Origin of the sequence: Halothiobacillus sp., assembly GCF_028710545.1 — a bacterium.
GTDB lineage: Bacteria > Pseudomonadota > Gammaproteobacteria > Halothiobacillales > Halothiobacillaceae > Halothiobacillus.
This window is the reverse complement of the sequence record NZ_JAQTTX010000004.1, coordinates 1-57671: the sequence shown is the minus strand read 5'-3', so window position 1 is coordinate 57671 and position 57671 is coordinate 1. Positions and strand designations below refer to the sequence as shown.

At 53.8% G+C, this 57671-nt stretch carries 51 protein-coding genes; 22 read left to right on the top strand and 29 right to left on the bottom strand.

Features of this window, described 5'->3' with window-relative positions:
* Positions 1-177: 177 nt before the first annotated feature.
* On the bottom strand, positions 178-588 hold the full coding sequence (locus PHD44_RS01365) for a DUF1249 domain-containing protein (protein ID WP_300187169.1): 411 nt from the start codon (positions 586-588) through the stop codon (positions 178-180).
* An 83-nt stretch (positions 589-671) separates the two neighbouring features.
* On the opposite strand from PHD44_RS01365, the gene PHD44_RS01360 reads away from it, so the two are divergent.
* Positions 672-1328, top strand: coding sequence for a lytic transglycosylase domain-containing protein (locus PHD44_RS01360; RefSeq protein ID WP_300187167.1), 657 nt, complete (start codon positions 672-674; stop codon positions 1326-1328).
* A 90-nt stretch (positions 1329-1418) separates the two neighbouring features.
* Here the strand turns inward: PHD44_RS01360 and PHD44_RS01355 are convergent, their stop codons facing one another.
* The gene (locus PHD44_RS01355; protein WP_300187165.1) at positions 1419-2633 is read right to left on the bottom strand and encodes a hypothetical protein; all 1215 of its coding nucleotides are present in this window, start codon (positions 2631-2633) and stop codon (positions 1419-1421) included.
* A 559-nt stretch (positions 2634-3192) separates the two neighbouring features.
* Here PHD44_RS01355 and pgm point away from each other — a divergent pair.
* Positions 3193-4833: a phosphoglucomutase (alpha-D-glucose-1,6-bisphosphate-dependent) gene (gene pgm, locus PHD44_RS01350; RefSeq protein WP_300187163.1), complete on the top strand. Its 1641-nt coding sequence runs from the start codon at positions 3193-3195 to the stop codon at positions 4831-4833.
* A gap of 63 nt (positions 4834-4896) precedes the next feature.
* On the opposite strand, the gene PHD44_RS01345 is transcribed toward pgm, so the two are convergent.
* The 11 genes from PHD44_RS01345 to PHD44_RS01295 form a co-directional block, all read right to left on the bottom strand.
* Positions 4897-5655, bottom strand: a complete 759-nt coding sequence (locus tag PHD44_RS01345) for a DUF1461 domain-containing protein (protein ID WP_300187161.1) — start codon at positions 5653-5655, stop codon at positions 4897-4899.
* A 553-nt stretch (positions 5656-6208) separates the two neighbouring features.
* Entirely contained in the window at positions 6209-6382 is a 174-nt protein-coding gene (locus PHD44_RS01340) for a hypothetical protein (protein ID WP_300187159.1), read from the bottom strand.
* A gap of 94 nt (positions 6383-6476) precedes the next feature.
* Entirely contained in the window at positions 6477-7523 is a 1047-nt protein-coding gene (gene cydB / locus PHD44_RS01335; protein WP_300187157.1) for a cytochrome d ubiquinol oxidase subunit II, read from the bottom strand.
* 21 nt (positions 7524-7544) lie between these two features.
* On the bottom strand, positions 7545-8996 hold the full coding sequence (locus PHD44_RS01330) for a cytochrome ubiquinol oxidase subunit I (protein WP_300187155.1): 1452 nt from the start codon (positions 8994-8996) through the stop codon (positions 7545-7547).
* 239 nt (positions 8997-9235) lie between these two features.
* A complete protein-coding gene (gene cydC, locus PHD44_RS01325) occupies positions 9236-10957 on the bottom strand; it encodes a thiol reductant ABC exporter subunit CydC (RefSeq protein ID WP_300187153.1) in 1722 nt (573 codons plus the stop codon).
* Positions 10954-12726: a thiol reductant ABC exporter subunit CydD gene (cydD, locus tag PHD44_RS01320; RefSeq protein ID WP_300187152.1), complete on the bottom strand. Its 1773-nt coding sequence runs from the start codon at positions 12724-12726 to the stop codon at positions 10954-10956. The genes cydC and cydD overlap by 4 nt, the downstream gene beginning before the upstream one ends.
* A 214-nt stretch (positions 12727-12940) precedes the next feature.
* On the bottom strand, positions 12941-13495 hold the full coding sequence (locus PHD44_RS01315) for a PAS domain-containing protein (RefSeq protein WP_300187150.1): 555 nt from the start codon (positions 13493-13495) through the stop codon (positions 12941-12943).
* A 156-nt stretch (positions 13496-13651) separates the two neighbouring features.
* Positions 13652-14713 carry a diguanylate cyclase gene (locus PHD44_RS01310; RefSeq protein ID WP_300187148.1) on the bottom strand — a complete coding sequence of 354 codons (1062 nt, stop codon included), beginning with the start codon at positions 14711-14713 and terminating at the stop codon, positions 13652-13654.
* A 56-nt stretch (positions 14714-14769) separates the two neighbouring features.
* Positions 14770-15177 (bottom strand): PilZ domain-containing protein, encoded by a 408-nt coding sequence (locus PHD44_RS01305; protein WP_300187146.1) that lies wholly within the window; start codon positions 15175-15177, stop codon positions 14770-14772.
* A 421-nt stretch (positions 15178-15598) separates the two neighbouring features.
* On the bottom strand, positions 15599-17221 hold the full coding sequence (locus tag PHD44_RS01300; RefSeq protein WP_300187144.1) for a bifunctional diguanylate cyclase/phosphodiesterase: 1623 nt from the start codon (positions 17219-17221) through the stop codon (positions 15599-15601).
* A gap of 103 nt (positions 17222-17324) precedes the next feature.
* The gene (locus PHD44_RS01295; RefSeq protein ID WP_300187142.1) at positions 17325-19496 is read right to left on the bottom strand and encodes a response regulator; all 2172 of its coding nucleotides are present in this window, start codon (positions 19494-19496) and stop codon (positions 17325-17327) included.
* Positions 19497-19589: 93 nt separating this feature from the next.
* Between PHD44_RS01295 and cysM the strand changes: the two genes are divergently transcribed.
* On the top strand, positions 19590-20492 hold the full coding sequence (gene cysM / locus PHD44_RS01290) for a cysteine synthase CysM (protein ID WP_300187140.1): 903 nt from the start codon (positions 19590-19592) through the stop codon (positions 20490-20492).
* Positions 20493-20507: 15 nt separating this feature from the next.
* Here cysM and purN read toward each other — a convergent pair whose 3' ends face one another.
* A complete protein-coding gene (purN, locus tag PHD44_RS01285; RefSeq protein WP_300187138.1) occupies positions 20508-21170 on the bottom strand; it encodes a phosphoribosylglycinamide formyltransferase in 663 nt (220 codons plus the stop codon).
* A gap of 11 nt (positions 21171-21181) precedes the next feature.
* The gene (purM, locus tag PHD44_RS01280; RefSeq protein ID WP_300187136.1) at positions 21182-22237 is read right to left on the bottom strand and encodes a phosphoribosylformylglycinamidine cyclo-ligase; all 1056 of its coding nucleotides are present in this window, start codon (positions 22235-22237) and stop codon (positions 21182-21184) included.
* 159 nt (positions 22238-22396) lie between these two features.
* Between purM and PHD44_RS01275 the strand changes: the two genes are divergently transcribed.
* On the top strand, positions 22397-23074 hold the full coding sequence (locus PHD44_RS01275) for a prostaglandin E synthase 2 (protein WP_300187134.1): 678 nt from the start codon (positions 22397-22399) through the stop codon (positions 23072-23074).
* On the opposite strand, the gene PHD44_RS01270 is transcribed toward PHD44_RS01275, so the two are convergent.
* From PHD44_RS01270 to PHD44_RS01230, 9 genes are all read right to left on the bottom strand, one after another.
* Positions 23043-23906 (bottom strand): symmetrical bis(5'-nucleosyl)-tetraphosphatase, encoded by an 864-nt coding sequence (locus tag PHD44_RS01270; protein ID WP_300187132.1) that lies wholly within the window; start codon positions 23904-23906, stop codon positions 23043-23045. The two genes, PHD44_RS01275 and PHD44_RS01270, sit on opposite strands and share 32 nt — an antisense overlap.
* A gap of 10 nt (positions 23907-23916) precedes the next feature.
* The gene (locus PHD44_RS01265) at positions 23917-24537 is read right to left on the bottom strand and encodes a class I SAM-dependent methyltransferase (RefSeq protein WP_300187130.1); all 621 of its coding nucleotides are present in this window, start codon (positions 24535-24537) and stop codon (positions 23917-23919) included.
* A 5-nt stretch (positions 24538-24542) separates the two neighbouring features.
* Complete coding sequence (apaG, locus tag PHD44_RS01260) at positions 24543-24971, bottom strand: Co2+/Mg2+ efflux protein ApaG (RefSeq protein ID WP_300187128.1); 429 nt, start codon at positions 24969-24971, stop codon at positions 24543-24545.
* On the bottom strand, positions 24972-25712 hold the full coding sequence (gene pgl / locus PHD44_RS01255; protein WP_300187126.1) for a 6-phosphogluconolactonase: 741 nt from the start codon (positions 25710-25712) through the stop codon (positions 24972-24974). It abuts the gene before it with no gap.
* A 40-nt stretch (positions 25713-25752) separates the two neighbouring features.
* The gene (gene rsmA / locus PHD44_RS01250; RefSeq protein ID WP_300187206.1) at positions 25753-26604 is read right to left on the bottom strand and encodes a 16S rRNA (adenine(1518)-N(6)/adenine(1519)-N(6))-dimethyltransferase RsmA; all 852 of its coding nucleotides are present in this window, start codon (positions 26602-26604) and stop codon (positions 25753-25755) included.
* A 20-nt stretch (positions 26605-26624) separates the two neighbouring features.
* Entirely contained in the window at positions 26625-27653 is a 1029-nt protein-coding gene (gene pdxA / locus PHD44_RS01245; RefSeq protein WP_300187124.1) for a 4-hydroxythreonine-4-phosphate dehydrogenase PdxA, read from the bottom strand.
* 11 nt (positions 27654-27664) lie between these two features.
* Complete coding sequence (locus PHD44_RS01240) at positions 27665-29062, bottom strand: peptidylprolyl isomerase (RefSeq protein WP_300187122.1); 1398 nt, start codon at positions 29060-29062, stop codon at positions 27665-27667.
* Positions 29063-29177: 115 nt separating this feature from the next.
* Entirely contained in the window at positions 29178-31502 is a 2325-nt protein-coding gene (locus PHD44_RS01235; protein ID WP_300187120.1) for an LPS-assembly protein LptD, read from the bottom strand.
* 17 nt (positions 31503-31519) lie between these two features.
* Positions 31520-32173 (bottom strand): adenylate kinase, encoded by a 654-nt coding sequence (locus tag PHD44_RS01230; RefSeq protein ID WP_300187118.1) that lies wholly within the window; start codon positions 32171-32173, stop codon positions 31520-31522.
* A gap of 177 nt (positions 32174-32350) precedes the next feature.
* Between PHD44_RS01230 and ppa the strand changes: the two genes are divergently transcribed.
* The 12 genes from ppa to PHD44_RS01170 all read left to right on the top strand — a co-directional run bounded on the left by ppa (position 32351) and on the right by PHD44_RS01170 (position 44332).
* Entirely contained in the window at positions 32351-32881 is a 531-nt protein-coding gene (gene ppa, locus PHD44_RS01225) for an inorganic diphosphatase (protein WP_300187117.1), read from the top strand.
* Between the two features lie 71 nt (positions 32882-32952).
* Positions 32953-34836 carry a penicillin-binding protein 2 gene (gene mrdA, locus PHD44_RS01220; RefSeq protein WP_300187115.1) on the top strand — a complete coding sequence of 628 codons (1884 nt, stop codon included), beginning with the start codon at positions 32953-32955 and terminating at the stop codon, positions 34834-34836.
* Positions 34826-36034, top strand: coding sequence for a rod shape-determining protein RodA (gene rodA / locus PHD44_RS01215; RefSeq protein ID WP_300187113.1), 1209 nt, complete (start codon positions 34826-34828; stop codon positions 36032-36034). The genes mrdA and rodA overlap by 11 nt, the downstream gene beginning before the upstream one ends.
* An 11-nt stretch (positions 36035-36045) precedes the next feature.
* Positions 36046-37173 carry a lytic murein transglycosylase B gene (gene mltB / locus PHD44_RS01210; RefSeq protein ID WP_300187111.1) on the top strand — a complete coding sequence of 376 codons (1128 nt, stop codon included), beginning with the start codon at positions 36046-36048 and terminating at the stop codon, positions 37171-37173.
* A complete protein-coding gene (locus tag PHD44_RS01205; protein WP_300187109.1) occupies positions 37170-38030 on the top strand; it encodes a septal ring lytic transglycosylase RlpA family protein in 861 nt (286 codons plus the stop codon). Before mltB ends, PHD44_RS01205 begins: the two co-directional genes overlap by 4 nt.
* 20 nt (positions 38031-38050) lie before the next feature.
* Entirely contained in the window at positions 38051-39304 is a 1254-nt protein-coding gene (locus PHD44_RS01200; RefSeq protein ID WP_300187107.1) for a D-alanyl-D-alanine carboxypeptidase family protein, read from the top strand.
* Positions 39304-40161 (top strand): aminotransferase class IV, encoded by an 858-nt coding sequence (locus PHD44_RS01195; RefSeq protein ID WP_300187105.1) that lies wholly within the window; start codon positions 39304-39306, stop codon positions 40159-40161. The genes PHD44_RS01200 and PHD44_RS01195 overlap by 1 nt, the downstream gene beginning before the upstream one ends.
* Entirely contained in the window at positions 40161-40499 is a 339-nt protein-coding gene (locus PHD44_RS01190; protein WP_300187103.1) for a DUF493 domain-containing protein, read from the top strand. The genes PHD44_RS01195 and PHD44_RS01190 overlap by 1 nt, the downstream gene beginning before the upstream one ends.
* A 47-nt stretch (positions 40500-40546) precedes the next feature.
* The gene (lipB, locus tag PHD44_RS01185; protein WP_300187101.1) at positions 40547-41182 is read left to right on the top strand and encodes a lipoyl(octanoyl) transferase LipB; all 636 of its coding nucleotides are present in this window, start codon (positions 40547-40549) and stop codon (positions 41180-41182) included.
* Between the two features lie 110 nt (positions 41183-41292).
* Positions 41293-42222 (top strand): lipoyl synthase, encoded by a 930-nt coding sequence (gene lipA, locus PHD44_RS01180; RefSeq protein ID WP_300187202.1) that lies wholly within the window; start codon positions 41293-41295, stop codon positions 42220-42222.
* On the top strand, positions 42219-42641 hold the full coding sequence (locus PHD44_RS01175) for a MazG nucleotide pyrophosphohydrolase domain-containing protein (protein ID WP_300187099.1): 423 nt from the start codon (positions 42219-42221) through the stop codon (positions 42639-42641). The genes lipA and PHD44_RS01175 overlap by 4 nt, the downstream gene beginning before the upstream one ends.
* A gap of 146 nt (positions 42642-42787) precedes the next feature.
* Positions 42788-44332 (top strand): SulP family inorganic anion transporter, encoded by a 1545-nt coding sequence (locus tag PHD44_RS01170; protein ID WP_300187098.1) that lies wholly within the window; start codon positions 42788-42790, stop codon positions 44330-44332.
* A 32-nt stretch (positions 44333-44364) separates the two neighbouring features.
* Here the strand turns inward: PHD44_RS01170 and PHD44_RS01165 are convergent, their stop codons facing one another.
* Positions 44365-45636 carry a GGDEF domain-containing protein gene (locus PHD44_RS01165; RefSeq protein WP_300187096.1) on the bottom strand — a complete coding sequence of 424 codons (1272 nt, stop codon included), beginning with the start codon at positions 45634-45636 and terminating at the stop codon, positions 44365-44367.
* A 174-nt stretch (positions 45637-45810) separates the two neighbouring features.
* Here PHD44_RS01165 and PHD44_RS01160 point away from each other — a divergent pair, with 174 nt between their 5' ends.
* A complete protein-coding gene (locus tag PHD44_RS01160; RefSeq protein WP_300187094.1) occupies positions 45811-48024 on the top strand; it encodes an EAL domain-containing protein in 2214 nt (737 codons plus the stop codon).
* A 398-nt stretch (positions 48025-48422) separates the two neighbouring features.
* On the opposite strand, the gene PHD44_RS01155 is transcribed toward PHD44_RS01160, so the two are convergent.
* Positions 48423-51560 carry an EAL domain-containing protein gene (locus PHD44_RS01155; RefSeq protein ID WP_300187092.1) on the bottom strand — a complete coding sequence of 1046 codons (3138 nt, stop codon included), beginning with the start codon at positions 51558-51560 and terminating at the stop codon, positions 48423-48425.
* Positions 51561-51658: 98 nt separating this feature from the next.
* Positions 51659-52192: a hypothetical protein gene (locus tag PHD44_RS01150; RefSeq protein ID WP_300187090.1), complete on the bottom strand. Its 534-nt coding sequence runs from the start codon at positions 52190-52192 to the stop codon at positions 51659-51661.
* 181 nt (positions 52193-52373) lie between these two features.
* On the opposite strand from PHD44_RS01150, the gene PHD44_RS01145 reads away from it, so the two are divergent.
* A complete protein-coding gene (locus PHD44_RS01145) occupies positions 52374-53411 on the top strand; it encodes an aldo/keto reductase (RefSeq protein WP_300187088.1) in 1038 nt (345 codons plus the stop codon).
* A gap of 11 nt (positions 53412-53422) precedes the next feature.
* Here PHD44_RS01145 and mscL read toward each other — a convergent pair whose 3' ends face one another.
* A complete protein-coding gene (gene mscL, locus PHD44_RS01140; protein ID WP_300187086.1) occupies positions 53423-53833 on the bottom strand; it encodes a large-conductance mechanosensitive channel protein MscL in 411 nt (136 codons plus the stop codon).
* 215 nt (positions 53834-54048) lie between these two features.
* Between mscL and PHD44_RS01135 the strand changes: the two genes are divergently transcribed.
* Positions 54049-54594: a peroxiredoxin gene (locus PHD44_RS01135; RefSeq protein ID WP_300187084.1), complete on the top strand. Its 546-nt coding sequence runs from the start codon at positions 54049-54051 to the stop codon at positions 54592-54594.
* A gap of 227 nt (positions 54595-54821) precedes the next feature.
* Here PHD44_RS01135 and PHD44_RS01130 read toward each other — a convergent pair whose 3' ends face one another.
* A complete protein-coding gene (locus PHD44_RS01130; protein WP_300187082.1) occupies positions 54822-55160 on the bottom strand; it encodes a zinc ribbon domain-containing protein YjdM in 339 nt (112 codons plus the stop codon).
* 151 nt (positions 55161-55311) lie between these two features.
* Between PHD44_RS01130 and PHD44_RS01125 the strand changes: the two genes are divergently transcribed.
* The 3 genes from PHD44_RS01125 (at position 55312) to PHD44_RS01115 (ending at position 57390) form a co-directional block, all read left to right on the top strand.
* Positions 55312-56274, top strand: coding sequence for a sigma 54-interacting transcriptional regulator (locus tag PHD44_RS01125; RefSeq protein WP_300187080.1), 963 nt, complete (start codon positions 55312-55314; stop codon positions 56272-56274).
* Positions 56275-56634: 360 nt separating this feature from the next.
* Entirely contained in the window at positions 56635-57006 is a 372-nt protein-coding gene (gcvH, locus tag PHD44_RS01120) for a glycine cleavage system protein GcvH (protein WP_300187078.1), read from the top strand.
* A gap of 9 nt (positions 57007-57015) precedes the next feature.
* Entirely contained in the window at positions 57016-57390 is a 375-nt protein-coding gene (locus PHD44_RS01115; protein ID WP_300187075.1) for a diacylglycerol kinase, read from the top strand.
* Positions 57391-57671 lie beyond the last annotated feature (281 nt).

Genomic DNA, 57671 nt, shown 5'->3' with positions numbered 1-57671 from the left:
TACGCGGGCTTACGCCTGCTTCGCATTCAGCTGGCGTAAGCCCGCGCCTCGCCTATCTACTTGATATGTCTCGTTGCTCACTGTGCGGCTCCTTGCACTCAAACATGCTCATGACGGTTTTTCGAGGCACCCTTGAATCAATCATAGCTGAGTAATTTACTCTGGAATAGGGGGATTTTACTCGCCAGACAGGATATTCAGTTGTTTGATCAGCCAGTTTTTAAGCAGCTGGTTGCGTTTGAACTGCAGTTCTGTGCACTTGCCGGCTTGATTCTGCAGGCATTGGTCTCTGTGAACCGAGTCGAGCAATTCGGCAGTTCGGGCATCGTGATACACCCGTACTTTAAGCTTCAATGGGCGATTCTTGTTGCCCATGACGAGTTGGTCCGTGAACTGGATATCAAGGGTAAATTTGCTCTTGGAGATGATTTTTGAAGTGACATTTGCATTCCATGGGCACTCATCGCCACTTTGAAGATGCCGCAAATCTCCGAACAGCCGCCGCATGAGGATGTAATTTTGCTCATAGGCTTCCATCAGTTGGTCGAAAGTGCCCGAACGATATAAGGGGATGGTGTTGGTATTCATGAGCGCTGTTGTGCCATACAATGCGGATAAAAGGGTCGCGGGTGTCTTGTGATCAGTGATGCGATGATTCGAGAGGTTAGGGCATGATGGATTGCCAAATCAAATTTAGTTTTAACCGACGAGTGGTGGGCGCTATTTTTTTCTTCGGTCTGCTGGCGGCAGTGACATCTTCCGCTGCGCGGGCGGATGTGTATGTGCATCGGGATGCCAATGGTGTGGCACACCTGACAAACGTGACTCCGCCGAAGCATTCAGGCTACACGTTGTTTCAAAAAAGTGCATGGACAGCGCCCAAGGCTTGGCATGATGGTTTCAAGGTGCTGCCTCGCCTAGATGTTCATACGTATGACGATGAAATCAGACATTACGCCAAGCAGTATGGCGTCGATCCCACGCTGGTGCGTGCCGTTATGCACGCAGAAAGTGCGTTCAACCCGAATGCATTGTCGTCAGCCGGCGCCGGTGGCCTGATGCAGTTGATGCCGCAAACAGCCGCTCGATTTGGTGTCGCTGATCGGTTCAATCCAAATGAAAACATCGCAGGGGGCGTCGCTTACCTCGCCTTCTTGCTGGATTTGTTTCATGGCGATCGGAAACTGGCAGTGGCGGCTTATAACGCAGGCGAAGGCGCTGTACAGAAGTATTCTGGCGTACCGCCGTATAACGAAACACAAAACTATGTGACACGCGTGCTCGATTTGCAGCAGCGTTATGTGGCCAAGGCGGAGCAGGCTCAGTAGCAGGGGCTTTGTCCGATCCTGCGGTGCAAGCGCCTTTAACCGATGAGAATAGCCCCGAAAACCGGGGCTTTTTAATGACTTTCTGGTTGTTTAGCTATGGGGCGTCGCAGGCTGTTCCAAAAGATTCGATCTGCGTGTCAGTAGCTTGTTTTTGAGCTTCCAGAATACCTGGACCGTTTTAAGTTGGACGTAGACGAACGGAGCCATCAGCAGAAAGTAGACCCATGAACGGTGGGTGATAATGTCGTTGTGGGTCAGGCCGACATTGATGAAAAACATGCCGAATACAAAGAAAGCCACACCGGGGCACACCAGGGCGAAGGTGCCCGCGTCGCCCTTTTCGCCGTGAATATACTGTTTGAAATAACCGAGATGTCGCATGACTGCGTATCCTAGCAAGCCAAACAGGATTTGTGCCGAAACCACAACCATGCTGCCGACAAACAAGCCGCTGTAGTGCAAAGAGCTATCAAAACCATGATTTAGCCCGTGGCTCAAACGAATCCAGCTAATCCCTAACAGTGTCAAAATAGGAATCATAATCCACAGGCTTGGGCTGGCGGACTCACTGATTCCGTTGATCATCATGGATTGAAAACCGTTAACCAATTTGACGATTGCCAAAAGAACCGCAATGGTCATGAAAAATAACGAGAGCGCGATCGATATGGCGATTACTGTCGTGATTTTGGACATGGAAGCCGGTGCAGCGAAACCAACGGCGATCATGGAAAGTGCAAAGATCGAAACCATGGGGGCCAAACTGTTGTTGGTCGCGAAATCAACGTTACCGCCAACTAAGGCCCGTGAGAAGTAGCGCACCAAAATTTTCATGGCAAAGACGCCAATCACAAAAAAGGCGGAGATTGCGAGCGGGAACAACCATTCGACAATCGACCAAAGATTCGGGATCAATAAAGCACCCAGCACAAAAGACACGTTCACTGTCATGGCCAGGGTGAGCGGGATGGTCATCAATGCAATCTCTGAGTTGCTTACGAGCAACTTTTGATAGGCATCTGTTTGTTTGAACAGGCCGAATTCGCGGATGTTCCAAAAAAGCAAACGGAAATGCCAGTAGGCGAAAAATAGAATCGATGAAATAGCAAGACCGGTGAGTAATGCATTAAAGAGGCTGGGGCCGGTAAGAATTGGCCACACATCGCCGAAAGTCACCATTGCTGTGTTTGGGTGGGGAAGCAAGAACATCAAATAAATGAAAAAGGACACCGCCAAGCCGCCCGCGCCAAGTGACGCAAGAAAATACAAGGGGGTGAACTTAGATCCAATATCTCTAACCAGCATAATAAAGTCCTCGACTAATTAATTGCGGATAAACTACTTACTGGTTCGAAGCTACCTTTAGCGAACCCATCCATAACATAAACTATATTAGCATAGATTAATTTAATAAATAAATTCTGAGAAAAAATGGGATTTATTCGTCAACAGGTTTCCCGCCGGATGATGCCGAGGCTACTGTTGCTTATATTGGGGGAAACTAGAAAGCCCCCCATCCTTGGGGGTTTTCTTGGGAAACGCTTACGAATCCACCCATGACTTCGAGCAGATACGCTCGGACCGGTGGACTTGCGCCAGCTGAATACGGGCTTGCGCCTGCTGCGCATCAAGCAGGAGCAAGCCCGCGGTTACACCCGGCCAGATCTCAGAATTTCAATGATTTGCGTCATTGAGCGGCCGGGCATCCATGCCCTGTATGGGAAGGCCCGCATTCGTGCAGAGGTTCCTTAACTTCTTCTGATTAAATCAAAGCACCCTTGGGGGACAATTTTAACTTTGTCGAACGACTCAGATTTGGCATTCTGTAGCAGATGCTTTGCGCTCAACTTTTAAGGATGGTTTTATGTCTCAATCTTCGCTTGCGGGTTCGTTGCCTACCCCGGATATGCTGGTCCAAGTACCCGAACTGATCAGTGCCTATTACACGCAGCAGCCGGATTCGCGGTTGGTTCGGCAACAGGTGAGTTTCGGCACGTCCGGCCATCGTGGTTCGAGTCTGAACACGAGCTTCAATGAAGCGCATATCGCGGCCATTACAGCGGCATTGATTGAATATCGTCGAGAGCAGGGCATTACGGGCGCCATTCTGATCGGTGCGGACACGCACGCGCTTTCCTGGCCGGCATTTGTGACTACGATTGAGGTGCTTGCGGCCGCTGGTGTTCCTTTGCGTTATCAAGCCGGTTTCAAACCGACGCCCACGCCGGTTATTTCCCGGTTGATCATCGTCAAAAATTCTGCGTCCTCGGGCGCCTTGTGCGATGGGATCGTGATCACGCCATCACACAACCCCCCGACCGATGGTGGTTTCAAGTACAACCCCACGCATGGTGGCCCGGCCGATACGGATGCCACGGGCTGGATTCAGAACCGCGCGAATGAGCTGCTTGATCAATGGGAGAACATCCCCCGGATGGACTTCGCAGAAGCCCTGAAACAGTCTTCTGTGATTGCTGATGACTTCGTCACGCCTTATGTGGCGGAACTGGAGCAGGTAATCGATTTCGAAGCAATCCGCAAGGCGGGCATTTCCATCGGCGTTGATCCGATGGGGGGAGCCGGATTGCCGTACTGGAAACCGATTGCCGAGCGCTACCAGCTCGATTTGACCGTGGTGAATGACCGCATCGAGCCCGATTTTCGGTTCATGCCGCTCGATCATGACGGCAAGATCCGCATGGATTGCTCCTCGGCCTACGCCATGTCCGGATTGTTGGCCATCAAGGATCGTTTCGATATTGCGTTCGGAAACGATACCGATGCCGATCGACATGGGATTGTGACCCCGGACGGCGGTCTGCTCAATCCCAATCACTACCTCGCGGTGGCAATCGATTATCTGTTCCATCATCGGCCAGAATGGGCCGAGCATCTGGCCATTGGCAAAACGGTCGTTTCCAGCTCGATGATCGATCGCGTGGCGGCGGGTCTGGGTCGTACCGTTTTTGAAACACCCGTAGGCATCAAGTGGTTCCAGCCTGGGTTGACTGCGGGCGAGTTGGGCTTTGGTGGGGAGGAGTCCGCAGGTGCTACGTTCCTTTGTCGTGATGGGCAGGTATGGACGACCGATAAGGATGGACTGATCCTGGGGCTGCTTGCCGCTGAAATCTTGGCGGTGACGGGTAAAGATCCCTGGGAATACTACAACGATCTGGTTGATCGATACGGCCAGCCCTTTTATACCCGAGTGGATGCGCCGATCAGTGCTGAAGAGAAAGCGCGGTTCAAAGGGCTGACTGCTGATTCTGTCAGTGCCACCAACCTTGCCGGTGAATCGATTACTCGTGTGTTGACCCATGCGCCCGGCAACCAGGCCCCGTTGGGTGGCCTGAAAGTTGAAACTGCGAATGGCTGGTTTGCCGCGCGTCCATCCGGTACGGAAGATATTTACAAGATTTATGCTGAGAGTTTTATCTCAAGTGAGCATCTTGCCCGTATTCTCGAAGAAGCGAAGACTTTGGTTTCCGAGGTGTTGTCCGGCTAACCGGTCAGGCTGGCATGTTCGAGTCAGGAACGAAAGCGCCTTTTCTTTGAATTTTGCTGTGCCCTATCGTTGTTGTGCGGCTCGAATCGTTGTCAGCGTTTTTGCCGTACCCCAGAGTATGAGTAAAAAAGCGCAAGCGGTAATAAGCCACCAGATGACAATCAGCCCGAATAAGTTTGGCGCCTGCATGAATGTGGTCATCAGCGAGTCCTGATAGTAAAAAAACCACGGATGATTGGCTGGAAACACGCTGCGGTGAAAGCTGTTGAACACACGCATAGGCCCAATAGCAAAGACACTAATACCCGCGATAAGCAGGCTTAATGCCGTGCCGGTTGCAAATGAACGCAGGCTGGGCAGCGGTTTTTTTCGCCAGAGGGTGAAACCGAGCAGGATTAACCACGCCAAAAGCGCCAAACCACCAATATCTTTGCCAATATCGACTACGCGGGAAACATCGGTTAAATGAGTGACCTCGTCTACCGTTAAAAATACGCCCAGGTCGCGACCGTCGGGTGAAAAGTAATGCAGCTCGCTTAAACCGCGTCCTTCGTTGTTAATGGCTTTTGTTATCGCTGAAAACAAGCGCGCGTGTTCATTGGCATTTGTTTCGATAAAGTTTTGTTTGCCGTGACGATTTTGCGGTGCGTAGGTTTCGATTGTTGCCGGAATGTTCAACAGCCGATAATCCAGCGGATACAAAAAGTTAATCTGGGACAGCACCATCCAGGCGAGCCAAAGTACCGCAGGCCAAAGCAAGATCAGATGAAGACCAACAGGAATGGCATTTTTTACACGTATCATCGCTTGGAGTCTGGGCATAAGAGCATCTCAGATTTGAAGAGGATCAAAAATAGGGAACCTCGAAAAACCCCTTCCGTGGAATTTTTCGAGGTGCTCTATAGAGAGTGTTTACGAAATCAAGCTTAAAACGGACGTAATCAAACCCTCAACGGTCTTTAAATGGTTTTCAAGATAGGCTTGTGTTGTTTCGCCCGCCAAACGCCCCGTTCTTCGATCCACTGAGATCGCATGCGGGCGCCCCATTTCTTTGCTCGTGCAAAGAAATGGGGGAAAGAAACACGCCCCACGGGGCCGGCCCTTCGGGCATACCCTGACCTGACCTGATCCAGCCGGGTCGCCTCGAATTCGAGCGCCGTATCCGCAAGGGCTTGGGGCATGGATGCCCCAAGGGTGCGAGAACAGGATGAGTGACTTCCTGTCACGACGAGGCTGAATGGGCCATCCATGGCCCATTCCCCCGGCCTCCACAGGTCAGTTCAGGGCGGCCCCAAAGGGGATTTTCCCACTTCGTTTAGCATGGTGTTGTCCGGAAAACTTTTGATTTTTTTAACACCTTCTGATGTCAAGCATATCAGTCCTTATGCTGTTTAATCGCTTCGGCTTCGATTTGCGCCCGCTCTTTGAGCACCAGAATCAAAAACAAGGCAAGCATCAGTAAACTCATGGTGCCTGCAGACCACCATAGCGCGGTGGGTAAGCCAAAAATCAAATCAACCAGAACAATACCGGCAGCAGGTCCCAGCATAAATAATGACAACACCCTTAATCGCCATAAGGCGACCAAGGTGGGTTGTCTTTTCCACCATTGGAACATGGCGTTATCGAAAACGCTGATACGATTAGTGCGCGTAGCCTACCAGTTTGTGCAAACGGGCACGAAAAACCCATGCTTGATAAAAATTGTAGGACAACATGACAGGCACAAAACCGAGCATGGCGTAACTGAATGCAGCCAAGGAGTTGGACGGGTTGGCCGCATCGAAAATCGTCATTGTGCCCGGAACAAACCAGGGGTAGAGCGTAGCCATCATCGTGCCAAAATTAATGAACACGATACTGGCAAGCCAGAGCATGGCAGTTATGTCGCGCTGCTCACGAGACGCTTTGCGCATAGACCAGGTTGCATAAAGAACAATGGCACCGGCAATGACATATGCCCACCAATAAGTACCAATCCATTTATCCCTTGCCCATGGGAATTGGATAAAGGTCCAGGCAACTGTGACTAAAATAGCGACCAGTGCAAGGTAGAACATGAGGTCAGTCCATTTTAAGGCCTTGGCATAGATTTCCGTATCGCGGTTGAAGCGGGCGCGCAAGTAGGTGCCACCGGCTAACGAGGCCGCTATGACCGCGGTCACACCGGTCAGCAGGCTAAAGGGAGTCAGAAAATCCATCGCACCACCATTGAAGGTGGGTACTTGGCTGGTTGACATACTAAAGCCCTGCAAGAACGCCCCCAACGAAACACCGGCAGCGAAAGTGGTTGCCAGGCTGCCGATCCCAAAGCCCCAATCCCAAATTTTACGGCTTCGCTTGGAATAATGGTGAAACTCGAGGGAAACGGCCCGGATAATAATGCCCCAGAGCACAACCATCAGTGGAATCATCAGGTAATGAAACAAGGAGCCATAAGCCAGGGGGAAAGTGCCGAAAATTGCGCCACCGGCGACCACCAGCCAGGTTTCATTGGCGTCCCAGGTTCCCGCCATCGAAGCCATGATCGCACCACGTTCTTCACTATCTGAATTAAATAGTGAGTAAATCCCGGAACCCAGATCCGCGCCATCCAGAATGATGTATAAAACCACGAATAAGCCGATCAACAGCCACCAGATAACGGTGAGCCATTGGTAGCCGTGGGTGATGTCCATAATATGCTGCATAGTTTTTCTCTTCGTATGGGTTCAAACGGTAGGGCGTTCAATCAGTGGTTTCCCTTCTGGCGGATGTTTTTTGGGCATTTGCCCTAAACTGAGGGCATCATCCTGTACGCCATGCATGATTTCTTCGTTCATGTCCGGACCTGTGCGAACTACTTTTGAGAAGAAATACCAGGCTCCGATCCAAACCACCAGATCAAAGAACACAAAGCCGATAAACCATGCGATTTCTGCGGCAATGCTCATTTGGCTTACGCCTTCCGAGGTGCGCATTAAACCGTGGACAAGCCAGGGTTGGCGGGCAATTTCACGCGTCCACCAACCTGTCCAGATGGCGATATAGGGCAGTATGGCGCTGAAGATGATGGCGCGTAAAAACCACGGACGGCGTTGGAGTTCCTCTGCGCTAAATTTTCCCTTGTAGCGAAGATACAGTGCCCAGAATGCAACCAGCATGAGAATACCGCCGGCGGCCACCATAATGCGGAAGGCATAAAACGGGGCGAGCACAGGCGGGCGATCTTCGGGTTTGAACTGATCAAGGCCTTTGACCGTGCTGACCCATTTATGGTCTTCCAGCAGGCTCAGTACGTGGGGGATGCCAATCTGGAACGTATTGGTGCCTTTTTCTTCATCGGGCCATGCAATCAAATTCCAGCTCGTATTTGGCGAGCCATCGGCATTGTAGGTATGCCAGTGACCTTCCATGGCGGCGAGTGCGGCAGGATCATGTTCGGCAACCGTGCGGCCCAATTCGTCACCTATATAAACCTGTAGAGGCGCAACAATCACCAAGGCCATTAAAGAAGCGGTCAAGGTGCGCATAAACATCTGCGCATGGCGATTTTTATAAATCATCCAGGCTGAGATACCCGCCACGAAGAACAGTCCGATTTCGATGGACGCAATGAACATGTGCGGAAATGCGGTGAGGAAATTCGGATTGAAAATGGCGGCCGTCCAGTCGTCCACCAAAAACAGACCTTTCTCCAGATGAACCCCTGTAGGCGATTGCATCCAGGAATTAGCCACCAAAATCCACATGGCCGACAGCATGGATGAAAACGCGACGTTAAATGTGGCGAAGATGTGCATCTTCTTGCTGATTTTGCCCCAGCCGAAAATCATTAAACCAATGAAACCGGCTTCATACATGAAGGCCGTGATGGTTTCATATCCTAGGATGTTGCCGAAAAATGGCCCGGCCGCTTGTGAGAAGGGGCCGAATAATATGCCAAACGACATTTCCATGGTGACGCCGGTGGCTACTCCAGCGCCAAAGTTGATGATGAATAGCTTCTCGAAAAAACGTGTCAGGCGATACCACTCGTCGTTGTCGGTTTTAAGCCAGCGCCATTCGCTGTACAGCAAAAACGAGGCCAGACCGATGGTCAGCGGTGGGTAGAGAATGTGCATGGTTGTTATCCACGCAAAATCAAGTCTTGCAAGATCGGTCATTAGCGTCGGATCTGTCATTTTTTTCTCCCGATAATAGATGGCGCGGCGGGCGCCAAATAGGGTGATCTGTGTGCTGAATTGCGGTTGGCCGACCTCAGCGCGTATCAATCCGATCCTGACATTGAAAATAGTAAGGAGATCGGTATCTGTAGCATTAAGAGTAGATTACTTTTCCAGTATTTTTAAAATTTATTAGCAGATTAAACTAAAAATATAACCATCTGATTTGAATGGGATAATGAGTTATATTTTGCAAATCAGATGTTTATTGCATCCGTGTTCAGCCGAGTGCCGGTGACATGTCCGGCATCCATCAAAATGATCTGATCGGCCAAGGTGAGTAGGTGAGGGCGATGAGTGATGATCAGAGCCGTGCGTCCCGACAACAGTCGCTCAAGTGCATGGGTGACTTCTCGTTCGGTGGCTGCATCCAGCCCTTCTGTGGGTTCGTCAAGAATGACGATGGGGGCATCCTTCAATAAAGCGCGGGCAATGCCGATGCGCCGAATCTGTCCACCTGACAGCCGGGCTGCGGCTTCACCAACCTCCGTTTCAAAGCCATCGGGCAGGGCGAGTATATCGTCGAGAATAGCGGCCGCCCGGCAGGCATTCAGAAGTTCTTCCTCTGTGGCATCGGGTTTGGCGAGGTATAAATTGGCGGCCAGCGTCGTGTTGAACAGATGGACTTGCTGGCTGACAACGGCGCAAAGCGCGCGAACGGTGTCGCCGCTTAAATCATTCAGATTAGTGTCGCCAATGGTGATCTGGCCGGAGTCGGGCGCCCAGAACTTGAGCAGCAGTTGGGTCAAACTGGTTTTGCCGGAGCCACTGGCACCCCGGATGGCGAGTTTCTGTCCTTGCGCCAAGCGGAAGGTAACATCGCTCAGTGCCGGTTGCTTGTTACCTGGATAGGTGAGGCACACCTTGTCGAATCTTATGTCGAAATGCTGTGGCGCGGCAGCAGGGTTGATCGGTTCGATCACCGCAGGTTCAGCATCGACCAGATCCAGAATCCGGCGGGCGGCGCTGCGTGTTTCCCCGAGGGCGCGAAAGGCAATGGGCAGGGCGGCGACTGCCTCAAAACTGGCCATGCCGAAAAACGCCAGCATCACGAGTTCCGGCCCATCGAGCATTCCGCTTTGAACCAGGCCAATGGCAATGACGATCATGCCAAGCCAGGTGAGTTGGCTGAACAGACCCGTAAGGGCCGTGCTGCCAGCATCGATGCGGTTTTGCTGTCTCTGGGGCACGACCAGCGCGCTGTTCTCCGCGTGTATGGTATCCATGCGTTGTTGCGGATCGCCGTAGAGCGTGATTTCGGCCAGACCGCGCACGGTTTCACTGGTTCGTTGGCGCAAGGCCGCACGCGCCTCGACAATCTGTTTGCCGCTGTTCATACCCAGATGCAGCGCCAGCCAAGGCAGAATCAGGCCGACGATCATCAGGCCAATAAGGTTCGTCAGTGCGATGGCAGGGCTCCACCACAACAGGAACAGAATCATCAGCACGGTGGAGAGCAGGGCGGCAAGTGTCGGTGTCACGATGCGCAAATACGCATTTTCGAGGCTATCGATGTCGGCACGAATCCGGCTCAGCAAATCCCCGCCTTGATAATACTGAAGGCGAGCCGGTGCCAACGGTTCCAGACGTTCGAAGAACCATTGACGCAGTCCGGCGAGGAGCCTGAATGTGGCCTCGTGGGTGATCAATCGTTCGAGATATCTGCCTACGGTACGCAGAATCGCCAAACCGCGAATGGCCGCTGCCGGCGTGAAGTAATTGATGACGGCGCCAGTTAGTCCACTGATGGCCATGGCGGTAATGAACCAGCCAGATACTGAGAGTAGGGCCACATTGGCGAGAATGACCGTTGTGGCGAGCAAGACGCCCGCAAGCATCCAGCCGAGGTAGGGGCGGCTGATTTCATAAAGCCAGCGCAATTCGTTCTGCTTTGGCGTGTGAATTTGTTTGCGACTCATAGCCCGGCGCTCCGATATTGCCGGTAGCGTTCGGCATAGGCACCATTTGCGTGGAGCAATGCCTCGTGGGTACCTTGCTCGATGATTTTCCCACCGTCGAGTACCACGATCTGATCGCTTCGCTCGATCGTGGTCAAGCGGTGCGCGATGGTCAGCATGGTTCTGCCTGAGGAAAGTCTGGCGATGGCGTCCGTGATCAGGCGCTCACTTTCCGGGTCAAGGCTGGCGGACGGTTCGTCCAGCAGCACAACGGGCGCATCCTTATAAAATGCGCGTGCCAAGGCGATGCGCTGTATTTCACCGCCCGAAAGCCCCTGGCCCCGATCTCCGACAATCGTCTGGAACCCGTTTGGCAGGCGGTTAATGAAGTCGAGTGCATGTGCATTCTGTGCTGCCTGGTGCAACGCATCAACGTGTCCGTTCGAACGACGATTCAGCGCAATGTTATCTTCGATGGTGCCGTGAAACAGCGTTGGATTCTGCGGTAACCAGGCCACCCGTTTGTGCCAGCTGCGTGGCGAAATCTTAGTGAGTGGCGTGTCATTGATCAGGATTTCGCCATCGGTAGGTGTTAAAAACCCAAGCAGTAATTGACCCACGGTCGATTTTCCCGCCCCACTGGCACCGATCAGAGCCGTGTGCGTGCCCGCTGGCAAATCGAGGTTGAGACCGCGTATGACTGCCTCCCGGTTCGGGTAGGCAAAGTCGAGACGGGAAAAGGTAATCTGCGGCGCATGTTCCAGTTGCAGTGCAATTGCACCAGTCGGCTGGGTGGATGGTTCCGTATTCAAGAGTTCAATGATCGGTTCCACGGCGCCCAGTGCATCCATTCGCGCGTGAAATTGCGTCCCCATGCTGCGCAAGGGGAGATAGAACTCCGGCGCAAGTAACAGCACAAAAATGCCGTTGAGATAATGTATGTCGCCATACATCAATCGAAAACCGACATAAACAGCCACCATGGCAATGCTGATGGCAGCCAGAAACTCAAGCACCATCGAAGAGAGAAAGGCGACGCGCAACACTTTCATGGTTTGCAGGCGGTAGTCTTCTGCGATCTGGCCGATGAAGCGGGCTTCTCGTTGGGCTGCATTGAATAGCTTGAGTGTCGTCAGTCCTTCGATCATGTCGAAAAAATGCGCGCCCATTCTGGACAGGCTGCGCCACTGTGCACGGTTCAGTTTCTCCGTCTGGTTGCCGATGATGATCATGAATACGGGAAGCAATGGCGCCGTGATGGCGAGAACCAGACCGGATATCCAATCAAACGGAAAAACGAAAATCAGGATGGCGGCGGGGATGATAATGGCGAGCTGCATCTGTGGCAGATAGAGACTGAAATACTTATCCAGTGCTTCTACGCCGTCCACCACCTCGGTTGCGCGCGCGCCAGAACGCTGGTTTCTACTCCATGCCGGACCGAGCGCATGGATGTGATCGAAGAGACGGGCTCTGAGTTCGGTGCGAAGGCGGGCGCCGGCTTCGAAGGTAAACCGCTGGCTGCCGTAATTTACGCCGGCACGCAGCAGGAAGAGCCCGATCATGCCCGCCAGATAACCCCAGACGGTAGTAATCGGTTGGTGACCGATCGCTGTTGCATTCAGCACCTGAGCCAGCATCCAGCATTGGGCAATCAGTAAAAAACCATTCACGCTGCCGAGCATGACGGCTGTATTCAGGGGGCGTTTTACCGTTTTTGCCTGACTTCTCAGCCATCGATCCAGCTGGCGGGTTTGTTCCTTGTCTTGCAGCGCAGCAGGATTGGCCATGGGTTTGATGATTTCCGAGGCTTGGAGTGTTTTAGTTAGGCGCGAACATGTTTGGCGCAACCACGTAGCTGCGGTCTGTGGATTATAGGCTCATTGGTCCGGGCTTGCCGTGGTTCCTTAAGGAAATGTGCAGCGCAGATACGGTTCGAGGGCGGACTCCGGGTGTCGGGCGACTCCAGTCACCGCCTTTTTGAGGATGTCGTGCTCGTAGTGATTACACGCGTTGTGATAAGACAAGCTGGCTCAGATCTTTATAGCCTTTTCGTTGAACCAGTTTGCACAAGACATCGTGTGCGGGCTTGAATCGGCGTTCGTCATTGAAGCCGCTATCGTTTTCGGCTTCCCGCATCTTCGCAAACAATTCTTCCCACATGGGGATGAGTTCAGTACGTGGCGTGAATCGAGCCGATGTGTAGCCCACGGGAACACCATTCTCGATGACAGGCGCCACACGTGTCATCACCCAGTAATGGTCACCATTCTTGCAGCGGTTTTTCACGATACCGTAGAACTCTTCACCCTTCTGGATTGTTTGCCACATCAAGTAGTAAACGGCGTCGGGCATGTCCGGATGACGCAAAATGTTATGGGGTTGGCCGATCAGTTCATCCACGGTAAAACCGGAGATGTCAGCCAGAGAGCGACTTGCGTGCGTGATGATGCCCTGAAGGTCGGTCTTTGATTGCAGCGCGCGATGTGAACCAAGTTCAATGGCTTTATTGGTGACTTGTCTGACGTCGATGGACGGTTTGAATCCCATGGATAACATTTGAAGCGTACCTGTTGATAAAGCAATTCATCCTTGAGCGGTATTCCATACCAATACGGATATTCGTAGTGTGACCGGAAATCATGCCGCTAAATAGAATTCATTCAACCAAGTGGCATGGTCAGGATTCAGATCAATGTGCGGCGTGCCTGAGTATCAAAGCATCTCAGGCGCGTCGCCGGTGGGTTTTTCCGAAGGTAAGCCCACCACGCGGTCACGGCCCTCCGCCTTGGCTTTGAGTAAGGCATCATCCGCGCGGCGCAAGAGGGAATCGGGGGTGTCATCGGCGTGTACGGCTGCCACACCGAGGGAGATGGTGAGTCCGCCCAGATCACGGCCGCTCTCCGCCAATCGGAGTCGCGATGAGGCAATTTTCTGTCTCAGATGTTGAGCAACGACAATGCCCCCCTCGTATTGCGTATAGGGCAGAATAATCGCAAATTCCTCCCCACCGAATCGGATGACGCTGTCCTGGCCCTTGATGTTGGCCATCAGCGTGCGCGCCACGAAGCGCAATATCTTGTCGCCAACCAGGTGGCCATAAGCGTCATTGATGCGTTTGAAGTGGTCGATGTCTGCCAGGATCACGCAGAACGGTGTTTTTTCCTGCAAGAACAAATTGATACGTTGCAGCAGCATTTCGTTGAGACCGCGTCGATTGGCCAGACCGGTCAGCGGGTCGGTGCGTGCGTCCCTTCGGGCCGCTTCAAGTTCTTCTTTCAGACGGGTGATCTGCTCGCCCGCATCATTCAACTGCGACGATGTTTCTTTGGATGTGCGCTCAAGCTGGCGTGAATCTTCGATCACTTCGGCTGTGAGCATGCGGATGTCCTGAACCGAATCCGTGCGATCGATTTTGCGCACAAAGTCACCGAGCGATGACGCATAGTTCGAAAACTCATTGCCTGTGTTGAGCATTTGCATCATGACGTTTCGAATAACGCGGAGCAGTGCGCTTTGTGCTTTGCTCATCTCCTTGATGGCACCGTTCAGAACATGGGTATCGAAAATTTCCTGAGCGATATCAACGGTAAGCCCTTTGTCACTATTGATGGCGTCGTCTATGTCTTTGTTCAGACTGGCATCTCGTTTGAGTGCACGTTCGTAGAATAAAGTGAAAAAGATGGGGTTGGGCGGTAAATTCAACGCCTGTAGCTCAACGAGCACCAGACGCAGGATCTCTTGGGATTGGGCGTGATCGTGCGTGTAATCAAACATGGCTGCAAAATCCTTTTGACGGCATGGGAGAGCATACGCCTGAAGTCCAGAGGTATTTAGGCCGGTCGGAATAGTTCAAAAAGGTCACGTTCAATAAGCTCTTCATTCGCAAGATTGGCCACAAGTATTTCACGTAACTGGGTTAAGTTGTCCAGATCAATAGTGGGCCAAGTCAGCCCGACCATGCCAGATTGGTTACGCAGTATTTGTACGTCCAATTCTAACAGTGGAATGTCTTCCGGGTCAGCTAAAATAACCAAGTGTCCAGAAGAATTCTTTTGAAGGTCTAGCGCGGCTGAATTGCCGTTTTGACTATGTTCCTGCTCTATCAGGGCGCCTTTGAGGGATATGTCCTGAATACGCACATGATATTCTTCCTGCGAGATTTTCAAACGGCCCGGCAATGATAATGTCAGGCGTGCGTATTTGCGATTCTCTTTGGATGCTGCTGCGTCTGTTGACATACCCTGTTAGCCCTCACCGTTTTATTTATTGATGAATGAGAAGAGCAATCGAAAATTTTTTATTCTAATAATTTCAAATCAGCGTTTGTGCCAACCGATTTTAATTACGCACTTTTTCCCTTAAGGAAGCTCTGAATAATTCCATCCTGGAATTCTTAAGAGCACGCAAAGCAAAAGATGTGACTTTTGCTTTGCTTCATTTTCAATCACATATGTGATTGAAAATGGCGGCACGTCCTTGTGCCGCGCGGAAACTCTGAATTATTCAGAGGTTCCTTAAATCGACACAAAAACCAGTTCCTCTTTTTTGTGCTAGCGTTGATTAATGTGCAAGCTTTTCAAGCGACTGTCAACGTGGGAAACCTCGAAAAATCCCAAGGATGAGTTTTTCGAGGTTCCTTATGGTTAACATGATGAGCGATCAGATCGTGTGCCAGGCTTTGGGTTTTAGCATACGGTTTTTCTGTATCAGTTCGGGTTTGCCTAGGTGGAAACCCTGCCCCCAGTCAACCCCCATTTGGGCCAGCATATCCGCTGTGGCCTGATCGGTAATGAACTCTGCCACGGTAATTAAGCCCAGATCCTGAGCCATGTGCTGGATATGCTGGACGATGCGTCGTGCCTTGTCATTGGTCGTGATGTGTCGAATCAGCTCCCCTTCAACCTTTAGGAAGCTGAACGGCAGATCAAGCAGATACCGGTAGGAAGAGTAACCACTACCAAAATCATCCAGAGCCAGACGCAGACCGAAATCAAGCAACGGTTGCAGGGCGCGCAGTGCTTCCTGCGTGTCATCAACCAATTCGCGTTCCGTGATTTCAATCACCAGCGGTTTGGTTTGGCGCGCGCTTGCCTGATCCGGATGAGTGCAGGCGCAGGCGTTCATCGCCGTAACGATGGTTTCTTCGATCAGCTCCGGGTGGTGGAGAAAATCGCCGGAAATATTAACGAAATGTGCACGCGGTGTGCTGAAGTGGCTGGTGACACAATAGTTGATCGTTTGTTTGATGATGCTTTGATCAATTCTATGTGCCAGCTGCAGCGAAGCGGCGGCCTCAATGAACTCTCCTGCCGCGATCACGTCGCCTTTTTGTGTGATCATCCTGGCAAGGGATTCGTCCGCAACGATCTGGCCAGTTTTCAGGTCGAATATGGGTTGAACTGCAGCAACAATTCGCTCTTCGAGCAATGCCGTTTCCAAGGCACCGCCGGTAATGTAAATCGATGGTCGGGTCAGTTTTCGGGCATCTATGGCTCGATTGCGACCGGCACGCTTGGCTTCATAGACGGCGGCGTTGACTTCGGTCAGTGGGTCCGGGTTGTCTGGGTTTGACGAATCAAACCGGGTATATCCGATGCTCAGACCCAGTTTCCGTCCGGGTAAATTGAGCGATCTGGCCAAGGGCAGTTCGCGAGCAATGGTGTTGAACGACTCAGCGAATTGAGCGGTTTGTTGAATGAGATTTTCCGGCACCAGAGCCATGAATTCATGGCCACTCCAGCGCGCGAGGCTGACGGATGCATCTATCTGCTGCCTGAATGCATGCCCCAGGGCGTGTATGACATGGTCACCGACATCGTAACCCAGGAAATCATTGATGATTTTCAGTCGATCGATATCGATCAGAATGAGTGCGCCCTTGCCTTCACGACGCTTCGTGCCGATCAGTTTGAGCATATGTCCCCGGTCCATCAGCCCGGTCAGTGGGTCGATAGCCGTGGATGTGCCGTTTTGGAATAGATTGAGTTCGTAACAGGTTGAGTGATCACTCAGTGTGTGGGCATTCAGTACGGCGTCAACTCGAAGGAAATCGTCGGATGACAGGCTGACACGGAGGGGGGCAATGCCACCAAGCGCTTCGCGGGTGAGTGGCGCGCCTTCTTTGGTCATGAGTTTCTGCAGAACATCTTCGAGCGTCAGGTGCGCGGATGAGGGGAGGCCGAGTGTGTGCCTCGCGCATTCGTTGATATAGCTCAGCGATTTACTCGCGTCGGTTACAAAAACCGGATGTTGTAGCGAAGCTAATATTTCGGCTGAATCCACTTGCTTCAATTTCCTGACGGCAGCTTGCTCTGAACTTTACCCAAGGATACCGGCAAAGCCAGCATCAGGCCGAGTATATTTTTTTATTAATGGGCTTCTAATATTAATGGGCGGTGGTGACACAACCACGTTCGGTAATGGTTTCATCGATGGCATTGATCAAAATTTTGGTCAGCAAAGCGATGCGCTCGTGATCCGCAGGATCACTCAGCAGGAGGTCTTCGAGGATCCCCGCATGGGTTTGGAGTGACTTGGCCTGACAGCAGGCGGCGGCACCTCGGAGTTTATGTGCCAAATGCCGAAGCGTTGCCAGATTGTGACCACTTTGCATCAGGTTCTGACGATAAATCGGCAGTTCATCACAAAGGAGAGTGTCGAGTACCTGGTCACGTGGATGAACAGTGCAAGACGGTGGTGGGTCCGGGTTGAGCGGTTGCAAAAATTGGCTGATCGCGTTGATCAGTTCGCCCAGAGACACCGGTTTGGTCAGGACGATATCGGCTCCGGCATGGAGTAGAGACTGGTGCACCTCGGTTTGGATATTCGCGGTAATGGCTATGACGGGTGTGTGTTTGTGTCGATCCTGCTTTCGCAGCATGCGTACGATGCCCGTGCCAAGGATGTCGGGGAGGTGCATGTCGGTCAGTACCAGATCAAGGTCGGCGTGCTCGGCTTGATACAGGCCGCTTTTGCCATCTTGAGCGGATAGCGTCGTGACACCGATCTGTTGCAGCAGATTGACCAGATGACTTTGATAAATCCGGTCATCATCAATGACCAGCGCTGTTCTGCCAGTAAATGAGGGTAGGCTTTGCTCCGTCTGATTTTGCGAAGTGTGGGTCGTTATCGGCTGTTTTTTCTGCAGCGCAGAAGTGATCTTGTCATTCTGCAAGATTCTTGGGAGCAGGGTTTGCAGCACGCGTTGGCGTATAAACATGGGTAGGCTGATTTGTGCCCAATCGAATTGGCCGACCGGTCGCCCACGCAGGGATAATTGCGTGCACAGGGCGATGATCCGACCGTGTCTACTCACATGCTGGAACCAAAGTGGCGGGTCTGCACTCAGTCTCTGCCAGTTTTCATTGTCAATAAAAAGGCAATCAATTTCCCCGTGGTCGGGATCGAGGACGATGTCGGCGCCGAAGGCTGAAAGATGCCCGCGCCAAGCCTGTGCATGGGTCGCTGACTGCGTGATCACCGCGCAGGATCTGCCGCGTAACCAGGGTTGCCATGGTTGATGTGCTCCAAGAACAGGGGCGGAAAACGTTAATCGGAAACCCTGACGCCCCTCCCTTGTTTCTCCGACACTCAGGGTCGCATTCAGTTGCTTGCAGAATTGGCCGATGAGCCACACGGATAGATCCGTGCCCATGAATAACGGGTCTGTGTCCTTGCGTATGCTGGGTATCCGCGGTTGGCTTAGTGCCTCGGCAAAGTGATCCAGCGGCCCCGGTGATTTGCCATCAATGACCAGATTGAATGTGCAGTTTGTCTCACTTTCTGCCCCGTTTGAATGGCTTGTTTCCAGTTCGAGTTCTTCAGCCAAATCCGCTTCAAGCAAAGTGACGCTGCAATCATTTATGTCGGGTTGCTGAATCAGGATAACGAGTAAATTGTCGATCAGTCGGCGCAACAAACGGATATCGATCGCGACCAGTCCGGGTATATCCTGAAAACAGATGTATTGGATCAAGCCGACGCGCTGTTGGGCAAAAATTTCCCACTCGGCGACCGCATCCTCGATCTGCAGACGAATATCCGTTTTGCGGGGGGTCGCCTTCAGACGATTGGTTGCTGCTTCGTAATAATCCAGAACATTTTCGATTGCCAGGCGCAGTTCGGCATTGGCGGCGCGGATGACAGCCAATTCCGGGGTGAGTCGTTCGTTGATTTGTGGGTTTTCATTGGTTTCGGCCAAGGTGTCCGTTGCGGCCCGAATGTGCCCGAGTGGGGTAACCCAATGCTGGTTGATCTGAGCGATTTGCTGCACGGAAATTTCCGGCCGGTCTGCATTTGTAGCGGCATGATCCCGGCTCAAGAAGATCCGGTTTTTGGAGAGTAATTGAACCAGAATGGTTATACCGAGCCATAGCCCGGTCCAACCCAGACCGATGCCGATCATGCCGAGAACGGTCAGGGACTTTAAATGAGTATCCGTAGACTCTACAGGAAGGTAGAGCAGCCAGGGGGTGAGCAGCAATCCCAGCAATAGGGGCCAAATGTGCGAAAAGGGGCTGAAGTTCCGCTGTGGCTGGGGCGTTGGGCTCTGCTTCATTTTTTTCCCATGCGTTAATGATCTATCGAGTATGCGACAATCCGTCGAGTGGCGGCGGTTTGTTCGTGCCTATTTTGATGAAGAATTGAACAGATGAAAACGTATAACCTCGAAGAATTGAACGGTAACACGCCATTGGTGCGCATAGAGCGTTTATCTATGCAACTCGCTTCCCGTGGAAACAGATTGCTGGGTAAGCTTGAGGGCAACAATCCCGGGGGTTCCGTAAAGGATCGCCCTGCCTTATGGATGGTGAAGCAGGCAATGGCGCGTGGCGAACTCAAAACGGGTGATCGCCTGATCGAGGCTACATCAGGTAATACCGGTATTGCGCTGGCAATGGTTGCGGCGGCAATGGGCCTGAAAATGACGTTGATCATGCCGGACAATATGTCTCTTGAACGACGACAATCGATGGCCGCCTATGGGGCCGAGCTCATACTCGTGCCGAAAGCTGAGGGTATGGAACGGGCACGAGATCTTGCTCAGGAAATGGCCGCAAGCGGAGCGGGGATTGTTCTGGATCAGTTCAGTAATGCGGATAATCCAGCCGCCCACTTTGCCACGACCGGCCCTGAAATCTGGCGGGATACGGCAGGAAAGATCACCCATTTCGTTTCCGCAATGGGCACGACCGGAACGATCATGGGCACGGCGCGTTATCTGAAACAACAAAACCCGGCCATTCAGATTGTGGGTGTGCAGCCCGCAGATGGTGCCCAGATTCCCGGCATACGTCGCTGGCCTGCGGCTTATTTGCCGAAAATTTTCGACCCGAGCCTGGTTGATCGTGTCATTGACATTGATCAGGGCACGGCAGAGGAAACAACCCGACGACTGGCACGAGAAGAAGGCATTCTGGCTGGCATATCATCGGGCGGCGCGATGGCTGCGGCCCTGCAGGTGGCCACGGAACAGGAAAACGCGGTCATCGTTTCCATTATCTGCGACCGAGGTGATCGCTATCTTTCCACAGGGGTTTTCCCGGCCGGTTGAAAATGCGCAGCCCGGTCAAAGCCGGATAATATCGGGCGTGTTGTCCGCTCGTCCGTCAGTCCATTGCGCCTGTTGCTGGCGGTAGCAGACTTGGCCTTTGATCAGCCGATCAAGCGCATAGGGATAAATCACATGTTCCAATTGATGAATTCGTGCTTTCAAGCTGTCCACCGAGTCATCCGGCAGAATATTCAGAATACCCTGAACGATGGGCGGCCCTGCATCGACCGTGGGGGTGACGAAATGCACCGTTGCGCCATGTTCGCGGTCACCTGCCGCCAGTGCGCGCGCATGGGTATCCAGACCGGGGTATTTCGGCAGCAGGGAAGGGTGAATATTGATCAACCTACCCAGAAAACGTTCAACAAAACTCGGGGTGAGGATGCGCATAAACCCGGCCAGAACGATGAAATCTGGCTGGCATCGGTCAATAAGATCGGCCAGTGCGGCATCGAAGCCGGGACGGTCGGCAAAAGTCTTGTGATTCAGCACTTCGGTTGGAATCTGTGCTTGCTGAGCTCGAATCAAGCCATACGCATCGGCGCGGTTGCTGATGACTTGAACCACTTCTGCATGGAGCATGTGACCGTGGCAGGCATCCATAATGGCCTGTAAATTAGAGCCACTGCCCGAAATTAACACGCACAGGCGTGCTTTTTGCTGAACGTGATCGGTCATGCTCCGGGGGCTCAGCGATAGATGACGGAGGCTTGATTGCCCCGCATCAACATTTCTCCCAGAATCCAGGGGGTTTCGCCTTGAGCCTTCAAGGCGCTCAGTGCTTTTTCGACGTCTTCGGCTGCAACCACAACGACCATGCCGACACCATTGTTGAATGTTCGGCGCATCTCGAAGGGTTCGACCCGACCGTGTTCTGCCAGCCAGTCGAAAATTTCGGGGCGTTTGTAGCTGTTAAGTTCGATGGCGGCTGTGAGGTCTTCACCGTAAACACGCGGCAGGTTGTCCGTGAGACCGCCCCCGGTGATGTGGCTCAATGCATGAATTTGTACCGCTTGACGGAGGGCGAGGATGCTCTTGGTGTAAATGCGTGTGGGGGCAAGCAGATGCTCCACCAGTGGTCGTCCATCAGCCATTGCGGCATGCAAATCCGGTTTGGCGCGTTCGATAATTTTCCGAATCAGCGAGTAGCCATTTGAATGCGGGCCGGACGAAGCCAGACCGATCAATACGTCTCCCGCTTTGACCTTGCTGCCGTCGATCATCTCGCTCCGTTCGACCACGCCGACGGCAAACCCCGCCAGATCATAATCGCCGGTGTGATACATGCTCGGCATTTCAGCCGTTTCACCGCCGATCAGCGCGCAGCCGGATAGTTCGCAACCAGCCGCAATCCCGTTGACGACGCGTGTGGCAATCGGTACGTCCAGTTTGCTGGTAGCGTAGTAATCGAGAAAGAACAGGGGTTCTGCGCCCGTGACGACAATATCGTTCACGCACATGGCCACGAGATCGATGCCGATGTGATCGTGGCGATCAAGATCGATTGCCAGTCGAAGTTTGGTGCCCACGCCATCGGTGCCCGAAACCAGAACAGGGTCTTTGTATTTATTCCCCAAGGCAAACAGGCCGCCGAACCCGCCCAGACCACCGATTACCTCGGGGCGGGTGGTCCGTTTCACGGCAGGTTTGATTTGTTCGACCAGCGCTTCGCCGGCATCGATGTCGACGCCCGCATCGCGGTAGGTGAGTGGGGTATGATCGTCTGTCGGGCTATTGGTCGTCATGATGGCGCTTTAACAAATAGAAATTTTGCCGCACAGTTTACAACAGAGCAGGGGGGCAACGGAGGGAAATCTGGCGGCGATGTCTGCTAGGGATTTTTTTACCATCGTAAGACTCCCACCCTGTGACTATTCCACCTGATTATTTATCGGAGTTTTTTCATGCTTACCTTGTATCAATTCGAATCCTGCCCTTTCTGCTGGAAAGTCAAATCGTTACTGCACTTTGCCAAAATTCCGTACAAAACGGTTGAGGTCAATCCCATGAACTCGAAAGAGCTTGAGCCACTGGGTTTGAAGAAGGTGCCGGTGCTGGTCGATGGTGAACAGGTTGTGACCGAGTCGTCCGTCATCATGGATTACGTCAATGATCATTTCACGCATTTATCGAACGACGACACCGTGCCCGAATGGCGCGAATGGGTGGACAACACCCTGGTGCATTTTATTCCGCCCATCATCTACAAGGACTTTGGCACGGCGTGGCAAACCTTCGGTCAGGTGTTGAAACCATCCGGTTTCGGCGTGCTGAAACGCACGATGATCCGGTTTGCCGGTTCGATGGCGATGTCCAAGTCATCGCAGAAAAAGGCGCGTGAACGCGGTATTACAGACGCGCCCGCGGGTTTGACCGAAGCGGTGGCGCATTGGGTCAATGACGGTTTGGCGGGGCGGACATTTCACGGTGGTGAAATCCCGGATCTGGCGGATTTAAGTGTGTTTGGTGTGTTCCGTTCTACAGATGGTCTGGCGGCGGTTTCATTGGCCAAGGCATCCAATCCAGCCTTTGCCAAGTGGTACGAACAACTCAAGTCGATGACTGCTTCGACGGCGGTTTGACGTTCAGTTGCCGGTAACAGGGGCAGGAAACCTGAATGACGGTAGCGGGACGGGTATCAAGATGGAGTGCGGTCAACTCGCGTCCCCAGAGACAACCCTGGTCGATGCACCAGGTCTTCTTTCGGTCGCGTGCTTCGCCGAGCGCCGACCAGTGGCCAAATACAATGCGTTCGTTGCGGCTGGCCCGACGCGGGTAGTCGAACCAGGGCAGTAACTTGTCGCCCACTTCCTCGATCGGGCGCTTTTCCTTGAGATCGAGCTGACCGTCCTGAGTGACATAGCGCATCCGGGTCAGGGCGTTGATCGTATAGCGGATTTTAAGCGTTTTACTCAGTTTTTCATGCCAGAACGCTGGGTTTTCGCCGAACATGGCCGTAAAAAAGGGCAGGGGATCCGATTGCCTCAAGGCCTTCTGCGCCATTTTGGCCTGCGCCAGGGCTGTATCCAGATCCCAATCGGGTGGAATGCCTGCGTGAACAAGCGTCCAGCCAAGTTGGCTGTCTTGATGAATCAGTGGACGGTTGCGCAACCAGTCGATGAGTTCATCCCGATCCGGTGCATTGAGGATGGCGTCCAGCGTATCGCCCGGTTTGGGTGATCGGTCGGTGAAGGCACAGGCGAGCAGAAACAGATCGTGGTTGCCGAGTACCGTAATGGCCGTATCGCCTAGGTCCCGAACAAAGCGGAGTGCTTCGAGTGATTGCGGGCCTCGATTGACCAGATCACCTACAAACCAGAGTGTGTCTGCCGCCGGATCGAAGGCAATTTTTTCCAACAGGGATTTGAGTGGGTCGAGGCAACCTTGGAGGTCGCCAATTGCGTAGGTGGCCATTACAGTTCCTTCAATTCGGATCGTTTTTGATGAGTGTGATGCCTCGAAACCATCCGCGGGCCAGCAGCGGTTCATTGCGAATGCGTGTCAGTTCAGGATGAGCGGCCAGCAAGGGTTCGAGTTCGACATCCGTTCGGGTGGCCAGCATACCAAGCAGTGGGCTGATCAGCCGCCGGAGTGGTGCTTTTTGATGATGATGCAGGAATTTATCGAAAATAACGATGCGTCCGCCGGGTTTGAGTATCCGACTGGCTTCAGCCAACGCCCGTTCCGGTCTTGGGACGACAGCCAGAATCAGGTGCAGCAACACAACGTCGAACTGTTGTGGCTTAAGTGGCGTGTTCATGGCATCGGCTTCGATGAGCTGCACTGGAAATGAACAAGCGGCACCGCGGGCTTGTGCCCGTTTGAGCATCGCACGGGTGATATCCAGCCCCACGCAGTATTGGGGTTGGGTCCGTTCATTGAATAAATCAAGGTCAAGACCACTGCCAATGCCGATAATGGCGAGTGATTTGCCTTCCATTGCCCCCAGTGCTTCAAGGTTGCGCGCCCGCGCGGCACGGGTGGCTTGTTTGAGCATCAAATCGTAGATTGGAGCCCATAGGCGATAGGTTTGGCGCAGGCTCATAAAATTTAATGGATCGGGCGGAATTGACCGGGGGCCAAGAGATGGAACAAGGGGATCGGTGCCCGGAATTTTTCGCCGTCTTCGGTCACAAAGCCGTAATCGCCCCACATGCGCCCGGCGGGTGTTTCGATGATAGCCCCGGATTGATACTGATATGATTCGCCCGGCGCCAGAACCGGCTGCTCACCGACGACGCCTTCACCCCGTACTTCCTGGATACAGCCATTGCCCATGTCGATCTGCCAGTGCCGATCCATGAGCTGGACGGTATGCAATCCCCGGTTCGTGATGTGAATTTCATAACCGAAGGCAAAACGATCCAACTTGGGGTCGGAATGCTCCGGTACGAATGCCGTTTTTACATGAATTTCGATGGATGCATCTTTGGCATCGTTATCCAGCGGATGATCTGAAAATTGCTCCATGAATATCATTCAAATGCCTTCAATACAGGCTTGGTCAACAAACCAGTCTGTCTGTCGTTTACGAATCAGTCGGGCGACGGGTAGCCCGGAGTCCGGTTGTTGGACTGCAAAAAAAGCATCCTGCTTATCTGAACCGGCAACCAGAAAACACACGGCTCGTGCCTGTTCAAACACAGGATAGGTGAGGGTGATCCGTTGTGTCGCAAGTTTCTCTACCGGATTGGCAACGACCCAGTGCTCCCTTTCCAATAACGCGGGCGTGTCCGGAAAAAGTGAAGCAAAGTGCCCGTCCGCGCCCATCCCATTGAGCGCGAGGTCGAACACAGGCGGTGTTCTACCGGCTGATTGATCACGCCAGCTATCAAGAATTTTTTCGTACCGCGCCGCCTCTTCGACAATATCGAGCATCGGCTCACTGATCATCGGGAAGACTTGATCTTGATTGATTCCCAGCGGATCGAACAGATAGGTTTTGGCCATGCCGTAATTGCTGTCGGGATGAGACCGGGGTACTGAGCGCTCATCACCAAAGTAAAATTGCACAGAAGACCAATTCACCCGTGACGCTTGCGCCGGACTGGCGAGCCATGCATACAGTGCCTTCGGTGTATTGCCGCCGGCCAGGGCCATGCGTGCAATACCCCGTTGTGCGATGGCAAGGTTGAGCTTTTGCTGAACATAATGCCCGCACTGTGCAACCAGTTCGTCGATGGTTGGCGATACGCTGGGAATGATTAGGGCGTTGTTCACGGTGCACCACCAGGTTTTGAGTTCAGTCCGTGCATAGGGCCTAAAAGTGATCGGTGTGTTTTCCCGGTGCGACTGAGTCCGTTGCCAGTTCCTTTACGAGACGGGCCAGTGAGATGAACTCATCCAGACTGACCTGTTCCGCCCGGGTGCCGGGATCGATTCCTGCATCAACGATTGTTGACGTGGGCAGACGATGTTTCAAGTTATTTTGCAGCGTTTTTCGCCGATGAGCAAAAGCGAGGCTGACCAACTCTCCGAACAATGGTTTCAGATCATCCGGAACAAGCGGTTGTTCTCTTGGCACAAGGCGGACAATCGCGGAATCGACCTTTGGCGGCGGATTGAACGCCGTGGGCGGGACGACGAAAAGGGATTCGACTTCGGCCACCGCCTGCACCATGAGCGAAAGGCGACCATAGTCCCGGTTGCCGGGGTGGGCGGCGAGGCGATCGACCACTTCCTTTTGCAGCATGAAGGTCATGTCGACTATGTGTTTCGACTGTTCAAGCAGATGAAAAATCAATGGCGTGGCAATGTTGTACGGCAGGTTGCCCGCAATCCGCAGCGGGCCTTCGCCAGCCAGTGGGGCAAGATCGAGGGTAAGCGCGTCTTGTTCCAGAACGGTGAGCTTGCTCTGTGATGCCTGATCATGGGCGGTTTTCTGCTTGCTACAGCGAGCCAACAGTTTCGGGATGATGTCCCGATCGAGCTCGATCACGGTAAGGTGCGTCAGTGGCTGGATCAACTGACAGGTCAGGGCGCCGAGCCCCGGTCCGATTTCGATCAGGCGATCTTCGGCCTTGGGCGCAATGGCAGAAACGATGCGCGCAATCACGGCTTCATCGGTCAGAAAGTTCTGGCCGAAGCGCTTGCGGGCGCGGTGTCCATCCAAAATGCCGGAGGTATCACTCATCAGGCCGATAATCCTGCCCGCGACAAGGCACAAAGGATCGCGGCACGCAGCGAGCCGCCATGGGCCTTGCCGGAGCCTGCGATATCGAGCGCCGTGCCATGATCAACCGATGTGCGGATGATCGGCAAGCCCAAGGTGATGTTCACCGCCTCGCCAAATCCGGCATATTTCAGCACCGGCAACCCCTGATCGTGATACATGGCAAGAACGGCATCGGCATGGTCGAGGTGTTGTGGGGTAAACAGGGTGTCGGCCGGGAGTGGCCCGATGGCGTTGATGCCGGATTCGCGGGCCTGTTCGAGCGCGGGGCCGATGATGTCGATTTCCTCACGCCCAAGATGACCGGATTCGCCCGCATGGGGGTTGAGACCGCAAACGAGGATGCGGGGCCTCGGTTTGCCCAGCCATGCCAAAAGGTCGCGGTTCAGAATATCGAGTACCTCGGTGATGAGCTGTTGGCTGATCGCGCCGGGTACGTCCAGAAGTGGAAGATGCGTTGTTGCCAGCGCGACTCGAAGCGGATGTGCGGTGTCGTTGCGCGCGGTCAGCATCATCACCGGATGACCGCCCACGCGATCGGCGAGGTATTCGGTATGACCGGAGAAGGCGATACCCGCATCGTTGATGACGCCCTTGTGCACCGGAGCGGTCACCATGCCGATGAACTCGCCGGCAGTGCAGCCATCCGCAGCCCGATCAAGCAATGCCAGTACATGGGTCGCATTACGGGGATTAAGACGCCCGGCATGCACCGGTTGATGGGTTGGCAGATTCACAAAGCGAATGGTGCCCGCATCGGCAGGGGCTTCGGGATCGTAATCCGGCCAGTCGTAGGTCAGTCCGAGCAATCGGGCGCGTTCATCGAACACCACCCGATCACCCAGGATAACCAGCTCGACAGGGAGCTTGGCGAGAAAATCGGCCGCATCGGATTGCCGGGCACCAAGCGCCAATAATAGATCGGGGCCGATGCCTGCCGGTTCACCACTGGTGATTGCCAGACGCGGCACAGGCGCCCCAGCGGTCATCGACCTGGGAATCATTCCGTGGCTGAGTCGTTGATGGTGCCGGTAAGACGATTATCGATGTAGGCCTCGGCACGCAGACGGCGGATGTAATTGACCAGATCTTCATCTGCACGACGCTGTCCGATTGCCTGGCGGGCCTGTGCTCTGAGTTTGTCTGTGGGCACCTGTACCTCGCGTGTTTTCAATACCTCAAGGAAATGAAAACCGAACTGCGTCTGGAATACCGGGCTGATTTTGCCGACAGGCGTCTGTTCAAGTATGGTGGCAAATTCGGGAACCATATCGGAAGGATTGACCCAGCCCAACATGCCGCCTTGCTGCGCTGAACCTTTATCGTCGGAGTATTTGCTGGCAATTTCGGCGAATGTCGCTTTGCCACTGATAATTTCCTGACGGAGTTTTTCCGCTTCGGCCTTGGCTGCTACAGGGTCACGCTTGCTATTGACCTGAATCAGGACATGTTCGGCTTCATATTCCGTCAGTTGGGTGTTTCCAGCCGTGCGCTTGCGTTCGCCCAACAGCTTGAGGATATGGAAGCCATTGGGGCTGCGAATCAGGCCACTGATTTCACCTGGCTTAAGACTTTTGACCGTATCCGTAAACAAGCCGGGAATCCGCGACATATCACGCCAGCCAAGGTCGCCGCCTTTGGTCGCATCGGGGGCGTCGGAACGTTCAGCCGAGACCTTGGCGAAATCCTGACCTGCCTTGAGTGCAGCCAAAACATCATCCGCTCGTTTCTTGGCATTTTCCACCTGTGATGGCGTGGCATTTTCAGGCACGCTGATCAGAATCTGGGCAAGATGGTATTCCGTTGTGTCGGAATTAGCGCCCATGTACTGCTTGAGGTACTCGTCGATATCCCGGTCGGTAATGTCCACGCGTTCATAGACTTCGCGTCGTTTGAGTTCGTCGATAATGATCTGTTTGCGAATGTTATCGCGATAGCTGTTCCAGTCTTCGCCTTGGCGAGTGACCGCCTGTTGAAGCTGATCGAGGCTCATGCCGTTGCGCTGTGCAATGCCATCGAGTGCGCTGTTCAGCCGCTGGTCGTCCACTGTAATGCCGATTTGTTTGGCCCGTTGCAGTTCGACTTCTTCGGTGATCATCCGATCAAGTACGCGCTCTTCGAGTTGTTTGAAGTCGGAGGGGCTCAGAGCCTGAATATTGATCTGGCTGGAAACCTGCTGGAGGCGTTCATTCAACTGCCGTTGCGTGATCACGCTCTGGTTCACCACGGCCACGATTCGATCGAACATCTGTTCACCGGCGGCAGGCGTGAGGTCTGCTGCAATCGTGGGTGTGCTGAACACGACGCCAAAAGAGAGTCCGGCGGCCAGTGCCAGCCAGGCGGGTGTCAGACGCGCAAAAATAGGGAGCAGAAAAGACGAACGTGGCGATGTGGTCATAAAAATTCCGGTGTTCCTGAATCTAGAATGGTGTGTTGATGATCAATGGCCGGCCTGCAATGCGGCGGCAAGGCCGGTAAACGGGAAGCAGTGATGATGCTTGGCTTTTGTAAGTTTATTGATCATAACCGAGAATTTCCTGCTGGAACCGGTTCTTCTGACCAAAACTGCCGAGCCCTTTGAGTTCGACCTCAAACAAGATCGCATTGGAATATTTTGGCGCAGCCATGGTGCCAAAGGTATCGGGATTGACAACATAACGTTTCAAAGCGACCCGTGCGGCCCAGCAGCAGGAATCGTAACCCACGCCGAGCAGCGATTGTACCACCTTGTTCTGATTGAAATCGTAACCCAGGCGCCCGAGGACCTGCCAGTGGAGGCTGGTCTGCCAAGCAAACGAAACATCCCCCTGTCGGTAGGCCTGCGTGGTGTCCTGCGGCTTTGTGAAGTAACTGACATTGGCCACGCTGCCCTGGTCGGCACGGTAACCCAGGCGGGTTTGCGTGCGCCCGATGTGGCCGCTGTCACTGTCGTATTCGGCCGTAAACGAGCCGTTCCAGTGTTTGTTGATGTCGGAATAAGCCTCGGCCACCACGGTAGAGCCGCCTTTATCGACGGTCGGGATGACGCGACTTTCCCTGAAGTTGTATCGCTGGGCAATCCGCAAGCTCAATGGCTCGGTGCCCTGCACCGTATCAATAAGCGACCAGCTGACGCCGTATGTCAGGGCATTGGCGTCACTGATGCGGTCACCGCCACTGAACCGATTGGCAGTGAATAGCTGGCTGTAGCTCAGGTTCGTCAAGCCGGTATCGAACAAGGGGATGTTCGTCTGATCGCGGTAGGGCACATTCAGGTAATAGAGTCTGGGTTCGAGTTGTGCGCGATACCGGCCCGTCTCACCGTAACTTCGCTCAAAAAACAGTTTCGAGTCCAAGCTGGTGATCGGCAGGACGCGTGTGGGGTGTTCCTGGGGATCACTTGTCTGGTACAGAGGGTCGCTCAAGCCGCGCGTCAACTGATAGGCCGTGGCATCAAGTGTCAATTTCGGCGTGATTTCATACCAACTGTCGCGGAACTCATGGTATAGCGATGGCGCGACATGCAACCTTTGACCGGTAGTGGCACTGGAATAGGAGTTTGAGAACCGCGTGGCATCGGCAACCAGAGATAGATCGGCCAAGCCCAGATCAAAATTTTTGCTGGCCGTGATTCTGGGCATGATCCGGTACGGATAGGCCGACTGGGGAATCAACGGGTTCACGGTCTGGTATTGCAGTGCCATCAGCCCAAGCGACCAACCACCCGTTGTCGCATTCAGATTGAACTGGGTCGGCAGATAATCTGTGGTGGCCTGATTGAGATTGGTGGAGAAATCACGGAAAAACTGCTGATCAGATACCCGATTGACGTTCAGGGCGTAGGAGAGATTCGGTGTGACCTGTGCTTGATCTTTTAGCGTCAGCGCCCAGCGCTTCTCACCGTAAACCCGGTCGTTGGGGAGCCAGAACAGGTTGACCTGATCGTAACCTGCACCTGTGCTGCCGAAGCGGTGGAGATAACGGAATTCCGTATCCAGACCCAGTCCACGGCGCGTAAATACATGGGGTGAAATCGTCGCGTCCATATTCGGCGCGATGTTCCAGTAATAGGGTTGGACGTATTCAATACCACCCGATGTGCTGCTACCGAAGGTCGGGAAGAGCAGGCCGCTTTGTCGACGATTATCGATCGGGAAGTTGAAGTACGGGAAATAAAAGATCGGGACGCCGCCCGCGTGCAGAACGGCGTCATAGGCTTGGCCTCGTCCGGACTCACGGTCGAGGTCGATTTGTTTTGCCGAAATATCCCAGGCCCGCTTTGCAGGCGGGCAGGTGGAGTAGTCGGCCGTGAACAGCTGGTAGGTTGATTCGCTGTGTTGCTCGACCCGGCTTGCGCTGCCCGAGGCCCGGCGGCTGTTGAGCCAGTATCGGGCATCGTTCAATTCGCCCTGGTGCAACTGCGGCTCAAGCCAGCCATGATCGGCATTGAGGGTAAAATCCGGCGTTTCGTACCACAGATCGCCCGTGCCCGTGATACGTTCCTCCGGCTGTTTTTGATAGGTGAGCTGGTTGCCGGTGATGCGGTCGGCTGGCCGCACGATGCGCGCATCACCCTTGAGTTGAATCGTCCCGTTCTGCTCGAACTGAGCATGGTCAGCGGTTGCCTGCGCCGGTGTGTCGAGTGGTTGAACCCGAAGTGGGGGGCGGTCCGGGCCGAATGGTGGGCACAGACTGCAAGACTTGCTGTCGGCTGCCTGATCAGCAGGGGTGGTGCCTTCGGCTTGTGCGCTTGTAGAGAAAATTCCTGAGGCAAGGATGCAAGAAACAGCTAACGAAAGGGCTAGCCGTCTTGGATTCGTGCGCCGCACAGTGCGGGCGCGAGATATGGTTGGGTGCATCCTGAATCTTGTTCCTGCTAAGTGGCCATGCGCGCCAGAACGTCGTGGAATGCTTCGGTGATGTCGTCAATGGGTTGTGTGCCATCGATTCGCGCCAGTTTGTTCTGCTTTTCGTAAAATGCAATCAGAGGAGCCGTTTGCTCTTCGAAGACCTTGAGGCGCTTCTCGACGGTCGCCTCGTTATCGTCTGCCCGCTGGATGAGTTCACCGCCACAGACGTCGCAGATGCCCGTTTTTGCACTGGGGTGCGTGTATTTGTTGAATACCGCACCGCATTGGCTGCAGGTCTGGCGACCGGTGAGGCGTTGCATCAGATCCTTGAAGGGAACATCGAGGACGATTGCAGCCTGAAGAGACTGGTTCAGATTGGCCAGCATCTCGTCGAGTGCTTCGGCTTGCGCAATGTTGCGCGGGAAGCCATCGAGAATATAACCGCGCTTGGTATCGGCCTGATCGAGCCGTTCCTTGATCATGCCGAGGACGATGTCGTCACTGACCAACTGCCCCGCATCCATGGCTGCCTTGGCTGCCTGGCCCAGCGGGGTGCCTTGTGACACGGCGGCGCGAAGCAAATCTCCGGTCGAAATCTGCACCACGCCGTAGTGATCGACCAATTTTTTGGCCTGTGTGCCTTTGCCAGAGCCCGGCGCCCCGAGTAGAACGATACGCATGAACGAATATTCCCAGAAAAGATCAAGAAGTATTGGCACGTCGGCGGAACCGGCGCGACCAAAATAAAGTCCGTATAATACGCAAACTTTAGCTTCTCGCGGTATCGAGATTGTCGGTTGATCACCCGAGTGCCTTCTTTTTCATCATGTCCTGTTCACAATTTTTAGGAGAAAACCATGGATTTAGCCAAGATTCCTGCCGGTAAAGCGGCACCGGAAGATATTTTTGTCGTCATCGAAATTCCTGCCCAAGGCGCGCCGATCAAGTATGAGGTCGACAAGGCCTCTGGCGCTCTGCTAGTCGATCGCTTCATGGCGACAGCCATGTTCTACCCGGCCAACTACGGCTTTGTGCCCAACACCTTGTCTGAAGATGGTGACCCGGTGGATGTGTTGGTGGTCACGCCCACGCCGCTGATGCCCGGCTCGGTGATTCGCGCCCGCCCTGTTGGCATGCTCAAGATGACGGACGAATCCGGTGTGGACGCCAAGATCATTGCCGTGCCGCACAGTAAGTTGTCTCCTCTGTACGACGAAATCAAGGAAGCCACTGATCTGCCGGCCTTGCTGCTGGCACAAATCAAACATTTCTTCGAGCAATACAAAGCGCTTGAATCCGGTAAGTGGGTGCGCGTTGATGGCTGGGCCGATAAAGCGGCAGCCTGTGCGGAAATCGAAGCGTCCATCGCTCGTTATCAGAAGGCTTGATCCCGCGGTGTGGGCGTGAACAGAACGTTTTCATTTGAGCCCTGTTCATTGGAATTCCGGGCGCGGTTGGCATGAGTATCAGAGAAGCCATTCGCGATGCGCATATCAATCGTGCCTATGATCGCCGCCTGAATGATCGGCATCTCAGTCGACAGATTTTTCGACGTCGGGTGCTGCTTGCGGCGCTGATTGCCTTGTTGGTATTTACCGTTCTGTTGTGGCGTGCCGCCTTTCTACAGGTGGATCGCCATGAGCATTTTTCCGAGATGGCGGAAAACAACCGCACACGAACATTGGTGATCCCGCCTGAGCGGGGTCGCATTTTTGACGATGGCGGCCGCGTCGTGGCCGACAATGTGGCCACGTATCAGGCGCAAATCGTGCCGGAGGATGCGGACGATCTCAAACGAGAGCTCTCGATGCTGCAGCAGGTGCTCAAGCTCGATGACGATACCTTGCACGATCTGAAAGAACGGATCAAATTCGGTCGTTCATTCGATCCGATTCTGGTGAAATCGGATCTGACACCCGTGGAAATGGCCAAACTGGCCCAGTTGCAACCCTGGTTGCCCGGTGTCTCCGTGGAATCCAGCTTAAAACGGGTCTATCCCTACCGGCAACTTCTGGCCCACGTGGTCGGCTACGTCGGCCGAATCAATGTGGCCGACCTCAAACGAATCAATGCCGACCTGTATCAGGGTACCCAATACATCGGCAAGTCCGGCATCGAGCGGGAATACGAAGATGTCTTGCACGGCAAGCCCGGCTTCAAGACGGTGGAAGTCGATGCTGTGGGGCGTGTCGTCAAGGTGCTCAAGGTTGTACCACCGGTTGCCGGTCAGGATATCCACCTCACGCTGGATGTGCCTTTGCAGGGTATCGCTGCGGCTGCACTTGGCTCGTACAGTGGCGCCGTGGTGGCGGAAGACCCGACAACGGGCGCGATCAAGGCGATGGTGTCACGGCCGAGTTTCGATCCCAATCTGTTTGTCGATGGCATCAGTCACAAGAACTATCAAGCGCTGCTGAACGATCCTGAGCGCCCCTTGTTTGATCGGGCCATCACGGCTACCTATCCACCGGGCTCGACCATCAAGCCCGTCATGGCCTTGGCGGGCCTGCAATATGGTTTCCTTGACCCGAACAAGAAATTCTTCGCCGGACCGTATTTCCAGATTCCCGGAGATAAACACCACTACCGCGACTGGCGCAAATGGGGACACGGCTGGGTTGATCTGGATCAAGCCATCACGCAGTCTTGTGATGTGTATTTCTATGATCTGGCCTATCGGATGGGCATCGATCCTATGCATGCGTTCTTGACTGAGTTTGGTTTGGGGCGGAAAACCGGGATTGATCTGCCCGGTGAGTCGTCTGGTCTGGTGCCATCGCCAGAATGGAAGCGTAAAACCAAGAATTTACCCTGGTATCCCGGCGAGACGGTCATTGCCGGCATCGGGCAGGGCTATATGCTGACCACGGTATTGCAGTTGGCGCAGACCACATCGATTCTTGCCGAATCCGGAAAACGTTACCGTCCCTGGTTGGTGGCCAGCAATAAAGACAAGGAACCGAGCATAGAACTCAAGAGCCCGAGCTTCTGGAATGACGTGCGCCACGGCATGTTTGATGTCATCAACAGCCCGCACGGCACGGCAAGAAGGATAGCGGCCCCGTATCTGATCGCCGGTAAAACGGGTACCGCCCAAGTCTTCACCGTAGCGCAAAATGCAAGTTATAACGCCAAGGATCTGGCGAAGAAGTTGCACGATCATGCTGTTTTCATTGGTTTTGCGCCGTATGATGATCCGAAAATCGCCGTCGCGGTAATGGCCGAGCATGGAGGCAGCGGTTCGGGGACGGCCGCGCCTGTCGCTCGGCGTGTCATGGACTATTACCTCGGCTTCGAACCCAAAAAGACAGTTAAGATGGAGTTCGTGAAACATGGCGACTGAGCAACCCAAAGCGGGCATCTCGGGGCGAGGGCCAGTGCTCGATCGTCTGAACCGAAGCAGCGATTTCGGCAAACATGAAGGCGCGAAGTGGTTTTTCCTTGGGCTTCTTTCTCTGATCAGGCGTATCAATTACGACCCGGTCCTGCTTTTTTTCCTGATGCTGATCGCCGCGATCGGTTTGGTGGCGGGTTATTCTGCCTCCGACCAGAGCGTGATCTGGGTTGAGAAAAGTGCATTCCGCTTTGCGCTCGCCTTTTTGCTGATGCTCGCCATCGCTCAGGTTCCGCAACGTTTCTTTTTCGCCATTGCGCCGTGGTTGTTCGGGTTTGTTGTCGTGCTGCTGGTGGCCGTGCATTTGTTCGGCGATGTCGGGAAGGGCGCGCAACGATGGTTGGACTTAGGCTTCATTCGCTTCCAACCCGCTGAAATTCTCAAACTCGGCATGCCGATGATGCTGGCCTGGTTTTTGGCCCGGCGACCGCTGCCTCCGCGGTTTCTTGACGTGGTGATTGCCCTGATTCTGGTTGCGGTGCCTACGGTCTTGATTGTGATGCAGCCCGATCTGGGCACCGCCATCCTGGTCATGACGGCCGGGCTGTTCGTACTGTTTTTCGCCGGGTTGTCTTGGTGGTACGTGCTGGGTTTTGTTCTGGCGATATCCGCTGCTGCGCCATTGATGTGGTTTTACGTGATGCACGACTATCAAAAGGAACGCGTGCTGACGCTGTTCAACCCCATGGCCGACCCTTTGGGGGCGGGTTATCACACCATCCAATCGATGATTGCGATTGGATCGGGCGGTATCTGGGGCGTGGGTTGGCTGCAAGGCACCCAGTCGCATTTGAACTTTCTGCCGGAAGGAACCACCGATTTCATTCTTGCCGTTTATGCCGAAGAGTTCGGTTTGATGGGCTTGATTCTGCTCTTTGGCCTGTACCTGGCTGTTATCTGGCGCGGGCTTTATATTGCCGCTTATGCGGAGTCCACCGCCGGCCGCATGCTGGCCGCCGCCATTTCCATGACCTTTCTGGTTTATGTTTTTGTCAATGCGGGCATGGTGATCGGCATTTTGCCGGTGGTTGGTGTGCCGCTCCCCTTGATGAGCTATGGCGGCACGGCACTGGTGACCATCATGATCGCCTTGGGTATGCTGATGAGTATTCGAACGCAACGGAGTTTTTTGGGGCATGAACGATGAGTGAGCGCGCGTTGAAAAATTCCAAGATGAAGCATTCGGTTTGGAGCGGGAAGTGGTTGGGCGTGCTTCTGTCTGCCTTTACCTTGGGCCTGAGTGCTGTTTGCCTGCCTGCTTTAGCCGATGATGAGGGTGCGAAGCCGCCGGGAAATTATGCGGCGCGCGCCGATGTGCGTGAATTCGCGCGTGAAGCCGCACAAAAGACCGGTCTGCCCCAAACGGAAATCCAGCAGTGGCTGGATGCGGCGAAATATCAGCAAAGTATTGTCGATGCGATGAATCGCCCCGCCGAATCCAAAACCTGGGCTCAGTATCGACCGATTTTCATTACGCCCAAGCGCATTGCCGCCGGTGTAGCCTTCTGGAATGATCACGCCGCTGAACTTGCGGCGATCAGCAAGAAGTACCGTGTTTCCCCCGCCATCATTGTGGCGATCGTGGGTGTTGAAACCTTCTACGGCCAGCGTATGGGCAGTTACCGCGTCATCGATGCACTGGCGACGCTCGGGTTTGATTATCCCAAACGCGGCGCTTTCTTCCGTGGGCAGCTTGCCGACTTTTTCACACTGGCGGCCAAGGAGCACATCGATCTCAATACTGCGCTTGGAAGTTACGCCGGTGCGATGGGTATGCCCCAATTTATCCCGTCGAGTTATCTTGAGCTGGCGGTGGATGGCGATGGCGATGGCCGCTGCGATCTGTGGCATAGCGATGCGGACGTGTTCGCCAGTGTGGCGAATTATTTCGCCGAACATGGCTGGATGCCGGGTGCGCCGGTCGGCTTCCCGATTGACATCGACAAGCAGCAGGCAGCCGCGGTTGCGGACAAGCTCAATACCGGACGTGATCTTAAACCCAAAATCACGATTGGCGAGTTACGCTCACTGGGTGTCGCGTTGCCGGAAGATCTGTATCTGCCGAAGGATGAGAAGGTCATGCTCTTCACGCTGACCGGTACCAATAAAGTGGAGTACTGGGTTGGCCTGGATAATTTCTATGTGATTACCCGCTATAACCATAGCACCCTGTACGCGATGGCCGTCTGGCAGTTGAGTCAGGCCGTGCAGGCCGCTCGGGATGAATTGGCAGCCGCTGACTCGTCACCGGTCAAGGCTGCCCAAACGCAGGCTCCGAATCCGTGAATCAGATCCGCTTGAATGTGAACGGCATGTGGCCGGTAGCCGTTTTGATGGCAACCGCGTTGTTGTCCGGTTGTTCAACGGTAAATCGAGTCAATCCCGGCGAGGCGGCAACAACCAACGCAGTGCCGCGTTTTGAGCCCCAGCCATCTCGCCTTAATCCACCGTCTTATACCGTGCTCGGGCGCACTTATCATGTGCTGGGCAGCAATGACGGGTACGATGCGCAAGGCGTGGCTTCATGGTACGGACCGAACTTCCAGAGCAAATCCACATCCAGTGGCGAGCGCTATAACATGTACGCAATGACCGCCGCGCACAAAACCTTGCGCATTCCTTCCTACGTCCTGGTGACGAATTTGGAAAATGGCAAACAGGTGGTTGTACGGGTGAACGATCGTGGTCCTTTCGTGTCGAACCGCATCATTGATTTATCGTATGCGGCGGCCAAGAAAATCGGCATGATCGGCCGGGGCACGGCCATGGTGGATGTTCGATCCATCACGCCGGATACGCCGATACCCACGTCGCAAAGCATCGTGTCCGGGGCGCCGACGCTTCCGGCATCACCCGCGCCTGTTGCCAGTGCGCCAGCGGTTTCGGCGGCTGCCAGTCTGCCGCACGCGGTCTGGGGGCAGGATGTATTCATTCAGGTGGGTGCTTTCGGCGAAATGGGCCATGTGATCAGCGTGCAACAACGCCTGGCTCAGGCGGGAATCACCGCCGTGTCGGTTACGCCCTTCGGGGCCTTGAATCGCGTGCGGGTTGGTCCGGTGGCATCGCTCGCGGACTACGACCGCCTCATGGATCAATTAAGAACAATCGGTTTTGAAAATGCGCAGATGGTAGTGGAACAATGAGAGAGAACAATAGTACTGATATGAAGAAACAACACACACGCTCTGCGCTTCGCGCTCGTTTCATGCCGCGCCTGTTGGCTGCTGGCCTGGCCTTTGCTGCGAGTGCGATTCTTTATGTGCCCGCACAGGCAGAAACCACGGCCGTTTCACCTCAGAAAAATCAGCCTGCCGCCCCATCGACACCGGTGGCACAGGTTGCTATGCCGGTTCCGGGTGCCCCTGTTTTGTCCGCTCGTTCCTATGTGCTGCTCGATGCGAATACCGGGCAGATCATCGTCCAGAAAAATGCCGATGAACCGGTGCCTCCGGCAAGTATCACCAAGTTGATGACCTCGTACCTTGTGTTCAGTGCACTTAAGTCTGGCCAAATCCACATGGATGATATGGTCACCATCAGTAAGAAAGCCTGGCAAATGCAAGGCTCCAAGATGTTTATTGAAGTGGGCAAGCAAGTCAGCGTCAAGAATTTGCTCATGGGTATGATTGTTCAATCAGGCAACGATGCCGCGACGGCTTTGGCCGAATACGTCGGCGGTAACGAGCAGAGTTTCGTGTCGTTGATGAACGCAACCGCCAAGAAGCTTGGCATGACAAACACCCATTATGAAGATCCGACCGGTTGGCCGGCCGATGGCCATGTGATGTCGGCGCGCGATATCAGCACGCTGTTTAATGCCTTGGTTAAACAATTTCCCGATTATTACCACGAATTTTTCCGCCAAAAGGAATTTACCTGGAACGGCATCAAGCAATACAACCGGGAAAAACTGTTGTTTCGCGATAACTGGGTTGATGGTGGCAAAACCGGACACACCGAGGAAGCAGGCTTTTGTCTGGCCACCTCCGGCCAGCAGAACGGGATGCGTTTGATTGCTGTCGTGCTGGGTACGGCGAGTGATGATGCGCGTAACAATGAAGCTGAAGCGCTGCTGAATTACGGCTTCCGTTTCTATGAAAATGTACCTGTTCGTCAGGCCAAGCAAGTGCTGGCTACGCCCGATGTATTCAAGGGCACGGCCGATCAGGTTCCTGTCGGCTTGGAAAAAGATCTGGTGGTATTGGTAACCAAGGCTCAGGCCAAGAACCTCTCCGTGTCCATGACCATCAATCCCAAGCTCATAGCGCCTTTGGCCGCGGATCAATCCGTGGGCAAACTGGTGGTCAAGGCCGGTGACAAGATCATCGCCGAACGTGATGTCGTGGCATTGAATGCCGTACCTGAAGGCGGTTTTTTCAAGCGTATGGTTGATACGGCTCGCCTCTGGTTCAAGTAATGCAGGCTGTCTACTTCAACGGGCGGTGGGTCGCGCCCGAGCAAGCGCGCATATCCGCGTTTGATCGAGGATTTCTTTTCGGCGACGGCGTCTATGAAGTCATCCCGGCATTCAACCGACGTTTGTTTGGCGCCGGGGCTCATCTCGACCGATTGACGCGAAGCCTTGAACAGATCGACATTCAAGACCCGCTGACGCGCGTGCAGTGGATGGATGTCATGAATCGCCTGGTATCCGAGTGCCCAAGTGACGATGTGTCGATCTATATTCAGGTGACACGTGGCGCACCGGCGAAGCGGGATCATGCCTATCCCAACCCGCCCGTGCCGCCCACGGTTCTGGCCAGCGCGAACGCCATTTCGCCCTTGAGTGCCGAGATTCGTACGCACGGTGCCAAGGCCATCACCGTGCCCGACCTTCGTTGGGGCCGGTGCGATATCAAGAGCGTGAATTTGTTGCCGAATATCATGGCGCGGCAACAAGCGGTCGCCGCCGGTGCGGTAGAGGCGATCATGGTGCGTGAAGGGATAGCGCTTGAGGGCGCCGCCTCGAATCTGTTCGCCGTGATTGATGATGATTTGCTGACAGCACCGCTCGGACCGCATATTCTCGGTGGCGTCACACGCAATCGTCTGATCGATATGGTCAAGGATCAAGGCCATATTCCTTTGCTCGAATCCCCGATTCCCTTTGATCGTCTATTCGATGCGACCGAAGTGTTCATGACCAGCTCGACACGCGATCTGTTACCAATCACCCGTATCAACGAGCATCCGGTCGGCACTGGGAGTATGGGCCCGGTCTGGACTGAACTGTCGAAAGCCTTCACAAAACTCAAACAACAACGAGAGAACTGATGGACGAATTTCTTACCGATAAAGAGTTGGAAAAACAAAAGCATAGCGAGGAAATCAAAGCCGAGGAAGCCGCGATTGAACAGGAAACCCTGCTCGAATTCCCCTGTCAATTCCCCATCAAGATCATGGGGCCGGCAACGGATGAATTCGACGCACAAATTCGCGCATTGGTGATGGCACAACTGGGGGAATTGCCGCCCTCAGTCTGGAAAATCCGGCCCAGTGCCAAGGGGAATTTCGTGGGCATGACACTCACATTTACGGCCACGTCGAAAGCCCAGATTGATGATCTTTATCGGGCGATTACGGCCCATCCCGAAGTTAAAATGTGTTTGTAAGTCTAGCCGGAGTGCTTTCTTGCTCCGATCTCGCTCCAATCTGATTTATGTCCTTGATTGATTACGGTACCGACTGCGATTATGCCGAACTGCTGGCAAAGATGCAGTCATTCACCCAGTCGCGCCAACCAGATACCGAGGATGAGTTCTGGGTGCTGAGTCATCGCCCGGTCTTCACACAGGGTCTGAATGGACAACCGCAACATGTACTCGACCCCGGTGATATACCGGTCGTGCGAACTGATCGGGGCGGGCAGGTGACTTATCATGGCCCTGGGCAACTGGTGGTTTATACCCTGGTCGATCTCAAGCGCGCCGGTGTTGGTGTGCGTGCATGGGTAACCGCGCTCGAGCAGGTCGTTATCGACTATCTGACGGAGTTTGGTGTTCGGGCAGAACGCCTGCCGGGGGCGCCCGGCGTCTATGTGAACGGTGCGAAAATTGCCGCGCTGGGGCTCAAGGTTCGCCAGGGGCGTTGCTACCATGGCCTGTCGTTGAATCTGGACGTTGATTTGGCGCCCTTCGCGCGAATCAACCCCTGCGGGATGGCGAATCTGCCGGTGACCGATCTGCGTCATTGCGCCGATCTCACGCGCAATGAAATGCCCGATTACCGTCAAGCGGGCAGCGCAATTGTGTTAGGTTTACAAAAAATACTATTGGAACAGTCCCCGATGGCGTAAGTCAGCCCGGTTTCCAGTCATCTGATCAGGTTTGAATACACATGTCCGAACATTCTCCGTCCGAGCCTTTAACCAAGCATTCACTTGATTATTCGCCGCCAACGCCAGCGATGCGTTCGGCTGATAAGGTGTCGCGCATACCGGTCAAGATTGAACCGACCATCGACATGCCACGCAAACCCGCATGGATCCGTGCCAAGTCGCAGGGTGGTACAGAAGTCCAGCGGTTAAAGAAAGTCCTGCGCGAACAGGGGTTGCATACGGTTTGTGAAGAGGCCAACTGCCCGAATCTGGGTGAGTGCTTTGCGGGCGGAACGGCCACCTTCATGATTCTGGGGGACATCTGCACCCGTCGTTGCCCGTTCTGCGATGTGGCGCATGGCAAGCCTCGTCCCGTGGACACGGAAGAACCGGGTCGTCTGGCAGAAACGGTTGCTGCGATGGGCCTGTCTTACGTCGTCATCACCTCGGTCGATCGGGATGATCTGCGCGATGGCGGGGCAGGGCACTTCGCGGCCGTGATTCGAGCCTTGCGTTCCCGTTGCCCGAACCTGACCATCGAGATTCTCACCCCGGACTTCCGTGGCCGAGAAGCCATTGCGCTGGATATTCTGGCAGCTGACCCGCCGGATGTGTTCAACCATAACCTTGAAACCGTGCCGAGTTTGTATCGTGCGGCGCGACCGGGCGCCGATTACGTCGGTTCGCTCAACCTGCTTGCGGCCATGAAAGAACGCTGCCCCGATGTGCCGACCAAATCCGGCCTGATGCTGGGCTTGGGAGAAACGGACGACCAATTACGGGAAGTCTTGCGTGACATGCGCGCCCGTAACATTGACATGCTGACCTTGGGTCAGTATCTTCAACCTTCGCGGAATCATTTGCCGGTTGACCGTTTTGTCACACCCGAGCAATTTGCCGAGTTGGGGCGCGAAGCCGAAGCTATGGGTTTCACCCATGTGGCCAGCGGCCCGATGGTGCGGTCGTCCTACCACGCCGATCAAGGCGGCCTGGCTGCCTTGGCGCAAGTAAGTGCATGACTAAACATTCCGCTGTAGCTTCCGCGCTGGCCGATGTACCCGAGACCTTGTCTGCCTTTGAGCGTGCAATCGAGTTGCAGGCCAGGGCAGCGGCGGTCGGGTTCGATTGGCCGCAAATCAGTGATATCCGCAACAAGATCAAAGAAGAACTCTTGGAGCTTGAACAAGGGCTGGATCATCAGGATGCAGCCAATACGTTTGAAGAACTGGGTGATGTGCTGTTCGCGCTGACCAATCTGGCGCGGCGTTTACAGATCGACCCGGCGGCGGCACTTGAATCTACCAACCAAAAATTTATCAGACGATTCCAGCACATGGAGCAAGCGGCTTTAAGCGAGGGAAGCGACCTCGCCTCGGAACCGCTCACCCAACAAGTGATTCGTTATCGTCAGGCCTGGGCAGAAGACCAATGTAGCTGAAACATGTAGATCGAATGCAGCTATCTTTAGCGGATTCCATCCTGGAGTTTTCAGAGGGCGACACATCATCTCTATGCCGCACTGAATCTTTGATTCAATCAGAGAATGCCTAAAACGCCAATAAATAATCAAAAATAAGGAAAACCATGTTTCATTTTTTTGCTAAAAACACACCCGCTAATGCCCGGCAAGATGTGCTTTCCGGCTTAACCGTTGCGCTTGCTTTGGTGCCTGAAGCACTTGCCTTTGCACTGATTGCTCATCTAAACCCGCTGATGGGGCTTTATGGCGCCTTTATCATGGCGTTGGCTTCGGCGATTTTTGGTGGCCGACCGGGCCTGATTTCCGGCGCGACCGGCGCAACTGCTGTGGTGATTGTTGGACTGGTCGTCACGCATGGCGTTGAGTATTTGCTGGCCGCGCTCATTTTGATGGGTGTGATTCAGATCCTGGTCGGTGCGTTCAAACTGGGTAAATACATTCGCATTGTTCCGTATCCGGTGTTTCTCGGCTTCGTCAATGGTTTGGCGATTGTCATTTTTCTCGCGCAGTTGCCGCATTTCAAAGAAAAGGGTGCCGATGGACAGATGCACTGGATTGTGGGTCAGCCGTTATGGATCATGCTCGGACTGGTTGTGCTGACCATGCTGATATCCCACTTTTTCCCGAAAATCACCCGTGCTTTTCCAGCAGCGTTGATGGCTATTATCATAACCACGCTTGTCATGCTCGGCTTGGGTAACGTCTCGCCGATTTTCGACACCAAAACTGTCGGTGATTTAGCAACAATCGCAGGTGGTTTGCCCAGTTTTCATATTCCGGACTTCCCGCTCACCTGGGATGCATTCATGACCGTGCTTCCATTTTCAGTGGTATTGGCCGGTGTCGGTTTGATTGAATCACTACTCACGTTGCAGTTGGTCGATGATCTGACGGAAACCCGTGGTCAGCCGAATCGCGAGTGCGTGGCGCAGGGCATTGGTAACGCGACCTGCGGTTTTTTCGGTGGCATGGGCGGTTGTGCCATGGTCGGTCAAACCATGATCAACATCGAATCCGGTGGGCGGGGGCGGTTGTCGGGTATTGCGGCGGGTTTGTTTCTGGTGTTGTTTATCTTGTTTCTCTCGCCGCTGATCGAGCAGATTCCCATCGCCACATTGGTCGGCATTATGTTCATGGTGGTGATTGGTACCTTTGAGTGGGGTTCGATCAACCTTTTCGGCAAGGTGCCCAAGCAGGATATTTTTGTCGGCTTGCTGGTTGCAGCGGTGACCGTATTTACCGACCTGGCCGTTGCTGTAATTACCGGTGTCATTGTTTCCGCGCTCATTTTTGCCTGGGAGCATGCGGGTGATTTGAAAATCGAATCCAGCATAGATGAAAACGGCGTGAAGGTTTACCGCATCAAAGGTCCGTTATTTTTCGCTTCCACGGCCAAGTTCTCCGAGGCATTCGATTTTCGCGGCGACCCCGACGACGTGTATCTTGATTTTGCGGAATCCAAAGTGGTGGATCACTCCGCGCTGGAGGCCATCGACAGCCTGGCCGATAAATACCGCAGCGTGAATAAGACCCTGCATTTGCGGCATCTGTCGCCTGAATGCCGAAAACTGCTCAAAAAAGCGGGCGATTTGGTCGAGGTCAATATCAAGGAAGACCCGGTTTATCATGTGGCCGATGAAGTGAGGTGATCTATTTACCTGCTTCTCTGGTCGGGCGCGCTTCAGCCGATCTGGACGCTATACCAGAAAATCTGGTCGCGCCCCCGCTCTTTGGCCGCATACAGGGCCTTGTCTGCATGTTCAAGCAATTCGGTTGTGCTGTTATCGACAGGGTGTGCGAAGGTAGCACCAATGCTGACGGTGATAGAAACGCTGATTCCGGGGGCGAGCTTGAATGGCGTCTGCCGAACGGCCTGCAGAATACGCTGCCCTATCTGCTCGGCTGTTTCTTGACCGGTTTCGTCCAAAATCACGAGAAACTCTTCCCCGCCCAAACGCCCCAGGTAGTCGATTTCCCGTATTTGATGGCTAACCCGTGCGATGAACTCCTTGAGTAGTTCATCGCCCGCCACGTGGCCAAAGTGGTCGTTTACGCGTTTGAAGAAGTCCAGATCAAGAATGAAAACCACCAGCGGGTGATGCAGCCGGATGAAACGTTTGTGGGCGTGATCCAGTTGCAGGAGAATCTGGCGGCGATTGGCGATGCCGGTCAGTTCATCGGTGGTGGCAAGCCGTTCCAGTTCGCGCTCGAGCTGTCTGCGCTCGGTAATGTCGCGCCAGATGCCCTCGACGCCCGCATATTTGCCTTCTTCGTCCAGAATGACCGTGCTGCTGATGGATATATCGATGATGCGGCCATCCTTGCGCCGCATTTGTCCGGGGAAGTCGCGAACATAACCGTGTTCCAGAATCGCCTTTTTAAGCTTTTCCCGATCCTGCGGGTTGGGATAAAAATCGGAGGCTGGCCGTCCGATGATTTCACTTGCCGTGTAGCCAAGTATTTCTTTGACCGCAGGGCAGACATAACGGGTTATGCCTTCTGCATCCGTGCGGTAAAAAACATCCTGCATGGTGTTCATCATGCGCTGGAACTGCTCATCGGTTTCGCGAAGTCGCTGCTCAATCACCGAACGCTCGGTCATGTCCATGAAGGTGGCGAGCAGGCCCGGTTGGCCCTCAACCATGTACGTTGTGCTCATCATCCCGATGATGCGTAATTCGCGTGCGCAGGTGTAAATTCTGTATTCGGTGGGCGGGTTGGTGAACTGGGTTCGTTCAGCCCGACGAATCCGCGCCATGACTCTTTGGTAATCCAGAGGGTGAAGAAAATCTTCCACGCTGCGGCCCAGCACCTGTTCGGGGGAACCTGCCTGTAAAAGAGACAGGGCGGCAGGATTGGCATAAATGAACTGCCCATTGAGCAAAACGATAACGCTGACCGGTAATCGGTCCAGGGTGTCCGGTGGTGCCTGAAAAGGTACGGGTTTCGGCATAAGATCAATCTCATTGATACCCTGATTGATTGGAACAGTTCGGGTGGATGGGAGCCGGAAGTATGACGCGAGTTAGATAATCCATTGTGCCCTTGACTTTGAATTGGCGCCACCTGTCTGTGGATTATCGGTAAGATAGCGGCACCGTCACTTTTACTTGATACGGAATAGTCAATGAACTTGTTTATCTCTTCCGGGCCGGACGATATTCCAGACTTAATGACGCAGGTCAAACGAGGTCTGGTTGCCAGCGCTATCTGGGTACTGGTAGCCGTATTGACGGTCTTGTTGTTTCCCTCACTGGGTACGGATGGCTTTTATGCCATCTGGCCTGCCGATGCGTTTGCCTTGGGTTTTGTGCTCATCTGGGGTTATAGCCTGCTCTTCCCTTTGGCAGTGGTTGTTACGGCCTGGAATTTGTTCTTTGTCGGGCTGACGATGGTCCAATCTCTGGTCGGCGCGTTCGCGCTTGTGCTCAGCCTGGCGCTTGTGCTGATGTTCCGACGCTACATGCAGGCGACGATCAGTAGCCCCTATGGTCGTCGACTTCTGGGGATTCCGCTGGCTTCAGTGGTGATGGCCAGTTCGATAACCGTTTTGGGGATCTGGCAAAACCCGGCATGGATTGATGATTACCAGACTGTGGGCCTGTTCTGGTTATCTGAATCCATCGCTTTTTTGGCGTTGACCCCGCTGGTCATGAGTTGCCTGCATGAAGGTTGCGGGCGTGCATTCAAGGAACTGAGGGCTTTTTTTGGCGCGCGATCGCTCAAGAGCTTGTGGCTGGTGTTTGCCGTAGTGTCGCTTTTGGTCATGGCCGCGCTTCGGCATTGGGGCAATCTGGAGTTCAATGCAGGCAGCCTGATTGGTCTGGTCGTTCTTGCGCTTGCAGCACACGCCTTGCCGATCCGGATCGCTCGTTTTTCTATCGCGGCTTATATCCTGATCTGGATCTGGTTCAACGCGTATATCAATCTATCGCATGGATACAATGCCGCTGAGTTGTTGGGCGATCAGGCATTGGTATTCATTGCGGCGCTGCTGGCTGTGATATCCACAGAAATGGTGCAGGCATACCGCCTGTCGGAGCAATCGCTGGCCCGGCAGTTATTGAGTGATCCGTTGACCGGCCTGCAGAACGATATGGGGTTATCCCGGCGGCTTCAAGCCTGGCCCAAAGATAGAACGGGGGCGATGCAACCGATGATCGTCATCGGGATGCATATCCCCGAGCTCGAACAGATCGACGCCCTGATGGGACATGAAGAAAGCAATCGGGTCGAACTGCGTTTGAGTCGGATTCTGAGCGACGAAGGGTTGTCCGATTATGCCTCACGGGTACGTCCGGGCGTGTTCATCCTGTGTCTGACATCGGCCGTCATGGGCGTGCGTGGCGGGGATGTGGCTCAGAAGCTCAAGGATCGCATCGAGTTTGAATGGAAAAAGATGGGCGCGGGTGCCCGTTATTTGCGGGCCGGATTCACGGTATTCAATCGGGCTCAAACACGTGATTTGGGCTTGCTGACTTCGGCTGTGCTTGCGGGATGCCAATTGTCTCTGGCTGATCGGAATCAGTTGGTGCATGTCGAAGACAATCTGGACAGCCTGCTCAGTCATCGCGTGCAGGAATTGACCTGGGTGCAGCACATGCGGGCCGCACTGGCTGGCGATACGCAGGCGGGGCAGTTTATCCTGTTTGCTCAAACCATTCGCGATACCCGCCATCCGGATGTCAAGGCGTTCGAGGTATTGTTGCGTTGGCAAGATCCCGATGGAAATGTGTTGCCACCCTCCGATTTCTTGCCGATTGCAGAGCGTTATGGACTGATGACCGCGATCGATGCCTGGGTCATGCGATCGGCGTTGGAACAACTGGCCCGGTCACCTTGGCGGGCCGAAATCAGCAAGGTATCGATCAACTTGTCCGGAGCCAGCCTTACGGATCCCAATTTAATAAACGAGATCGGGCTGCTGCTCAAATCCTCCGGTTGCCGTCCGGAGCAGATCTGTTTTGAGATCACGGAAACCATGGTGATTGCCGATACTAAGCTGGCCAGACAGGCCGTTCTGGGTATCAAGGAACTCGGCTGCAAGATCTCGCTGGATGATTTTGGCACTGGTCTTTCGACCTTTTCATACCTCAAGCGTTTTCCCTTCGATTATCTGAAGATCGATGGGGAGTTTGTGCGCCATATTACCGAGTCCCGGATCGATCGGGCCATTGTCGAGTCCATTCAGGCCATCGCGTTTGAAATGAACACGATCACCGTTGCTGAGTTCGTTGAGAACCTCGATCAGATGGAAACGCTACGGCAAATCGGTGTGTACTATCACCAGGGTTATGGTGTTGCCAAACCGGTACCCATTGCACATTTCCTGATTCCCTGAGTTATTCAGGGTTCGGATTAATTCCTGGAAAATCTGTATATATTCAGTTTTTTCGGGCACCAAGTACGATTCGGCAAATCCCCCCCAGCCACCCTTTTTCAAAGGGGGGAGTCAGCCCTTTTTGAATGAGTACACATCCCTCTTTGTAAAAGGGGGATGAGGGGTGGGTGGGATGGCATTTTATTTGTGCAGACCTTACCTTAGGGCACCTCGAAAAACCTACTGCGCTGTCCGATTGCAGCGTCGCGTGCTCGTTCGCGCCTCGCCTATCTACTTGATATGTCTCGTTGCTCACTGAACGCGAAGCTGGCGCAAGCCCGCGGCTCCTTGCACTCGAACATGCTAACGCGGAGCTGGCTTCAGCCCGTGACGGTTTTTCGAGGTGCCCCTTAGTCTGATCATTCGGTTTTGGCCGCTTGGGCAACCAGTAATGCCTGAAATTCATCGGGTAGCATCGGTTTGCCGGTCAGATAGCCCTGACACTCGTGGCAACCCATCTCGGTGAGCATGTTCAACTGTGCCTCGGTTTCCACGCCTTCGGCAATCGTCACCAGATCCAGCGTTTGTGCCATATTGATGATGGTTGAAACGATGGCTCGATCTTCCGCGTCGGTCGTCATGTCCCGAACGAAGGATTGGTCGATTTTCAATTTGTAGAGTTTGAATCGTTTCAGGTAGCTCAACGAAGAGTAGCCCGTGCCGAAATCATCCATCGAGAGCTTGATGTGGTGCTGGTTGAGCGTATCCATCATCAGTTTGGCCTTGTCCGGGTTTTCCAATGCCACGCTTTCGGTAAGTTCCAGTTCAAGATGGGTCAGGGGCAATCCGGTCTCGCTCAGGATATTGAGAATCATGTCGGGTAGTTGCGGCTGACGGAACTGCACTGCGGACAGATTCACGGCGATAACGAAGTCTGACTCCACCCATTGAAGCCAGTTTTTCGCCGTGCGGGTGGCCTCGCGCAACACCCATTCACCGATAGGCAGAATCTGGCCATTTTCCTCTGCAATGGGGATGAACTCGTTCGGAGCCACGATGCCTAAGTCCGGGGGCGTCCAGCGAATCAGCGCTTCTGCGCCGATGATGCGCCGGGTTTTAAGGTCGACCTGTGGTTGATAAAGCAGATGAAACTGCTTTTCCTGCAGCACCTTGCGTAAGGCCGCATCCACCTTCATCAGGCGATGCGAATAGGCCTGCATTTCATCGGTTAAGAACCGGAACGTGTTTCGTCCTGAATTTTTGGATTGATACAACGCAATATCGGCATGGCGTGACAGATCGTCAAAATTCAATCCATCCTCCGGGTACTTGACGATCCCGATGGAGAGCGTGATGTTGATTTCCTGCTGATTAATGAAAAATGGTTTTTTGAACTGTTCAATCAGTCGTTGGGCCAGAAGGGTCGCCTGGTCGGTGTCACAGGCGGGTGCCAACAGGGAGAATTCATCACCGCCTTGACGTGACAGTGTATCGTTTGGCCGAATCACCGAGAGAATCCGGTTGGCAGCACTGACGAGCAGTTCATCACCGACGCCAATCCCGAGCGATTCATTGACGTGCTTGAAGTGATCCAGGTCGATGAACATCAAGGTCAACGACTGGTTCTTCTGCCGAGCCTGCGAAATGGCATAGTCTGCATGCTCGACCAACAGCCTGCGGTTGGGTAACCCCGTCAGGCTATCGAAGTGCAGCAGGTTGGCGATGCGATCCTCGGTGTTTTTTTCTTCGGTGCAATCTGAAATGAATCCGGTAAACAGGACGGCGCCATCAGGTTCTCTCTCTGGCGTGGCGAGACCTCGGAGCCACTGGATCTGGCCTTCATGGATTACCCGATATTCGTGGTGCAAGGGTTGGAGCGTGTCAGCCGATTTTTTAATGGCGGTCAGAAAGCTGCTTAGGTCGTCGGGGTGGATTATGTTCAGTAGGCTTGTTGCATCGTGCTTTATGGCGTCCGGCGCGAGATGATAAATCTGCTTCGCGCCCGAGCTGACAAACGGGAAAGAGAGCATGCCGTCTGGCTGCATACGGCATTGAAAGACCATCCCGGGCACGTGGTTTGTGATTTTCTCCAGCCGAAGGTAGGTTTCGGCCTGGGCCTGTTCGGCTTTGATGCGCAAAGATTCGCGGTGAAAATTATCCAGAGCAAAACCGATGTCGGTGGCCATTTCTATCAGAAGATTTTGTTCGGCCTCATCAAACGCCCCATATTCATCGGAGTAAATGTTGAATGCCCCGACTACTTGTTTTTCCCTGAAAAGAGGCAAAGATGCGCTTGAGTGCCAGCCGTATTTTTTCCCTTTTTCATGCCATGGTTTGAGGCATGGGTCTTCGCTGAAGTTCTGGGACCAGAAAGGCTGCCCAGTGCGCATGGCGGTACCGGTTGGGCCTTGGCCATTGGGCTTGGATTCATCGATGGATATCTCGATATCCTTGACATAATCCGAGCCTGGACCGAAGTAGGCGACCGGTTCAACCTGTCGTGTTTCAGGATTGAGTTTGCCGATCCATGCCATCTTCATGCCGCCCAAGTGCACGGCGTCCTTGCATATTTGCTCAAAAAGAGACTGCTCATCCGTACAGCGCACGATCGCCTGATTGCATTGGCTCAAGACTGCATACAGCCTCGTAATCCGGTTGATTTTTTGTTCGTGCTGCGCACGTGTTTGATCAAGCTCGGCCAACCGGCTCTGGGTTTGAGCCAACCAATCGAGTACCGAATTTTTCTGCCTTGGCGTGATGGTAATTGGCTTATGAAAATCACCTTCGCCAATGCGGCTGATTTTCGTGAAAAGTTTATGCGGTGTGGTGCCCAATACGCGCCGCAGGCTGGTGTATGTTCTGATCAGTACCAGAATCAGACCGATGGCCAGCGCAATGAAGACCCAGCGTAAAATCAGTGCCGTTTTTTCTGCAGATTCGACTTCGGCGGCCGTTCTTGTGGCGACCATACGGGTCACTTCAAGAATCGGTTGCATGATCTCACGCTTGGCTTGATTGTATTGCGGGCTATAGAGCAACTCGGCGGCCGAGAATCTGATATCGGCGGGCGTGTTGCTACCGTCGGTAATCATCGCCATCGCGCGGCGTTCCATCACGGTCAGATGATCGGAGATACTTTTCGCTTGTTCAAGCAGTTGCAACTCCCGTGGCGTGAATCCGCCCTGTCGGAGCCGTTCGAGAAACGGCTTGGCGGGAAGCTCGTCTTCGATTTTGGTCGGTAAGGCGTCGGATAGTCCCCAGTTCGATGACAGGCAGGTCATTGCATCCGGCCTTGGAGCCATGCCGTTCCTGATATCCAGAATACGCTGATAATCGCGTTTGTAGATGGCTTCCCCCGTGATGACGTAGGAGCGAGCCATGCGTGTCAGTTCATCGGATGAGTTTCGCAGTTCATGAGCCAGATTGATGCTATTGAAGCGTTGCTCGTTTGCCTCGCCGATGGATTTTTCTGCGTGGACATAAACGACAAAGGCAATGGCCAGAGCGCAATAAAGCAGCAGGGTAATCAGTACATTTTGTGAAAAACGATTATCCACTGAGTGACCATCTGAGGAGTAAAGTCTTCACTTTATCAGTACCCTGTTGCCAAAAGCGAATTCGGGCGCTTTGCTGGCCCCGGCATAAGTATTGGCGACTATTCGCTTTCCAGTTTCTCCAAGCGTTCGATGACAAGGCGAATCAACAATGGATCAGCTTGAGGGTATTTTTGCTCTATGGATGCAGCATCCCGTTCGCCTTCCACGATGGCTACAAAAGCATGTGCTGCCGATCTCTCGACACCCGCGTCATCTGCCGCTTCGCGCATGTTCGATAGTACGTCCAGCGCGCTGTGGTCACCCCAAGTCGCCGCGAAAATGAGTTGTGCAATGCCAAGGGCCGCTTCCTCGCGCGCCTTGTCGGCCAGAGAGTCAAGCCAATCGGGGTATTCAGTGGCATGTTCGATGCCTTTTATGATTTCCTGATCTTCTTCATCCAGCAGCGCCATGTCCGGTTCAGCGCCATTAAGCCATGTGTTGAGAACATGAGCGAGTTTGACCCAGCCATCATTGCGGTATTGCTCGATCATTTCCATGGTGGCTTGCGATATTCGGTCGTCTCTTCTGCTGGCAGCCACGGTGGTGATGAGCGCCTGATGCACGGCGCAGATTTGAATGGCAGGTTCTTGCATGGTTGAACTCTCCGGAGTGTGGGGCGATCTGTTTGAATCAGGCCCGTATGCTATGGTTAATAAATAGCCGTTTAATTGAATATCGGTTTGACCATCCATCCGATCGTGACTCATGGCGAGTAAGAGCCGGAAAAAATCAGTCTAAAAGGCCACAATCATCCAAAAAGGAGGAACACTGCTGGTGGAACACAGAACTTTGGGACGTTCGGGGATCGAAGTAAGCACCATTTGCCTCGGCACAATGACCTTTGGTCAGCAAAATACAGAAGCAGAGGCCCATCGGCAACTCGACTTTGCTTTTTCCTCTGGCATCAATTTCATCGATACCGCAGAAATGTACCCTGTACCGGCTCGGGCGCAAACACAGGGCCGGTCAGAGTCGTTCGTGGGATCGTGGTTGGCGGGGTGGCGGCGAGATGATCTGATCATCGCCACAAAAATTGCCGGCCCGGCTCGTGGCATGGACTGGATACGCGGCGGGCCGAGGGTGAATGCCGAGCAAATCCAGTCGGCGGTCGAAGGCAGTCTCAAGCGTTTGAAGACCGATTACATTGATCTATATCAAATCCATTGGCCTGAACGTTATGTCCCCCAGTTTGGTGAGCGCTACTATGACAGCCGTCGTGAGCGTGAAGCCGTATCGATCGAACATCAACTCGAATCGCTTTCCCGTTTGGTTGAAGCGGGAAAGATACGCGCAATCGGACTCTCCAACGAAACCCCGTGGGGCGTGATGTCCTTTGAGCAGGCAGCCGAGCGGCTGGGTTTGTCTCATGTGGTCAGTATTCAGAACGCATTTAACTTGCTGAACCGACGTTTTGAAATGGATGGTCTGGCAGAAGTAAGCCAACGAACGGGTATCGGTCTGTTGGCATACAGTCCGCTGGCATTCGGATTGCTGACTGGCAAGTATGAAATGAATCCGAATGCGGCCGGACGAATGACGGAATTTCCGGGTTTCGGCCAACGCTATGCCAAGCCCAATGTGCATGAAGCCGTGCAGGCTTATCTCGAATTGGCGAAGGCGTACGGGCTATCGCCGGCGCAAATGGCAATCGCTTTCGTTCTGCAAAAATCGTTTACAACCTCGGTCATTATCGGGGCGACGAGTATCGATCAACTGAGCGAAAACATTGGCGCTGCCAGCCTTCAGTTGCCAGATTCTCTGATGGAGAAAATCGACGCAATCGATCAACGCTGGCCAAGCCCGACGCCCTGATTGGCTGATGTTCAGTCGGCCCTGTTTTTCAACAGATCGCGAATTTCGGTCAAAAGCTGGATGTCTGCGGGCGGGGCCGGTGGCTCTGCGGGTCTGTCTTGTGTTTCAGGACGCTTGAGTTTGTTGATTGCCTTCAGCGCCATGAAGATGGCAAAGGCAACGATGGTGAAGTCCAGAGCCGTCTGGATGAATTGTCCGTAGCGAATGGCGACTTCGGGCACCTTGTCATGCGCGGCCTGGATCACGATGCTCAGTTTGCTGAAATCCACGCCGCCAATCAGCAGGCCAATGGGCGGCATAATGATGTCGCTGACCAGGGACGAGACAATCTTCCCGAACGCAGCGCCGATGATGATACCGACCGCCATATCGATCATATTGCCTTTCATGGCAAATTCTTTGAATTCTTTAACCAGCGACATGTTGTTTCCTTCCTTTTGAATTGGCCGATAGAGGCTGGATGGATTATGCCATGACCACTTTAATTGCAAACCGTGTTCCAGCGGGATTTAGGTCTATATTTACCGGTATGTTTACTGGGCTTTAGATGCGCAAGCCGGTCGGATTCATACGGGTTGAACGATGAGAACATGCCTGAGCTTGTTTTATGTTTGGTTTCTATTTGGAGTAATAAAAGATGGGATCAGGTTTGCGTTTGCTGTCATCGTTAGCCATCGTCTTGAGCGTGGCTTGGGCCGGTGTTGTTCACGCGGAACTCAAATTGGGTGAAGCCGCGCCATCGTTCAGTTTGCCGGATCAAAAGGGGGTAATGCATACACTTTCGGATTATCGGGGGAAGTGGTTGGTGCTTTATTTCTACCCCAAGGATGAGACACCGGGTTGTACGACCGAAGCCTGTACTTTCCGAGATGACATTGCCACGATTCAGAGCATGGGAGCGGTGGTCGTTGGCATTAGCGAAGACAGTATCGACAGCCACGAGCGGTTCGCAAAGAAATACCATCTCCCATTCACCTTGCTTGCAGATGACAATGGCAAGGTGGCGCAGGCGTATGATTCCCTGTTTTCGATCCTCGGAATGATGAAATTAGCCAAACGGCATACATTCATCATCGATCCACAGGGACGATTGGCTGCGATGTTTATGGATGTCGATCCAGACGATCACAGCAAGCAGGTAATCGCCAAACTTACGTCGCTGATTGCCAGCGAAGCAAAATAGCGGCGTCTTTGAGGGAAGCGCTGGTTTATTCCAAGGATGGAATAAATCAGCATTTACTGAAGGGTACCTCGAAAAACCCCATCCTTGGGATTTTTCGAGGACGTTCGTCGCGGGAAACCCGCGACAAACTCACGCTATTTCAATCGCTTATGCGATTGCGCGGCACCACGTCCATGTGGTGCATGGGCACCTCGAAAGGTTTTTCGAGGTGCCCTGAAATCAATCCGTCAGGATTTTTTGACGAACTCGGATTTGAGTCCCATTGCGCCGATGCCGTCGATCTTGCAATCGATATCGTGATCGCCATCAACCAGGCGAATGTTCTTCACTTTCGTGCCGACCTTGACCACGAGGGATGATCCCTTGACTTTCAGATCCTTGATAACCGTTACGGTGTCGCCGTCGTGCAGGATATTGCCATTGGCATCCTTGACGACGAGTTCGTCATTCTTGGTGGAAGCTTCCTCTGCGGTCCATTCGTGTCCACATTGGGGGCACACGAAATGGCCTTGGTCGATATAGGTGAAGTCGGCGCCGCACTTCGAGCACGCGGGCAGGTTTTGCATGTTAAATAACCTTTTATTTATGAATTGGTGGAATATGATAAACATATTTGCTTGGTTTATGAACCCACGACGGTCGCTTCAAGTCATCCATCTGTCAATTATCGCGCCGCCATGTATAATTTTCGGATTGAAAAAATAGTGTGGGTTCGGCATGAAAGATCATTCTCTGTTCAGTCAAATCTGGACGCAATCGCCCGTCTTTGAGGCGGTTCTGCGAAGTGTTCAGATCGTCGCTGCGACCGAAGCCACGACCTTGATTCTCGGGGAGTCGGGCACTGGTAAGGAACTGGTCGCGCGTGCATTGCATGACGGTTCAAAGCGTCGAGATCGTCCTTATGTTGCCGTGAACTGTGCCACTTTCTCCGAATCTCTGGCTGAATCACAGTTGTTCGGCCACAAACGGGGCGCGTTTACCGGCGCTCATGCCGACTATGAAGGCCAGATTCGGTCGGCCGATGGCGGTACTCTTTTTCTGGATGAAATTGCCGAATTGAGCTTGCCCGTGCAAGCCAAATTGCTCCGTTTTCTGGAAACAGGCGAGGTGCTGGGTCTGGGTGAATCGCAGAGCCGTCCAGTCGATGTTCGTCTTGTGGCCGCAACGCACCGTGATCTGGCCAAGATGGTCGAGCAGGGGCGTTTCCGCGCGGATTTATTTTATCGCCTCCAGGTCGTGCCCATTGAATTGCCACCCCTGCGTGCGAGGCAGGGGGATATCGACTGGTTGCTGGCTCGATTCATGACGGAATTTGCTGAACGTTACACACTGCACCTGCCTCGTCTCACTTCAAAGGCGCGTGGTGTGATCCGCCGCCATCCATGGCCAGGCAATGTTCGGGAGCTGCGTAATCTGGCCGAACGTCTGGTCGTCCTGCATGCGGGAAAGTCTGTTGATGTAGATAATCTTCCACATGAATTACGTGCGACCGAAGCGATGGAGTCCACCACTCGTCGTTTCGATTTGCCGGAAAATGGAATCGATCTGGAAGCAGTCGAATCAGACCTGCTCCGTCAGGCGTTGGCGCGTACAGGTGGAAACAAGAGCCGCGCGGCACGATTGTTGAACCTGTCTCGCGACACTTTTCTGTATCGGCTCAAGAAGTTCTCCATTCAGTAAATACATTTCTGATCCGCTTGAAAAAACCGCCAATCACTGGCGGTTTTTTATTGCGCGGGTCACCGGGCCCGACAGTGATCCACAATTTCATTCCGGATTCACCATTTTGTTATCAAATCTGTGTTTTGATACGCGTGTTGGCAGTGTCGGTGGTTCATGGGGCGCCTCGAAAAACCTACTGCGCGCCTCGATTGCTGCGTTGGGCGGTGCTCCCTCCCTAACGCGTAGCTGGCGTCAGCCCGTGACGGTTTTTCGAGGTGCCCTATGGTCGTGACGATTCGAAAAATCGGTTACTCGAAAGAGATTTGACTTATCGGAACAGGTAGACTGCTGGCCAGATTTATTGATGAGGAAATTGACATGAACGTGCCTACCGATCGCCGTTATGGCCCCACACATGAGTGGTATTTGCTGGAAGACGATCTGCTTGTTCTGGGCGTGACCGAGCAGGGGCAGGAATTGCTGGGTGACGTGGTATTCGCTCAATTGCCTGAAGTCGGTTCAAAAGTTGAGCGCGGACAAGCCTGCGCCACACTGGAATCGGTGAAAGCCGCTTCGGATGTGATCTGCCCGGTCGATGGTGTCGTCATCGCGGTGAATGCGGCGCTTTCGGATTCACCGGAATTGATCAATGACGATCCATTCGATACAGGCTGGATTCTCCACATACGCCCATCAGGCGATCCGGATGAGTGGATGTCAGCGGAAGACTATCAGGCACAATTCGATTAAGGGGGGCTGATGGCTTCTGAAAATCTGGGCGTCAAGCGCATCATGCTGGCCGCCAAATATTCCTGGCAGGGATTCCGGGTGGCTTATCGCAAGGAGGAGGCTTTCCGACAGGAAACCTGGCTGGCCGTGTTCGCGATTCCTTTGGGGCTGTACCTGGGGCAATCCGGAATGGAAAGGGGAATGCTCGTTGGCTCGATTCTACTGATTCTGATCGTTGAGCTTTTGAACACGGGTATTGAAAATGTGGTGGATCGTGTCGGACTGGATCCGCACAAATTATCCGGCCGAGCCAAGGATATGGGATCGGCGGCGGTTTTTCTTTCTATCGTGATGGCCGCAGTGATCTGGGCGATTATTCTATGGCCCCAACTGTTTGCGCGTTAGGGAAGCGCTGATTTATTCAGTGCTTCCCGCTTGGGGCAGGATGCCCCAACACGAACAAAGACGTAAGTCTTTGATTCGTGAGAGCCATTGCGGGCGTGTACCGCGATGAGCGAGCTGATTTATTCCATGGATGGAATAAATCAGCATTTACTTAGGGAACCTCTGATTGAATCCTTCGTGGCCGAGACGGGCTTTTGAGGGATGAGTCGCAAGGCTCGGTGCGAAACGGGCTTGCGCCAGCTCAATGCGAAGCAGGCGCAAGCCCGCGTTAATGGTTATTC

Excerpts from the sequence above, each read along its gene's own strand:
- PHD44_RS01135 (WP_300187084.1), top strand. The coding sequence starts at position 54,049 with ATGGGATCAGGTTTGCGTTTGCTGTCATCGTTAGCCATCGTCTTGAGC.
- PHD44_RS01310 (WP_300187148.1), bottom strand. The coding sequence starts at position 14,713 with ATGTTTGATTACACGCACGATCACGCCCAATCCCAAGAGATCCTGCGT.
- PHD44_RS01200 (WP_300187107.1), top strand. The coding sequence starts at position 38,051 with ATGAAGAAACAACACACACGCTCTGCGCTTCGCGCTCGTTTCATGCCG.
- purM (WP_300187136.1), bottom strand. The coding sequence starts at position 22,237 with ATGACGACCAATAGCCCGACAGACGATCATACCCCACTCACCTACCGC.
- PHD44_RS01295 (WP_300187142.1), bottom strand. The coding sequence starts at position 19,496 with ATGAAGCAGAGCCCAACGCCCCAGCCACAGCGGAACTTCAGCCCCTTT.
- PHD44_RS01175 (WP_300187099.1), top strand. The coding sequence starts at position 42,219 with ATGACTAAACATTCCGCTGTAGCTTCCGCGCTGGCCGATGTACCCGAG.
- PHD44_RS01360 (WP_300187167.1), top strand. The coding sequence starts at position 672 with ATGATGGATTGCCAAATCAAATTTAGTTTTAACCGACGAGTGGTGGGC.
- rodA (WP_300187113.1), top strand. The coding sequence starts at position 34,826 with ATGGCGACTGAGCAACCCAAAGCGGGCATCTCGGGGCGAGGGCCAGTG.
- cysM (WP_300187140.1), top strand. The coding sequence starts at position 19,590 with ATGAAAACGTATAACCTCGAAGAATTGAACGGTAACACGCCATTGGTG.
- PHD44_RS01330 (WP_300187155.1), bottom strand. The coding sequence starts at position 8,996 with ATGACAGATCCGACGCTAATGACCGATCTTGCAAGACTTGATTTTGCG.
- PHD44_RS01305 (WP_300187146.1), bottom strand. The coding sequence starts at position 15,177 with ATGTCAACAGACGCAGCAGCATCCAAAGAGAATCGCAAATACGCACGC.
- PHD44_RS01150 (WP_300187090.1), bottom strand. The coding sequence starts at position 52,192 with ATGCAAGAACCTGCCATTCAAATCTGCGCCGTGCATCAGGCGCTCATC.
- PHD44_RS01275 (WP_300187134.1), top strand. The coding sequence starts at position 22,397 with ATGCTTACCTTGTATCAATTCGAATCCTGCCCTTTCTGCTGGAAAGTC.
- PHD44_RS01195 (WP_300187105.1), top strand. The coding sequence starts at position 39,304 with ATGCAGGCTGTCTACTTCAACGGGCGGTGGGTCGCGCCCGAGCAAGCG.
- PHD44_RS01355 (WP_300187165.1), bottom strand. The coding sequence starts at position 2,633 with ATGCTGGTTAGAGATATTGGATCTAAGTTCACCCCCTTGTATTTTCTT.
- PHD44_RS01170 (WP_300187098.1), top strand. The coding sequence starts at position 42,788 with ATGTTTCATTTTTTTGCTAAAAACACACCCGCTAATGCCCGGCAAGAT.
- PHD44_RS01265 (WP_300187130.1), bottom strand. The coding sequence starts at position 24,537 with ATGAGCCTGCGCCAAACCTATCGCCTATGGGCTCCAATCTACGATTTG.
- cydD (WP_300187152.1), bottom strand. The coding sequence starts at position 12,726 with ATGGCCAATCCTGCTGCGCTGCAAGACAAGGAACAAACCCGCCAGCTG.
- PHD44_RS01240 (WP_300187122.1), bottom strand. The coding sequence starts at position 29,062 with ATGACCACATCGCCACGTTCGTCTTTTCTGCTCCCTATTTTTGCGCGT.
- PHD44_RS01190 (WP_300187103.1), top strand. The coding sequence starts at position 40,161 with ATGGACGAATTTCTTACCGATAAAGAGTTGGAAAAACAAAAGCATAGC.
- PHD44_RS01270 (WP_300187132.1), bottom strand. The coding sequence starts at position 23,906 with ATGGCCACCTACGCAATTGGCGACCTCCAAGGTTGCCTCGACCCACTC.
- PHD44_RS01115 (WP_300187075.1), top strand. The coding sequence starts at position 57,016 with ATGGCTTCTGAAAATCTGGGCGTCAAGCGCATCATGCTGGCCGCCAAA.
- apaG (WP_300187128.1), bottom strand. The coding sequence starts at position 24,971 with ATGATATTCATGGAGCAATTTTCAGATCATCCGCTGGATAACGATGCC.
- purN (WP_300187138.1), bottom strand. The coding sequence starts at position 21,170 with ATGACCGATCACGTTCAGCAAAAAGCACGCCTGTGCGTGTTAATTTCG.
- ppa (WP_300187117.1), top strand. The coding sequence starts at position 32,351 with ATGGATTTAGCCAAGATTCCTGCCGGTAAAGCGGCACCGGAAGATATT.
- PHD44_RS01345 (WP_300187161.1), bottom strand. The coding sequence starts at position 5,655 with ATGCCCAGACTCCAAGCGATGATACGTGTAAAAAATGCCATTCCTGTT.
- PHD44_RS01160 (WP_300187094.1), top strand. The coding sequence starts at position 45,811 with ATGAACTTGTTTATCTCTTCCGGGCCGGACGATATTCCAGACTTAATG.
- lipB (WP_300187101.1), top strand. The coding sequence starts at position 40,547 with ATGTCCTTGATTGATTACGGTACCGACTGCGATTATGCCGAACTGCTG.
- PHD44_RS01315 (WP_300187150.1), bottom strand. The coding sequence starts at position 13,495 with ATGTTATCCATGGGATTCAAACCGTCCATCGACGTCAGACAAGTCACC.
- cydC (WP_300187153.1), bottom strand. The coding sequence starts at position 10,957 with ATGAGTCGCAAACAAATTCACACGCCAAAGCAGAACGAATTGCGCTGG.
- PHD44_RS01340 (WP_300187159.1), bottom strand. The coding sequence starts at position 6,382 with ATGCTGGGACCTGCTGCCGGTATTGTTCTGGTTGATTTGATTTTTGGC.
- PHD44_RS01130 (WP_300187082.1), bottom strand. The coding sequence starts at position 55,160 with ATGCAAAACCTGCCCGCGTGCTCGAAGTGCGGCGCCGACTTCACCTAT.
- pdxA (WP_300187124.1), bottom strand. The coding sequence starts at position 27,653 with ATGACCGCTGGGGCGCCTGTGCCGCGTCTGGCAATCACCAGTGGTGAA.
- gcvH (WP_300187078.1), top strand. The coding sequence starts at position 56,635 with ATGAACGTGCCTACCGATCGCCGTTATGGCCCCACACATGAGTGGTAT.
- mrdA (WP_300187115.1), top strand. The coding sequence starts at position 32,953 with ATGAGTATCAGAGAAGCCATTCGCGATGCGCATATCAATCGTGCCTAT.
- PHD44_RS01365 (WP_300187169.1), bottom strand. The coding sequence starts at position 588 with ATGAATACCAACACCATCCCCTTATATCGTTCGGGCACTTTCGACCAA.
- lipA (WP_300187202.1), top strand. The coding sequence starts at position 41,293 with ATGCGTTCGGCTGATAAGGTGTCGCGCATACCGGTCAAGATTGAACCG.
- mscL (WP_300187086.1), bottom strand. The coding sequence starts at position 53,833 with ATGTCGCTGGTTAAAGAATTCAAAGAATTTGCCATGAAAGGCAATATG.
- PHD44_RS01230 (WP_300187118.1), bottom strand. The coding sequence starts at position 32,173 with ATGCGTATCGTTCTACTCGGGGCGCCGGGCTCTGGCAAAGGCACACAG.
- PHD44_RS01125 (WP_300187080.1), top strand. The coding sequence starts at position 55,312 with ATGAAAGATCATTCTCTGTTCAGTCAAATCTGGACGCAATCGCCCGTC.
- cydB (WP_300187157.1), bottom strand. The coding sequence starts at position 7,523 with ATGCAGCATATTATGGACATCACCCACGGCTACCAATGGCTCACCGTT.
- PHD44_RS01235 (WP_300187120.1), bottom strand. The coding sequence starts at position 31,502 with ATGCACCCAACCATATCTCGCGCCCGCACTGTGCGGCGCACGAATCCA.
- PHD44_RS01165 (WP_300187096.1), bottom strand. The coding sequence starts at position 45,636 with ATGCCGAAACCCGTACCTTTTCAGGCACCACCGGACACCCTGGACCGA.
- pgm (WP_300187163.1), top strand. The coding sequence starts at position 3,193 with ATGTCTCAATCTTCGCTTGCGGGTTCGTTGCCTACCCCGGATATGCTG.